The organism is Arthrobacter vasquezii (genome assembly GCF_029455255.1).
Classification (GTDB): domain Bacteria; phylum Actinomycetota; class Actinomycetes; order Actinomycetales; family Micrococcaceae; genus Arthrobacter_D; species Arthrobacter_D parietis.
In genome coordinates this window covers 1-56,437 of record NZ_JAROKN010000001.1, presented here as the reverse complement: position 1 = coordinate 56,437, position 56,437 = coordinate 1, and the positions used below count along the sequence as shown (strand labels likewise).

The 56,437-nt window shown below is 63.8% G+C and carries 55 protein-coding genes and 1 pseudogene (1 of these 56 cut by a window edge); 26 read left to right on the top strand and 30 right to left on the bottom strand.

The window, feature by feature from the left end; all coding sequences use genetic code 11:
* From P4U43_RS00285 to P4U43_RS00275, 3 genes are all read right to left on the bottom strand, one after another.
* Positions 1 to 1,021 carry the 5' portion of a phosphomannomutase/phosphoglucomutase gene (locus tag P4U43_RS00285; RefSeq protein ID WP_277356932.1) on the bottom strand. The gene continues 401 nt to the left of window position 1, outside the view, so the window shows 1,021 of its 1,422 coding nt (coding positions 1-1,021); its start codon is at positions 1,019 to 1,021; its stop codon lies beyond the left edge, outside the window.
* On the bottom strand, positions 1,021 to 2,259 hold the full coding sequence (locus P4U43_RS00280; RefSeq protein ID WP_277356931.1) for an AGE family epimerase/isomerase: 1,239 nt from the start codon (positions 2,257 to 2,259) through the stop codon (positions 1,021 to 1,023). The genes P4U43_RS00285 and P4U43_RS00280 overlap by 1 nt, the downstream gene beginning before the upstream one ends.
* A 227-nt stretch (positions 2,260 to 2,486) precedes the next feature.
* The gene (locus P4U43_RS00275; protein WP_277356930.1) at positions 2,487 to 2,807 is read right to left on the bottom strand and encodes a hypothetical protein; all 321 of its coding nucleotides are present in this window, start codon (positions 2,805 to 2,807) and stop codon (positions 2,487 to 2,489) included.
* A 185-nt stretch (positions 2,808 to 2,992) separates the two neighbouring features.
* On the opposite strand from P4U43_RS00275, the gene P4U43_RS00270 reads away from it, so the two are divergent.
* Entirely contained in the window at positions 2,993 to 4,078 is a 1,086-nt protein-coding gene (locus tag P4U43_RS00270; protein WP_277356929.1) for an IS110 family RNA-guided transposase, read from the top strand.
* Positions 4,079 to 4,109: 31 nt separating this feature from the next.
* Here P4U43_RS00270 and P4U43_RS00265 read toward each other — a convergent pair whose 3' ends face one another.
* The 4 genes from P4U43_RS00265 to P4U43_RS00250 are packed head-to-tail and all read right to left on the bottom strand — an operon-like array spanning position 4,110 to position 8,953.
* A complete protein-coding gene (locus P4U43_RS00265) occupies positions 4,110 to 5,750 on the bottom strand; it encodes a glycoside hydrolase family 13 protein (protein ID WP_277356928.1) in 1,641 nt (546 codons plus the stop codon).
* A 57-nt stretch (positions 5,751 to 5,807) separates the two neighbouring features.
* Complete coding sequence (locus P4U43_RS00260) at positions 5,808 to 6,632, bottom strand: carbohydrate ABC transporter permease (protein ID WP_277356927.1); 825 nt, start codon at positions 6,630 to 6,632, stop codon at positions 5,808 to 5,810.
* A gap of 3 nt (positions 6,633 to 6,635) precedes the next feature.
* Positions 6,636 to 7,583, bottom strand: a complete 948-nt coding sequence (locus P4U43_RS00255) for a carbohydrate ABC transporter permease (RefSeq protein WP_277356926.1) — start codon at positions 7,581 to 7,583, stop codon at positions 6,636 to 6,638.
* Positions 7,580 to 8,953 carry an ABC transporter substrate-binding protein gene (locus P4U43_RS00250; protein WP_277356925.1) on the bottom strand — a complete coding sequence of 458 codons (1,374 nt, stop codon included), beginning with the start codon at positions 8,951 to 8,953 and terminating at the stop codon, positions 7,580 to 7,582. Before P4U43_RS00250 ends, P4U43_RS00255 begins: the two co-directional genes overlap by 4 nt.
* 219 nt (positions 8,954 to 9,172) lie before the next feature.
* Here P4U43_RS00250 and P4U43_RS00245 point away from each other — a divergent pair, with 219 nt between their 5' ends.
* Positions 9,173 to 10,204 (top strand): LacI family DNA-binding transcriptional regulator, encoded by a 1,032-nt coding sequence (locus P4U43_RS00245; protein ID WP_277356924.1) that lies wholly within the window; start codon positions 9,173 to 9,175, stop codon positions 10,202 to 10,204.
* Between the two features lie 63 nt (positions 10,205 to 10,267).
* Here the strand turns inward: P4U43_RS00245 and P4U43_RS00240 are convergent, their stop codons facing one another.
* Entirely contained in the window at positions 10,268 to 10,426 is a 159-nt protein-coding gene (locus P4U43_RS00240) for a TetR family transcriptional regulator (protein WP_277356923.1), read from the bottom strand.
* A 126-nt stretch (positions 10,427 to 10,552) separates the two neighbouring features.
* Between P4U43_RS00240 and P4U43_RS00235 the strand changes: the two are divergent.
* Positions 10,553 to 10,669: pseudogene (locus tag P4U43_RS00235) on the top strand (1-aminocyclopropane-1-carboxylate deaminase); the annotation flags it as partial.
* 247 nt (positions 10,670 to 10,916) lie between these two features.
* Here the strand turns inward: P4U43_RS00235 and P4U43_RS00225 are convergent.
* The gene (locus P4U43_RS00225; RefSeq protein ID WP_277356922.1) at positions 10,917 to 11,180 is read right to left on the bottom strand and encodes a ribbon-helix-helix domain-containing protein; all 264 of its coding nucleotides are present in this window, start codon (positions 11,178 to 11,180) and stop codon (positions 10,917 to 10,919) included.
* Between the two features lie 182 nt (positions 11,181 to 11,362).
* Complete coding sequence (locus P4U43_RS00220) at positions 11,363 to 12,919, bottom strand: alanine/glycine:cation symporter family protein (RefSeq protein WP_277356921.1); 1,557 nt, start codon at positions 12,917 to 12,919, stop codon at positions 11,363 to 11,365.
* Between the two features lie 280 nt (positions 12,920 to 13,199).
* Here P4U43_RS00220 and P4U43_RS00215 point away from each other — a divergent pair, with 280 nt between their 5' ends.
* From P4U43_RS00215 to P4U43_RS00190, 6 genes are all read left to right on the top strand, one after another.
* Entirely contained in the window at positions 13,200 to 13,568 is a 369-nt protein-coding gene (locus P4U43_RS00215; RefSeq protein ID WP_277356920.1) for a DoxX family protein, read from the top strand.
* Positions 13,569 to 13,717: 149 nt separating this feature from the next.
* A complete protein-coding gene (locus P4U43_RS00210) occupies positions 13,718 to 14,407 on the top strand; it encodes a DUF4386 family protein (protein WP_277356919.1) in 690 nt (229 codons plus the stop codon).
* A 25-nt stretch (positions 14,408 to 14,432) separates the two neighbouring features.
* On the top strand, positions 14,433 to 15,362 hold the full coding sequence (locus tag P4U43_RS00205; RefSeq protein WP_277356918.1) for an ABC transporter ATP-binding protein: 930 nt from the start codon (positions 14,433 to 14,435) through the stop codon (positions 15,360 to 15,362).
* Complete coding sequence (locus tag P4U43_RS00200) at positions 15,359 to 16,189, top strand: ABC transporter permease (RefSeq protein WP_277356917.1); 831 nt, start codon at positions 15,359 to 15,361, stop codon at positions 16,187 to 16,189. The genes P4U43_RS00205 and P4U43_RS00200 overlap by 4 nt, the downstream gene beginning before the upstream one ends.
* Entirely contained in the window at positions 16,186 to 17,460 is a 1,275-nt protein-coding gene (locus tag P4U43_RS00195; RefSeq protein WP_277356916.1) for a sensor histidine kinase, read from the top strand. The genes P4U43_RS00200 and P4U43_RS00195 overlap by 4 nt, the downstream gene beginning before the upstream one ends.
* Positions 17,460 to 18,182, top strand: coding sequence for a response regulator (locus P4U43_RS00190; protein WP_277356915.1), 723 nt, complete (start codon positions 17,460 to 17,462; stop codon positions 18,180 to 18,182). The genes P4U43_RS00195 and P4U43_RS00190 overlap by 1 nt, the downstream gene beginning before the upstream one ends.
* A 6-nt stretch (positions 18,183 to 18,188) precedes the next feature.
* Here the strand turns inward: P4U43_RS00190 and P4U43_RS00185 are convergent, their stop codons facing one another.
* The 4 genes from P4U43_RS00185 to P4U43_RS00170 form a co-directional block, all read right to left on the bottom strand.
* Positions 18,189 to 19,700, bottom strand: a complete 1,512-nt coding sequence (locus P4U43_RS00185; protein WP_277356914.1) for a tripartite tricarboxylate transporter permease — start codon at positions 19,698 to 19,700, stop codon at positions 18,189 to 18,191.
* 3 nt (positions 19,701 to 19,703) lie between these two features.
* On the bottom strand, positions 19,704 to 20,255 hold the full coding sequence (locus P4U43_RS00180; RefSeq protein WP_277356913.1) for a tripartite tricarboxylate transporter TctB family protein: 552 nt from the start codon (positions 20,253 to 20,255) through the stop codon (positions 19,704 to 19,706).
* Positions 20,255 to 21,298: a Bug family tripartite tricarboxylate transporter substrate binding protein gene (locus P4U43_RS00175; protein WP_277356912.1), complete on the bottom strand. Its 1,044-nt coding sequence runs from the start codon at positions 21,296 to 21,298 to the stop codon at positions 20,255 to 20,257. Before P4U43_RS00175 ends, P4U43_RS00180 begins: the two co-directional genes overlap by 1 nt.
* Before the next feature lie 142 nt (positions 21,299 to 21,440).
* On the bottom strand, positions 21,441 to 22,616 hold the full coding sequence (locus P4U43_RS00170) for an MFS transporter (RefSeq protein WP_277356911.1): 1,176 nt from the start codon (positions 22,614 to 22,616) through the stop codon (positions 21,441 to 21,443).
* A 256-nt stretch (positions 22,617 to 22,872) separates the two neighbouring features.
* On the opposite strand from P4U43_RS00170, the gene P4U43_RS00165 reads away from it, so the two are divergent.
* The 3 genes from P4U43_RS00165 to P4U43_RS00155 all read left to right on the top strand — a co-directional run bounded on the left by P4U43_RS00165 (position 22,873) and on the right by P4U43_RS00155 (position 26,634).
* On the top strand, positions 22,873 to 24,567 hold the full coding sequence (locus P4U43_RS00165; RefSeq protein ID WP_404800669.1) for a ribonuclease J: 1,695 nt from the start codon (positions 22,873 to 22,875) through the stop codon (positions 24,565 to 24,567).
* A 187-nt stretch (positions 24,568 to 24,754) separates the two neighbouring features.
* The gene (locus P4U43_RS00160; RefSeq protein WP_277356910.1) at positions 24,755 to 24,895 is read left to right on the top strand and encodes a hypothetical protein; all 141 of its coding nucleotides are present in this window, start codon (positions 24,755 to 24,757) and stop codon (positions 24,893 to 24,895) included.
* Positions 24,892 to 26,634: a hypothetical protein gene (locus P4U43_RS00155; RefSeq protein ID WP_277356909.1), complete on the top strand. Its 1,743-nt coding sequence runs from the start codon at positions 24,892 to 24,894 to the stop codon at positions 26,632 to 26,634. The genes P4U43_RS00160 and P4U43_RS00155 overlap by 4 nt, the downstream gene beginning before the upstream one ends.
* Before the next feature lie 13 nt (positions 26,635 to 26,647).
* Here the strand turns inward: P4U43_RS00155 and P4U43_RS00150 are convergent, their stop codons facing one another.
* A complete protein-coding gene (locus P4U43_RS00150; protein ID WP_277356908.1) occupies positions 26,648 to 26,983 on the bottom strand; it encodes a hypothetical protein in 336 nt (111 codons plus the stop codon).
* A 108-nt stretch (positions 26,984 to 27,091) separates the two neighbouring features.
* Between P4U43_RS00150 and P4U43_RS00145 the strand changes: the two genes are divergently transcribed.
* Complete coding sequence (locus P4U43_RS00145) at positions 27,092 to 28,900, top strand: bifunctional metallophosphatase/5'-nucleotidase (protein ID WP_277356907.1); 1,809 nt, start codon at positions 27,092 to 27,094, stop codon at positions 28,898 to 28,900.
* Between the two features lie 210 nt (positions 28,901 to 29,110).
* A complete protein-coding gene (locus P4U43_RS00140) occupies positions 29,111 to 29,887 on the top strand; it encodes a formate/nitrite transporter family protein (protein ID WP_277356906.1) in 777 nt (258 codons plus the stop codon).
* A gap of 91 nt (positions 29,888 to 29,978) precedes the next feature.
* Here the strand turns inward: P4U43_RS00140 and P4U43_RS00135 are convergent, their stop codons facing one another.
* From P4U43_RS00135 to P4U43_RS00095, 9 genes are all read right to left on the bottom strand, one after another.
* Positions 29,979 to 30,380, bottom strand: coding sequence for a type II toxin-antitoxin system VapC family toxin (locus P4U43_RS00135; RefSeq protein ID WP_277356905.1), 402 nt, complete (start codon positions 30,378 to 30,380; stop codon positions 29,979 to 29,981).
* Positions 30,377 to 30,622 carry a type II toxin-antitoxin system Phd/YefM family antitoxin gene (locus P4U43_RS00130; RefSeq protein WP_277356904.1) on the bottom strand — a complete coding sequence of 82 codons (246 nt, stop codon included), beginning with the start codon at positions 30,620 to 30,622 and terminating at the stop codon, positions 30,377 to 30,379. The genes P4U43_RS00135 and P4U43_RS00130 overlap by 4 nt, the downstream gene beginning before the upstream one ends.
* Positions 30,623 to 30,704: 82 nt before the next feature.
* Positions 30,705 to 30,914, bottom strand: coding sequence for a PIN domain-containing protein (locus tag P4U43_RS00125; protein ID WP_277356903.1), 210 nt, complete (start codon positions 30,912 to 30,914; stop codon positions 30,705 to 30,707).
* Positions 30,911 to 31,660, bottom strand: coding sequence for a DUF3375 family protein (locus tag P4U43_RS00120; protein WP_277356902.1), 750 nt, complete (start codon positions 31,658 to 31,660; stop codon positions 30,911 to 30,913). The genes P4U43_RS00125 and P4U43_RS00120 overlap by 4 nt, the downstream gene beginning before the upstream one ends.
* 45 nt (positions 31,661 to 31,705) lie before the next feature.
* Positions 31,706 to 32,083, bottom strand: coding sequence for a type II toxin-antitoxin system death-on-curing family toxin (locus P4U43_RS00115; RefSeq protein WP_277356901.1), 378 nt, complete (start codon positions 32,081 to 32,083; stop codon positions 31,706 to 31,708).
* Positions 32,080 to 32,286: a hypothetical protein gene (locus P4U43_RS00110; protein ID WP_277356900.1), complete on the bottom strand. Its 207-nt coding sequence runs from the start codon at positions 32,284 to 32,286 to the stop codon at positions 32,080 to 32,082. The genes P4U43_RS00115 and P4U43_RS00110 overlap by 4 nt, the downstream gene beginning before the upstream one ends.
* 94 nt (positions 32,287 to 32,380) lie before the next feature.
* A complete protein-coding gene (locus P4U43_RS00105; protein ID WP_277357076.1) occupies positions 32,381 to 33,754 on the bottom strand; it encodes a GAF domain-containing serine/threonine-protein kinase in 1,374 nt (457 codons plus the stop codon).
* Positions 33,755 to 33,865: 111 nt separating this feature from the next.
* Positions 33,866 to 35,110: a metal-dependent hydrolase family protein gene (locus tag P4U43_RS00100; protein ID WP_277356899.1), complete on the bottom strand. Its 1,245-nt coding sequence runs from the start codon at positions 35,108 to 35,110 to the stop codon at positions 33,866 to 33,868.
* A gap of 23 nt (positions 35,111 to 35,133) precedes the next feature.
* Complete coding sequence (locus P4U43_RS00095) at positions 35,134 to 36,411, bottom strand: SAM-dependent methyltransferase (protein WP_277356898.1); 1,278 nt, start codon at positions 36,409 to 36,411, stop codon at positions 35,134 to 35,136.
* A 130-nt stretch (positions 36,412 to 36,541) separates the two neighbouring features.
* On the opposite strand from P4U43_RS00095, the gene P4U43_RS00090 reads away from it, so the two are divergent.
* Positions 36,542 to 37,747, top strand: a complete 1,206-nt coding sequence (locus P4U43_RS00090) for a hypothetical protein (protein ID WP_277356897.1) — start codon at positions 36,542 to 36,544, stop codon at positions 37,745 to 37,747.
* 5 nt (positions 37,748 to 37,752) lie between these two features.
* Here P4U43_RS00090 and P4U43_RS00085 read toward each other — a convergent pair whose 3' ends face one another.
* Positions 37,753 to 39,390, bottom strand: a complete 1,638-nt coding sequence (locus P4U43_RS00085; RefSeq protein ID WP_277356896.1) for an ABC-F family ATP-binding cassette domain-containing protein — start codon at positions 39,388 to 39,390, stop codon at positions 37,753 to 37,755.
* Between the two features lie 99 nt (positions 39,391 to 39,489).
* On the opposite strand from P4U43_RS00085, the gene P4U43_RS00080 reads away from it, so the two are divergent.
* The gene (locus P4U43_RS00080) at positions 39,490 to 40,860 is read left to right on the top strand and encodes a glucose-6-phosphate dehydrogenase (RefSeq protein ID WP_277356895.1); all 1,371 of its coding nucleotides are present in this window, start codon (positions 39,490 to 39,492) and stop codon (positions 40,858 to 40,860) included.
* A 69-nt stretch (positions 40,861 to 40,929) separates the two neighbouring features.
* The gene (locus P4U43_RS00075) at positions 40,930 to 42,735 is read left to right on the top strand and encodes a glycoside hydrolase family 15 protein (protein ID WP_277356894.1); all 1,806 of its coding nucleotides are present in this window, start codon (positions 40,930 to 40,932) and stop codon (positions 42,733 to 42,735) included.
* A gap of 7 nt (positions 42,736 to 42,742) precedes the next feature.
* Here P4U43_RS00075 and P4U43_RS00070 read toward each other — a convergent pair whose 3' ends face one another.
* Positions 42,743 to 43,162 (bottom strand): GlcG/HbpS family heme-binding protein, encoded by a 420-nt coding sequence (locus tag P4U43_RS00070; RefSeq protein WP_056549125.1) that lies wholly within the window; start codon positions 43,160 to 43,162, stop codon positions 42,743 to 42,745.
* 169 nt (positions 43,163 to 43,331) lie between these two features.
* Between P4U43_RS00070 and P4U43_RS00065 the strand changes: the two genes are divergently transcribed.
* Genes P4U43_RS00065 through dhaK form a run of 4 tightly spaced genes read left to right on the top strand, consistent with a single transcriptional unit; the run spans position 43,332 to position 46,701 of the window.
* Entirely contained in the window at positions 43,332 to 44,195 is an 864-nt protein-coding gene (locus tag P4U43_RS00065) for a class II fructose-bisphosphate aldolase (protein WP_056549123.1), read from the top strand.
* A 1-nt stretch (position 44,196) separates the two neighbouring features.
* Positions 44,197 to 45,018 carry an HAD-IA family hydrolase gene (locus P4U43_RS00060; protein WP_277356893.1) on the top strand — a complete coding sequence of 274 codons (822 nt, stop codon included), beginning with the start codon at positions 44,197 to 44,199 and terminating at the stop codon, positions 45,016 to 45,018.
* On the top strand, positions 45,015 to 45,653 hold the full coding sequence (gene dhaL / locus P4U43_RS00055; protein WP_277356892.1) for a dihydroxyacetone kinase subunit DhaL: 639 nt from the start codon (positions 45,015 to 45,017) through the stop codon (positions 45,651 to 45,653). Before P4U43_RS00060 ends, dhaL begins: the two co-directional genes overlap by 4 nt.
* A gap of 52 nt (positions 45,654 to 45,705) precedes the next feature.
* On the top strand, positions 45,706 to 46,701 hold the full coding sequence (dhaK, locus tag P4U43_RS00050) for a dihydroxyacetone kinase subunit DhaK (protein ID WP_277356891.1): 996 nt from the start codon (positions 45,706 to 45,708) through the stop codon (positions 46,699 to 46,701).
* A 108-nt stretch (positions 46,702 to 46,809) separates the two neighbouring features.
* Here dhaK and P4U43_RS00045 read toward each other — a convergent pair whose 3' ends face one another.
* Positions 46,810 to 47,847 carry an ATP-dependent 6-phosphofructokinase gene (locus P4U43_RS00045; RefSeq protein WP_277356890.1) on the bottom strand — a complete coding sequence of 346 codons (1,038 nt, stop codon included), beginning with the start codon at positions 47,845 to 47,847 and terminating at the stop codon, positions 46,810 to 46,812.
* 189 nt (positions 47,848 to 48,036) lie between these two features.
* Between P4U43_RS00045 and P4U43_RS00040 the strand changes: the two genes are divergently transcribed.
* The 3 genes from P4U43_RS00040 to P4U43_RS00030 all read left to right on the top strand — a co-directional run bounded on the left by P4U43_RS00040 (position 48,037) and on the right by P4U43_RS00030 (position 52,080).
* Positions 48,037 to 49,923, top strand: coding sequence for a LuxR C-terminal-related transcriptional regulator (locus P4U43_RS00040; RefSeq protein ID WP_277356889.1), 1,887 nt, complete (start codon positions 48,037 to 48,039; stop codon positions 49,921 to 49,923).
* 139 nt (positions 49,924 to 50,062) lie between these two features.
* Entirely contained in the window at positions 50,063 to 51,283 is a 1,221-nt protein-coding gene (locus P4U43_RS00035; RefSeq protein ID WP_277356888.1) for an NRAMP family divalent metal transporter, read from the top strand.
* Positions 51,280 to 52,080, top strand: a complete 801-nt coding sequence (locus tag P4U43_RS00030) for a putative hydro-lyase (protein ID WP_277356887.1) — start codon at positions 51,280 to 51,282, stop codon at positions 52,078 to 52,080. Before P4U43_RS00035 ends, P4U43_RS00030 begins: the two co-directional genes overlap by 4 nt.
* 94 nt (positions 52,081 to 52,174) lie before the next feature.
* Here the strand turns inward: P4U43_RS00030 and P4U43_RS00025 are convergent, their stop codons facing one another.
* A complete protein-coding gene (locus P4U43_RS00025) occupies positions 52,175 to 52,399 on the bottom strand; it encodes a hypothetical protein (protein ID WP_277356886.1) in 225 nt (74 codons plus the stop codon).
* Between the two features lie 200 nt (positions 52,400 to 52,599).
* Here P4U43_RS00025 and P4U43_RS00020 point away from each other — a divergent pair, with 200 nt between their 5' ends.
* Positions 52,600 to 53,655, top strand: a complete 1,056-nt coding sequence (locus tag P4U43_RS00020) for an NAD(P)-dependent alcohol dehydrogenase (protein WP_277356885.1) — start codon at positions 52,600 to 52,602, stop codon at positions 53,653 to 53,655.
* Complete coding sequence (locus P4U43_RS00015; RefSeq protein ID WP_277356884.1) at positions 53,652 to 54,524, top strand: universal stress protein; 873 nt, start codon at positions 53,652 to 53,654, stop codon at positions 54,522 to 54,524. The genes P4U43_RS00020 and P4U43_RS00015 overlap by 4 nt, the downstream gene beginning before the upstream one ends.
* On the opposite strand, the gene P4U43_RS00010 is transcribed toward P4U43_RS00015, so the two are convergent.
* Positions 54,514 to 55,194 carry a GntR family transcriptional regulator gene (locus P4U43_RS00010; protein WP_277356883.1) on the bottom strand — a complete coding sequence of 227 codons (681 nt, stop codon included), beginning with the start codon at positions 55,192 to 55,194 and terminating at the stop codon, positions 54,514 to 54,516. The genes P4U43_RS00015 and P4U43_RS00010 overlap by 11 nt on opposite strands.
* 2 nt (positions 55,195 to 55,196) lie before the next feature.
* A partial coding sequence (locus tag P4U43_RS00005) for an ATP-binding protein (protein ID WP_277356882.1) occupies positions 55,197 to 56,437 on the bottom strand: 1,241 nt, incomplete at its 5' end.

The window sequence follows — 56,437 nt, the reverse complement described above, 5'->3', positions numbered from 1 at the left end:
CCGCACCTTCCTCTGCCATGACCGTCTTGATGAAGGAATGCCCCACGCGCGTGCGGACGGCACGCCCGCCGTCGTGCTCCACCAGCTCAAGGACGGCGCGCGAGCAGAGAAGATTGTGGACGACAGTTGGAACTTTCTCGTCCTGCTCCTGTGCACGCGCTATCTCGCGCCGCGCCACCATGCCGGTGATGGCCGACGGTGAAACAGGCTGTCCCTTCTCGTCTACCACGAAGCAGCGGTCCGCGTCGCCGTCGAACGCCAGACCGATGTCGGCGCCGTGGTTGACCACCGCAGCCTGCAGATCTCGTAGGTTCTCCGGCTCCAACGGGTTGGCTGGATGGTTGGGGAAGGAGCCGTCCAACTCGAAGTACAAAGGAATGACGGTGAACGGAAGCTTGGGCAGCAGGGCGTCGCCCAGGACTGCCGGGGTGGTAAGGCCGGCCATGCCGTTTCCGGCGTCGACCACTACTTTCAGGGGCCGTGAGCCGGACAGGTCTACCAACCCCCGAAGGTACTCAGCGTAATCCTTGAGCACGTCCCGCGTACCGATCTCACCGCGGCGGCCGGCGGCGGGGATGACACCGCTCATCAGGTACTGCTCTGCGAGCTGCTGAATGTCCCGAAGGCCAGTCTCGGAAGAGATCGGCACCGCGCCGGCCCTGGTCATCTTGATGCCGTTGTACTCCGCAGGATTGTGGCTGGCGGTGAAGACAGCACCCGCAAGGTTCAGGAAGCCGCTCGCGAAATAGAGCTCATCAGTGGAGATCAAACCGAGCAGTTCAACGTTGGCGCCACGAACCGCGGCTCCCTGAGCGAATGCCTTGCTGAATTCGGGAGAGGAGGGACGCATGTCCCCGCCCACCAGGATGGTCTGGCCCTCAAGCTGTAGAACGTCGACGTATGCGGCCCCCACCGCTTCGACTATCTCGGCAGTGATGGATTCGCCCACGATGCCGCGGACGTCGTACGCCTTGAAGGACGTCGAAAGGTCAACGATGGTTGGGTTGCTAGTCACTCGCATCAGAGGTGCGCGTCCAGAAGGCCTGCTGCGAGGGCCGGAGCAAGCCCAGGCGCCAACGGAAGGCGCGGAATCACGAGGCAGTGCCAGAGGTGATAGACATCAGCCTTGCCCGACCACACAGTCGAGGTGACATCGCCGTTCTCATCGAGCTCCTGCTTCCAGGACCCGTGCTCGTAGTCGATGAACCAGTCCCGGGCGTGATCCCAGATGCGCTCATACCAGTCGGCATACTTCTTATCTCCGGTGACACTGTATAGAGCTGCTGCACCACCGATGGCCTCTGCGGGAACCCATCGTATGCGGGTGGTCACCACGGGATTACCGTCCCAGTCGACCGAGTAAACAAAGCCAGGATGGCCGTCCGGCTCCCAGGCATCGCGGATGGTGGCGTCGAACAAACCTTGTGAGTCTTCAAGAAGCCATGTTGGTGCATCCATTCCGCGAGCCTCGAGTCCGGCGCGGAGGTGAAGGAGCAGCCGTGACCATTCAATCCAGTGACCCGGAGTCCCGCCATAGGCTCGGAACTGGCTGGCCCGGTCATCGGTGTTGTATTCAGGCAGCGGGTTCCACCCGGCGTCGAAGTGCTCGAACACCCGGTAGTTGTTGTTGCGGGCGAAGTTGTGGATGAGAACCTCGGCGATGCGAAGGGCGCGCTCGATCCAACGGTTCTCCCCGGTTACATCAGCCACGATGAGGTAGGCCTCCACGGAGTGCATGCTCGCGTTTCCACCGCGATAGTCCTCCGTTTCCGTGAAGTCGCGGTTCCACGAGTCGAAACACATGTCAGATTCGTGGTCCCAGAACTTGGTATCAGCAATACGCAGAGCCTCGTCGAGCAGTTCCTGGGCTCCGGGTCGCCCTGCAGCAACAGCGCTGGCAGCAGCAAGGAGCACGAAAGAGTGTTGGTAACCGGACTTTGTGTCATTCACCGGTCCGTTGTCGTCGACTTCAGCAAACCAACCACCGAATTCATCGTCATGGAAGACCCCGTTGAGGGCGGCGATGCCGTGGTCGACGAGTAATCCAGCACCCGGACGCCCCATCAGGGCGGCGACCGAGAAGCTGTGAATCATCCGGGCAGTAATCCAGAGGTGAGTCGGTTTGTCAGGGGATACGGCACCGTGATTGTCGAGCCAACCAAAACCTGTCGGCACCTTGGACCCCGCAGCGAATGTGAAAAGCCGGTCGGTTTCCGCCTCGAGCCATCGAGCGTGGGCGGCACTGTTCAGCCACGTCATTGTGTGTCCTCTCTGATGCTTTTGCAGCCACTGAACAGCGACCCGTTTCTATCTTAACGTCAGATGACAGAAATCCACCAGATAAAGTTGGAATTCGGACACAGGGTGGTGGCGCCGCGACGGAGCATCACCGCGGATTCACATCGCTATCCGACCACCCGCCGCAGCTCCGCACGCGTCTCCCGATACACCTGCGCCGGGCCATACGCCTTCCCGCCCGCCGCGAGCTAACCGCAGCGCGCCCACGACGCCCGCCACACCGCAACCGCCACCTCGGTCAGCGAATCGACCTTGCCCTCAACCTGAGAAGCGATCCGAGCTCGCAACTCGCCGGCCAACTCCTGATCCTGAGCGGCCGCCCACACAAGGAGCTCCGGCTCCTTTGCCAGAAGACGCATAACGCGCGCATGGTCACCGTAATCGCCTCTCGTCTCCAACGCCATCACAGACTCGGCCATGGCTTCGATGTCCCGCAACAGCACTGAGGAAAGATGGGACTGGTGGCAGGGGAGGGGTTCCTGACTTACCCGCTGCGTGACGGCTGGCATTTTCCGGTGCTTGCTGGTCTATGAGGAGACGTGTCGGCTCGCCTTCCCTGCCACTGACCTATGGCGACCGGGCCGGACGGGATGTGACTTGATAGGAACGTGGCGAACTCAGGCTCTTCAGTGCTTTGTCCGCCCGGCCCGGTCACCCGTGCTCGCCACCGTCCCCATCGACAGGAACGAGACGCATGACGCTTACAACGACTGAAACAACCACCCGGCCGGTCACCACCGTCACGATAGGCGTGGATACCCACTCACAGCTGCACCACGCTGCAGTCCTCGACCAGTATGGCCTACTGCTCGGTGACAGGCAGTTCACGACTAATATCGCCGGCTACCAGGAGCTTCTGGATTGGGCTGCTAGCTATGGCATCATCAACGCTGCCGGGGTGGAATGCACCGGCTCCTATGGAGCCGGCCTCACTCGGCACCTCTTGGCTGCCGGCGTCGACGTTGTCGAAGTTAATCGGGGGCACCGCCTGACCCGCAGCCGCTCCGGCAAAAACGATGTTATTGATGCCGAAGCAGCAGCTCGGAAAGTCATGTCAGGGGAATGCTCTTCCCCGGCTAAAGACACCACCGGTGCCGTCGAAGCCATCCGCAACCTGCACCTACTCCGGGACTCAGCCGTGAAGTCGCGTGCCGCTGCACTCGTGCAACTCCGCGACGTCCTCGTCACAGCACCCACTGGGATGCGCGAACGGTTCGACGCTAAGACGCTCGAAGGCAAGGCAACGCAGGCACGCGCATTGCGCCCGGACAGTTCGCGGCTGGACGAGCCCGAGCACGCGGTGAAATACGTACTCCGGGAACTAGGTCGGCGAATCTTCAACCTCACCGCCGAGATCAACGCCACCGAAAAACACATCACCAAACTCGTGGAAGCGGTCGCACCGACCACTGTCGCACTACCTCAGGTCGGCCCCATCACCGTCGCCCAACTGTTGATCACCGCAGGGCAAAACATCGATCGTTTTCCGAGCGAAGCAGCCTTCGCTAGGCTCTGCGGCGTCGCACCCATCCCAGTCTCTTCCGGCAAAACCCACCGCATGCGCCTCCACCGCGGTGGAAACCGACGGGCCAATCGAGCCATCTACCTCGTCACCATCTGCCGGCTTCGCTACGACCCCCGGTCCCAGGCATACCGCGACCGCAAACGCGCCCAAGGGCACTCCTCGGCGGACGCAATCCGCAGCCTCAAACGCTTCGTCACCCGCGAGCTCTACTACGCACTTAAGAGAGACCTTCTTCACCGCTCTGGGACGACGTGAGTACGGCAGACTGGCTGACAGCAGAGACGGACTAAACGGAAAGCCAGACGGTAGAGTCGGTCGGCATGCCCTTCGAAGTGAGCGGGCTGCTCGCGGAGAGTACCTGCGCTCCTGGGGGCAGGGGATGGAATTCCACTCCGGTATTCATGAGACATTGAAACCCGTTACCGCGTTTAAACCCGACGATCCCAGCCGGCAGATCATCGATCCAAGCGAAATCCGCGGAAGCAAGAGATGGAGTCTCGCGGCGGCGCCGCAAAGCTTCCCGGTACATTTCCAATGTTGACCCGTCGACGCCCTGCTGGGCTTCAACGGAGTACTTTCCGAACTCCGTTGGCTGCGGCAACCATGCTGTTGTGGCTCCGAATCCGCAGGATGGTCCGGCGATGGTCCATGGCAGCGGGACCCGACATCCGTCACGGCCCTTGAGCTTGTGCCCCGTTCGAAACCATACCGGGTCCTGCAAAGCGCGTTCGGGAAGATCGGGAACCTCTGGAAGCCCGAGCTCTTCCCCTTGATATAGGTAGGCCGACCCTGGCAGCGCAAACATCATGAGCGTGGCTGCGCGTGCCCGCCTCAGCCCAAGGTTCTGATCAACGATGGGATTGGTTCCGTTGCTGATCAGCCATTGATCCGGATGGATGTCGGCGGGAAGAGCGTACCTTGAGGCGTGGCGGGGAACATCATGATTCGAAAGCACCCAAGTCAGTCCGCCGCCGACGCCGTGGTGGTCGTCAATGGATCGTTGTATAACGGCTCGGAAGTCCGCGGCTCCCCATGACGCTTTGAGCAGAGAGAAGTCGAAGACCTGGCCCAGTTCAGTTGGGCGGGCGTAGAGATATGTCCTCTTACTTGTGGGATGCCAGGTTTCAGCGACGGCCATTCGGGGCGGGTCATACTCGTTGAAGACCTGCCTCCAGGTCTCGTATATGGCGTGAACCTCGTCGCGGTCGTAGAGGGGGTCGGTTCCGTCTACGGGGATGCGGGTGTCGAGGTAGGGCTGGCTCCGAAGGGGTTCGGATAGATCTTTTGCCAGAGAGTGCGCCACATCGACTCTGAATCCGTCGACTCCGCGGTCCGACCAGAAACGCAGCGTGTCCAGAAAGTACTGTCTTACTTCTTGATTGCCCCAGTTCAGGTCCGGCTGCTCCTTCGCGAAAAGGTGGCAATACCACTGGCCGTCCTCGGTGCGTTCCCATGCGCTGCCTCCGAAGTGTGATTGCCAGTCCGCGGGTGGTTCCTCACCATCGGCGCCCTTGCCGTCACGGAAGATGTACCGGTCACGCTCGGGTGATCCGGGACCGGCTCTGAGGGCTTGCTGGAACCAGGGGTGCTGTTCCGAGGTGTGGTTTGGCACGATATCGACGATGATCCTGATTCCCAGTGCATGAGCTGCCTGGGTCAGTTGATCGAAGTCTTCCAGTGTGCCGAGGCGCGGGTCGACGTCGCGGTAGTCCGAGATGTCATAGCCGCCATCAGCAAGGGGAGACGGGTAGAAGGGACTGAGCCAGATCGCGTCGATGCCGAGGTCGGCAAGATATTCCAGACGACTGGTGACACCGGCAAGATCGCCGATGCCGTCCGCGTTCGAATCGGCGAAACTACGGGGGTACACCTGGTAAATGACTGCGTTCTTCCACCAGTTAGCGGCGTCAGTATGCGGCTGTTTCATGGATCCTTCGAAGAGTTTGCGGGTGAGTGTCTATGAAGTAGCGCGGGGCAGCGTGACTCAACCTTTGGTTGCGCCCTGAAGCAGGGCCTTGACGAAGTGTCGCTGGAGCAGGAGGAAGACGACGATGACCGGTGCCATAATCAACAGTGCCCCGGCGTTCAACAACACGACGTCGGTGCTGTATTGGCCGACGAAAGCTTGCAGGGCCCCGGCCATCGTCCGCTTCTCGGCGTCCTGAATCAGCACGATGGTGAGAAGGAACTGGTTCCACGTCGATAGGAACGTCAGGAGCGCCAGCGATGCCAACGCGGGCCCGGCCAGAGGAATATGGATGTGCCTGAACGCATTCCAGCTGCCTGCTCCATCCACACCAGCGGCCTCACTGAGTTCCTGCGGAACCGTCAGGAAGTGCGCCCGCATCCAGAACACTGCGAACGGAAGGTTCAGAGCGATCAGCGGGAGGATCAAGCCCAACCGGTTGTTCAATAGGCCCATGTCCTGTATCTGCTGGTAGAGCGGGATGATCGTGAGCTCGAACGGAAGGGTAAGGCCGGCCAGCAGCAGGAGGAAAAGAATCCGGCCGAGTGGGATGTTCAGTATCGTGATGGCATACGCGGCCATCGTGGAGATGATCACGAGTGCGGGCACGACCCCCAGTACGATCAAACTGCTTGATCCGAGCAGGGTCGTGATGTTCGCGGCATTCCAAGCGTCGACGAAGTTGTGCCATTGCGGGTCGGCGGGCCAGGATATGCCCCCCGGCACGGTCCCTTGCGGCTGCAGCGCGGCGGAAAACATGCTGAGCAGAGGAATGACTGAGAACAACATCGCGGCGATCATCAGGACAATGCCGGGCAGTTGCTGACGGGTTGTGGTTTGCATTTCTCAACGCTCCTTGAAGACGCGCTGGAGTGGCCCAACGACGAGTAGAACCAGAATCGCCAGGACGACAGCGAGTGCACTGGCGAGCCCGAGTTGGTTTTCGACGAAACCAAGTCGATAAATCTCTACCCCAGGAACCATCGTTGACCGGCCGGGACCGCCCTGAGTGGAAAGGAACACGACGTCGAACGCTGCGAGGGCGGCGATAATCGTGATCGTCACGCAGACCCCAAGTTCCTGTTTCAGCCCTGGGAGTGTGACCGAACGCGTTTGCTGCAGGAAGTTCGCACCATCCAGCCGGGCCGCTTCGTACAGGCTTGCATCGATTTTCCCGATTCCTGCCATAAGCAGGAGGGTGCAGAGCCCGGTTGAGAGCCACGTGCCAATGAATCCCACGGCGGGCAGAGCCCAGTCGAAGTCACCCAGCCATGCGCGGGTGAAGCTTTCGAGCCCTATTGAGGACAGGAACTGGTTCACGACACCGTCGCGGGAATACATCCATGTCCAAGCGATGGCCGCGGCGGCACCGGGAATGATCTGGGGCAGGAAGAGCAGCGTCCGGGCGGTTGCACCGAAGACCCTCCCTTTGATCTCCCGCATGAGGGCCGCGATGATCAGGCCCATAACGACCGGCACGGCCGTGAAGAAGATGATCAGGAAGAAGGCGTTACCAATGGTTGCGAGCAGTTCAGGGTCAGTGAAGACGCGGCGGTAGTTATCCAGTCCGACCCACGTGGACGGCCCGAAACCATCCCAGTCGTAGAAGGAAATCTGGACGGAACTGGCAACGGGGCGGATGACGAAAACCGCGTACATGACCAGGGCTGGAACCGCGAACCACCATCCCACCCAGCGGGCACCCTGCGACCGGCGAGAGCCTGCCCGTCGCTTCTTAGACCGGGGAAGGCGTGCTCCGGCCCCGGACGTCACGGCTGTGTTGGTGGAGGTCATCGTCCGATTTCTTCCTCATATACGGCCTGGATGTTGCTGACGAACTCCTCTGCCGTGATTTCACCGGCGAACAGTCGCTGCCCCTCCGGTGTCCATGCGTTGCTCTGCAATCCGGGGGTGGCATTTTGCACGAAATCGACCACACCGTCATCTTCTGCAAGTTGCGTGAAGGCGGCCTGCACATCGGCGAAAACACCTTCAGTTGTTGGCTGGGCGGAAGCTTCGCTGGCTTCACCGAGGGGCAGATAGCCGTTGTCGAGGGCTGCTTGCCGGGCTTCGTCGCTGCGGAGGAAGTTCAGGTAGGCGGCTGCTTCGTTCTTGTTTTCGCAGTTGGCCGGAATTCCGAACGGTGATGCAGCATTCGACTGGGCGACGTGCACTGCGCCTGCCTCCACAGGAGGAGCAAGGAAGAACCCGGCGTTATCTTCCATATTCTGCTGGATCGGGCCGGCGTTCCAGTTCCCGGAGGGAAGGAACACCGATTCCCCCGCCATGAACCGTCCAAGGGCCTGCTGCCCGTCGACAGCGTTTGCATCCTCGTTGAAGTATCCCGCATCAATCCATTCGGTGAGAGTCTGGGCCGCCTGAATTCCCTCCGGCGAGTCAATGGTGGCTCCGGGCGTACGGAAGATCCACTCATTGGTGGCTTCGGCACCCATGTAGTAGTTCAGCAGGAACTGGTAGACGTGTCCCAGACCACCGTCGGCGTTGTTGACCATGATGGGGGTCTGGCCGGCTTCTTTTGCTGCGGCGAGCACCGTCTCGAGTTCTTCGAGCGTGGCGGGGGGTTCGTTCATGCCGAGGTCGGCCGCCATGGACCTGTTGACGTACCAGCTCTCAAGCACGAATCCCGACGGCATGGCATACAAGTCACCGTCACCTCGTACACCGTCTTCGTTTACCCGGTACTGCACGAGCTGAGAGGCAGGAATCTCACTCCATCCATAGGCCTCCGCGTATGGCTCGAGGCTGGTCAGCAAGGAGTCCTCAACGTGACTTTCCAGCGTTCCCACCCGGTGAATGCACGCGGGGTCTTCTGAAGCGAGAACCCGGGGGAGCGTGGTGCTCATAACCTCGTCAGGCTCCGTGGTCAGTTCGATGGTGATGTTGGGATTCTGTTCCTCGAAGGCGGCGATCTGAGCCTCATCGAGCGCGGTCAGACCTGCCCCGTCGAACATTCTCAAAGTGACTTCGCTGCCCGCAACATCGGTGCTGACATCAGTGGGTGCCGTGCCCGCAGAATCAATCTCCGACCCTGGACCGGAACAGCCGGTGAGCACGAGCGTGCCGGTCAGCACAGATAGGGACAGGACCTTCGGACGGGCAAGGCGGACGGTGGGGACGAGCGAAGATGGGCGGCGACGCGACATTGGGTTCCTCCGGAGCAATATTGGGTAAGAGAGTACGGTGCTGAATCCTTTTCGGAAACGCTTCCGATAACTACTATCGGTGAGTGACCTGCGTTACGTCAAGCCCTCACCTCCCCCTGCGTCAAGCTTGACTTGTCAGCCTCGTGATCGAGGGATGCGCTTTCGATAACGCTTCCGAATATTGGGAAGATATATGGAATAAACGGGTAGAATCGGATCGTGTACAACGTTTCGGAGAAGGTAAACCTCGTCGATATAGCCGGCCGCGCTGGCGTGTCGCTGTCCACAGCCTCGCGGGCGCTGAACAACGCATACGGCGTTTCTGCGGCTACGCGCACGCGTGTGCTTGCCGTCGCTGAAGAACTTTCTTATGTCGTCTCCCCGGAAGCTTCCCGCCTAGCGGGGGGGAGTACTGGGCGGGTTGCGGTGGTCGTTCCGCACATCTCACGCTGGTTCTTCGGGGAGATGCTCGCAGGTTTGGAAGAGGTGCTGCGCAGTGCGGACCTCGACCTGCTTCTCTACAACATCGACACCCTCGATCACCGCCGGCACTTTTTTGAGCGACTACCGGCAAGACGCAAAGTTGACGCCGTGGTAGTACTGGCTTTTCCCGTGGATGAACAGGAACGCAAGCGCCTGGAACTGATGGGCGTGGCAATCGTCGCCGCCGGCGGTCAGAGCGCCTCCTACCCATTCGTGTGCATCGACGACCACATTGCCGGGAGGCAGGCAATGGATCACCTTTTGTTCCTTGGTCATAGACGAATCGCCATGATTGCAGCCGAGACCCCTCTGGCGCCGGGATGGCCAAAAACCAACCAACGTTCCGCAGGCTACTACTCGGCCCTTGAGGAAGCAGGAATAGCTCCAGACGAGAGCCTGGTAAGGACGGTCGACTGGGGAGGGGAAGAAGGCGCAAAAGCCATGGGCGGCCTGCTCAGCTTGAAAGATCCCCCCACCGCTGTATACGCGCATTCGGATGAGGTCGCGCTCGGTGCAATTCGAACGATCCGAAGGGCAGGCTTACGAATACCGGAGGACATCTCAGTCATAGGAATTGATGATCACCCGGCGGGCGCACTGGCTGACCTCACCACAGTGCATCAAAGCGTGCGAGAACAAGGCGCAATCGCGGGTCGGACCGTACTCGCCGCGCTGAAGCATGAAGAATTTGATCCAGCCATCATCGTCCCGACAGAACTCATCATCCGAAGCACAACGGCACCTCCGCGCCGGCGAGGGGTCCTTTGACCCCAGGCACTTACGTCCCCGGCTTGAGGATCTCCGCTGACCCCCAATAGCTGTTTGATTTGTCTATAGGAACATCTCCGCAGGGTTGGACGCCAAAGTTTCGAACGCCCTCACACCCGCCAGCATCCGGTGCTGCCCAGGCAACGCCGCATGTTCCTTACGGGTGAAGTACCGGAAGAACGTCCTAGACGAGATACCGGCACGGTCCGCTATCTGCTGCACCGTCGTCGCCTGGATGCCCTGCTTCTCGAACAGCTCGAGGGCTGCGCGGTGGATTTCCCGCTCCGTATCGAGGCGCCGTCGAGCACGCAGGGAGGGGGCGCCGTCGTCGTTCACGTGGTTGTCCCGGCCAAGCGGGAGGACGTGAACTCCGGTCTCGTATTCGGTGGCAACAAGACCCGCAAGCTCGAGTACATCGTCCCGGATATCCTCGCCGAGGGCGCTGACACCATCGTCTCGATCGGGGCTCCTGGGCTCTACGGGAGGAGATCGACCAGCTTGGGGCGCGCCTTCATCGCATGGATGACAAGCTCGTTCCCGCTGTTGAACATGAGCACGACTGTCTCCAGTAAACGTCCCTGGGTATCGAACCCCAGCCGAAGCTGCCGTCCGGGACTCTGGTCATCAAGCTCCTCGATTCAGAGTGCCCACGTGGCGGCCTGAATTGCATCTTCGGGAAGGACGCCGTGCTTGAGCGCGGAATCGTGGACCTTCATGCAGCGAAAGTGGCCAGCGCTTCGCGGATGACCTCGGAACGGGTCTTCCCTTCCCTGGCCGCCCGCACGTCGATGGCGGCGAGCTCCTCCGAGGTCAGACGAAGGGCGACGACCTGCGAGGGCTCGGCGCCCCGGCCCGGGCGTCCGCGTCCCCGTTTCTTCAATGCTTCGACGTCGTACCCGGCTTCGGCTTCGGCCGCCCATTCCTCGATTTGTTCCTCGGAGACCGGCACACCGTTGATCGTCTCATCTGCACTCATGGCAATATCGTAATACGTAATTGTGTGGGCTGCTATGGCTCGCGTTGGCTCGGAGCCGTAGGTCCCTTTGGGTAGTGGGCAGCGTGAGATAGCGTCACGGATTCCATTACAGAGAACGACGACGACGCCCACCGGAGCGGGCGCCGTCGTCGTTCTTGTGTGTGGCTTGCGCGGAAGGAGTGCTAGCTCCGCGCGGATTCCTTCTCCCGGTTGTCCTTGTCCCGGCCGGCGGGCTTGTAGGACTCCCAAAAGGTGGCCCCGACAATACCCAGCGGCTTCGGGTCGAAGACCGGATCAAGCCCGAGCTTCTGCTGCCGCTCGAAGTCCTTGAGCGCCGTGAAAGCAGGCTTCTGCAGGACCAGGATGCCGAGGATGTTCAGCCAGGCCATGAGGCCGACGCCGATGTCGCCCATCGCCCATGCATCGGCGGCTGTGTTCACGCAGCCGTAGGCGACGGCGATGAGGATCGCCACCTGCAGCGCCACGGTGGTCACGCGGCCGACACTGGCCCCGAGGACCGGAATCACCCTGTGCGAGGAGTTACCCACGAGGAAGCGCAGGTTGGTCTCGGCCATGTAGTAGTAGGCAATGACCGTGGTGAGGCAGAAGAAAATCAGCGTGATCGCGATGAACGCGGCGCCGAACCCGGGAAAGACGGAGTCGAACCCGGTCTGCACAAACTGCGGTCCGACTGTCGCCGTGGCTGAGAGCAGGCCGCCCTCGACGAGCACCTCGCCGTCCTCGGTACCTCCGGAAAAGACGCGGTACGCGCCGGTCGAGAGGATCAGGAAGCCGGTGGCCGTGCACACGAACAGCGTGTCGATATACACCGCGAACGCTTGGACCAGACCCTGCTTCGCGGGGTGCGACACCTCAGCGGCAGCCGCGGCATGCGGGCCGGTTCCCTGGCCGGCCTCGTTCGAGTAGACGCCGCGCTTGACGCCCCACATCACGGCCAGACCGACGACGGCGCCGAGAGCCGAATCCATGCCGAACGCACTGCGGAACACCAGGGCCAGGATCTCCGGCAGCTGGGCGGCGTTGACGAACACAACGATAAGGGCCAGCAGGATGTAGGCGACGGCCATGAACGGCACTACAAATGCGGCAACGCTGGCGATGCGCTTCACGCCGCCGACAATGACAAGCGCCAGAAGGATGACCGAGCCGACGGCGACAACCAGCGACGGGATGGTCCAGGCGCCGCCGATCGCGGTAGCCATCGAGTTGGCCTGCACACCCGGCATCAGAACACCGGCGGCCACAACGGTCACGGCGGCGAAAATGTAGCCGTAGACCTTGAAGAACCCGGCCCCCTTGGTGTGGGCGAAGGCACGGGAGAAGTAGTAGGCCGGACCGCCGCGGTATTCGCCGGTCAGCGGGTCACGCGTCTTGTAGATCTGACCCAGGGTGCACTCGATGAAGGACGTGGATGCGCCCAGGAAGGCCACCACCCACATCCAGAACAGGGCGCCCGGTCCGCCGAAGGCGATGGCGGTGGCGACGCCGGCGACATTGCCGGTGCCGACACGGCCGGACAGGGACATGGCCAGGGCCTGAAACGAGGAGACGCCGGAGTCGGACTTCTCGCCGCGGACAATCGCGTGAACCATGCCCTTGACATGCCGCACCTGCAGGAAGCGCGAACGGATCGAGAAATAAACGCCGGTAGCGAGGCACAGATAGACAAGCCAGTCGCTCCAGATAACGCCATTGATGGCTGACAAGACACCGCTCACGTGTGTGGGTTCCCTCCAAGGAAGAGCGTGGGTATGCGGTTGGTGCTGCGCGGGGGCCGGTAGGCCCAGCGGCGCGCACCACACCAAAACGTGTGAAGCTTCTCACAAACGGTCGTTATGGTCCATTTGGGCCATTCGCTGGACCAGTTCCGCGCCCACTTATCCTCATCCCGGACCCACGCAGGAAGAGGAGGAACTTCGGTCGCTCGCCTTCATACCCATAGCCAAAGCCGCCGGATGAGCGCATGCTTACCCTGTTGGGGCTTCACGAGGAGAAGTCATGAATCTTGTGCTGTGGATTGTGGCTGGTGCCCTGGCACTTTTCTTCCTCGCTGCGGGTGTCACGAAAGCCTTCCAGCCGATCGACAAGATTGTGGCTCAGGGACTCACCTGGGCAGAGGAAAAACCAGGCTATGCACGCACCGCAGGAACGTTCGAAATCCTCGGCGCCCTGGGGCTGATCCTTCCCGGCATCTTCCAGGTAGCCACCTTCCTCATCCCGGCAGCAGCCATCGGACTGGCGCTGATCATGGCCCTCTCTATCGCGTTCCACATCTCGCGCGGTGAAAAGGGGTTCACCATCAACATCGTGGCCCTGTTGCTCGCGCTCTTCGTCGCCTGGGGCCGCTCAACTAAGTGGGCCCTGTAAGCCCCGATAAGAACCACAATCGGTCCTAGTACCCAGGTACCGCCCGCCTGCGAAGCGAGGTCCTCCAGCCCGACGACGCCAACTCGCCGGATTCCTACTCTCGAAGTGTGAACTCCATCAGGAGTTCCGCTTCCTGAAAGGAATCACTGATGAGTACCACCTCCTGGATCCGCGCGGGACTGTTCACCCTGCCCGTCTACGGACTTCTGACGGCCTGGTCGTCACTTGAACCGCAGCCGGATCAGGAAACCAACCCTGAAGCCTGGGCACAGTTCGTCAGCGAACCGTCCTACCTGGTCAGCCACCTACTCGGCAGTACCGGCGGAACCATCCTGGCGATCTTCGGCGTCTTCGCGCTCGGCGCGTACCTGGTCGCAGGCAAAACCGCCAGATTGGCGCTGCCCGCCATGGTGACCACCGTGTTGGGCCACGCCCTGCTGCTTGTACCCGCCGTGATCTCCACGTTCGCAACGCCGGCCCTCGGCCGTGCCTACATCGACGGAGTACCGGGCGTGATGGACGTCGAATTCTCCGACGCCATGACCTTCACCTTCCTGCTCGGCCTGCTGCTTGCCTTCGTCGGCAACGTACTGCTGGGCATCGCCGTCTGGCGCTCAGGCACCCTTCCCTCCTGGGCAGGAGCGCTCTGGATCGCCGCCACCATCGTGTTCTACGTCTTCGGCGTAGTGACCGGCATGGCCACCGTTGGCGCCACTTTGCCCACGCAGTCCATCGGCGCACTGCTGATCGCAGCCGCCGGAGCCTGGATCGCGTACAGCGCCACTCGTCCGCGACCCATCGCGATCAGTACCCACCAGGCGCAGCCCAGCGCCCTGTAAGACCAGAAAGAAAAAGGCGATCCCCATGATCGAGGTCAGCAACCTCACCAAACGCTTCGGCGCGACCACCGCCGTCGACGACATCTCCTTCACCGTCCAACCCGGCAAGGTCACCGGCTTCCTCGGTCCCAACGGAGCAGGAAAGACGACGACGATGCGCGCCATCGCAGGGCTGGACCTGCCAACGGCAGGAACCAGCAGCGTCAACGGCAACCGGATGAACCAGCACGCATTCCCCATGCACGAACTCGGCGTGCTGCTCGATGCCAACCACATCCATCACGGGCGCACAGCCCAGGCGCACCTGGAGGCGCTCGCCGCGACCCACGGCATCGGCACCAAGCGAGTGCATGAGGTCCTTGACCTCACGGGACTGGCGGACGTGGCCAGGCGCCGGGCAGGCACCTTCTCCCTCGGCATGCGGCAGCGGTTGGGGATCGCTGCCGCGCTGCTGGGGGACCCGGCGTCGTTCATTCTGGACGAGCCCATCAATGGGCTGGATCCGGACGGGGTGGTCTGGGTACGGACGCTGCTGCGCCGGCTTGCCGGCGAAGGCCGGACTGTCTTCCTCTCCTCCCACCTGATGAGTGAGATGGCGCAGACGGCAGACCACCTGATTGTGATCGGGCGCGGCAGGCTCATCACCGACTCCTCCATTCAGGACGTCCTCGGCTCCGGCACCGACCAGAGCCGCGTCCTGGTCAGGGCCACCGACCCGGACCGGCTGGCGGAGGCGCTTGCCGCACCCGGAATAACCGTCACCCGCACAGCAACCGGCGGGCTCGAGGTCACCGGGCTGGAGGCAGCAGCCGTCTCCGGAGCCGCCGCTGCCCTCGGCATCCTCCTGCACGAGCTCACCACCTCCACCGCCTCGCTCGAAGAGGCTTACCTGTCCCTCACCCGCTCCGCCGTCGAATACCAGACGGCGCCGGAAAACCAGGAAAGCACACCATGACCACCACAACCGTCCCCCTCCGGCGCGGCCCGACCCTGGGCCAGCTCCTGCCCGCCGAGTGGATCAAGTTCCGCTCACTGCGTTCCACCTACTGGGCCGCTGGACTGGCAATTCTCTTTACCTTCCTGCTGTCCACCGGGCTCATCCTCGCAACCACCCTGGTCCCCGAAGAGGTGAACGCGGACCCGCGGGCCGTCATCATCGACCAGGCGGGGGAGAACCCCAGCGTCACCACACTGGCCTTCGGGTACATGTTCGCCCAGTATGTGGTGGCCGTCCTCGGCGTACTCATTGTCAGCGCCGAGCGCGGCTCCGGCCTGCTCAACATGACCCTCGCCGCCGTCCCGCAACGCACACCGGTCTACCTGGCGAAACTGATCCTCAGCGGAGCCACCGGGTTCCTCCTGGGCCTGGTGTCATCGCTGCTCTCGTTCTTCAGCGTCCAGCCGGCGCTCGCGGGCCTGGGCCTCGGAGCCGACATTGCTGACATCCGGGTCATCCAGGTGATCCTCGGCGGTTCCCTCTACCTGGGGTTGATCGCCATCCTGTCCACGGCGCTGGGATCACTGTTCCGCAGCACTGCCTCGGGCGCGGGCGTGGTGCTGTCCCTGCTGATCTTCGCACCCGGGCTGGTGGTCCTGATTCCGGGCGGAATTGGTGGCTTCCTCACCCAGATTTTGCCCACCACCGCCGGTATGATGTTGTACCAGCCCGCCGACGCGATCGGCTGGCCCGCTGTTCTCACCGGTCTGCTCATCCTGTTGGGCTGGGCAGTCATCTCGGCCGTCGTTGCCGGAGTTCTGTTCAAAAGAAGAGATGTCACATGACACAGGCGGGCGTTTCCCCGGCGGGGTGGGTACAACCCTTCCCGGACGGGGACGCCCTGCGCTCCGGCACAGTTCCACGCGCCCGCCGCCTCCTCGAATCACGCCCCTGGCTGGTGGACAGCACTGTTGCGTTGGTCTACACCATCCCCCTGGTGATCATCCGGGCGGTTGCGCTGGCAACCGGTGTGCCGGGCATCAGCGCCTGGCACCTTCCGGTGGCCGTACTGACGGGAGCCGCCCTGCTCTTCAGGCGGCATTACCCGCTCACGGTGCTTGCCGCCGTCGTCCTCCTGACCACTGTTCTTACCTGGTCACTGGATGCCAACCTCGACATCCTCGCCGTGCCGATCGCGCTGTACGCGGTGGCTCTCTACCGGTCACCGCGGCAGGCCTGGCTGGCTGCCGGAGTTGCCTTCGCCGTCGGGGTCGCAGGGCTGCAACTGTGGGCTCCGGTTCTGAGCGCGGTGGTCAACCAGATCGGAGAGAACTATGACCAGTGGAACCTACTGCTGATCCTTGCACTGTCCATGGCCGTGGCGGTGATGGTCGGGTCGTACTCGTACACGCGTGCCGAGCGGGTTCGCTCCCTTGTGGAGCGTGCCGAGCAGCTGGCCCGCGAGCGGGACCGGCAGGCGCAGCTCGCCACCCTTGCAGAGCGCTCGCGCATCGCCCGCGAGATGCACGACATTGTTGCCCACAGCCTGTCCGTCATGGTGTCACTGGCCGACGGCGCCACCGCCACCGCTGAACGCGACCCGGCTCGCACCAAGGCAGCTCTGGACCAACTGTCCGAAACCGGCCGGTCAGCCATCGGTGACATGCGGCGGCTGCTGTGCGTCCTGGGCGACTCCTCGGATTCCTCCGGCCAGCTGCAGCCTGCGCCCGGTTCCCGAGACCTGTCGGTGCTGGTCGAAAGGTTCCGGACCGCCGGCCTGCCCATCCGCTACTCGGTGACCGGTGTTCCCCATGCCGACGCCGCCCGCGAACTGACCATCTACCGCATCGTCCAGGAAGCGCTCACCAACGTGCTGCGCTACTCGCTGGAAGCGCGGACCGTGGCGGTTTCGATCGCCTACTCAGCCACCGAAACGGACATTTCAGTGCACGACGACGGCCGTCGCCGTTCATCGCCGGCCGCCTCCGTGGGGACCGGGCGAGGAATCATCGGCATGGGCGAGCGGGCCGCCGTGCATGGCGGCAGTGTGACGGCCGGACCACTGCCCGAATGTGGGTGGCGGGTCCACGCGGTGCTGCCGGTGACGGCCGAGTGATGAGTGCGGACGCGGACATCCGGGTGTTGCTGGTCGATGACCAGCCACTCATCCGCATGGGTTTCCGCATGGTGCTGGACGGCGAGCCGGGGATCACTGTTGTCGGAGAGGCCGACGACGGCGCTGCTGGCGCCGCGCTCGCCGCGGAGCTGCGACCCGACGTCGTCATGATGGACGTCCGGATGTCCGGGGTGGACGGGATGGACGGGATCGAGGCGACCTCGCTGATTGTCCGGCGGTGTCCCGAGAGCCGCGTGATCATCCTGACCACATTTGATCTGGACGAGTATGCGTTCGCCGGCCTGCGTGCGGGCGCGAGCGGGTTCCTGTTGAAGAACGCCAGGCCTGCTGAGCTGATTCAGGCGATCCGAACGGTGGCAGCCGGGGATGCCGTCGTTGCTCCGAGGATCACCCGGCGCATGCTGGAAATCTTCGGGAACCGGCTGCCGGATGGTGCCCCCGACGTGGTGCCTCAGCGCGATGAACGGTTGTCGGTACTCACCGAGCGGGAACTGGAGATCTTCGCCGCGATGGGCAAAGGATTGAACAACGGAGAGATTGCGCGCTCCTTCTTCCTGTCCGAGTCCACAGTGAAAACCCATGTGGGGCACATCCTGTTGAAACTGGGCCTGCGTGACAGGGTGCATGCGGTGGTGCTCGGGTATGAGACCGGTGTGGTGGCTGCGGGGGAATCGCTGGCCAAAGCTGCAGACCGGGGTTAGCTGCCTTTATTGCCCCGCCGACTCCGCCCGCTTCGCCCGGCCCAGAATCTTCGGCAGCACCGTCGGAAGCACCAGGACCGCGAGGGCGGCAATCAGCAGCCCCACCGTCAGCGGGCGGGTGAAGAAGACCGAGAAATCGTTCTGGCTGATCGACACGGCACGGCGCAGCTGGGTTTCCATCATCGGGCCAAGGATGGCACCGAGGACGGCGGGCGCAACCGGGAAGTCATACACCCGCATGAAGAACCCGGCAACGCCGATCGCGCACACGATCATCAGGTCCGTCAGGCTGCCGGAAAGGCTGTAGACGCCTAGGATGCCGAACACCAGAATGCCGGTGTAGAGCAGATCCTTGGGGATGGAGAGAATCTTGATCCAGACCTTCACCAGCGGAAGGTTGATCACCAGCAGCATGATATTGCCGATGAACAGGCTCGCGATGAGTGTCCACACCAGGTCCGGCGAATTCTCGAACAGTTGCGGACCGGGCTGGATGTTGTAGATCTGGAAGGCGCTCAGAATGATCGCGGCAGTGGCCGACGTCGGGATACCGAGGGTGAGCAGCGGCACCAACACTCCGGAGAAGGAGGCGTTGTTGGCCGCTTCCGGCCCGGCCACGCCTTCGATGGCGCCCTTGCCGAACTCCTCCTTGTGTTTGGAGAGCCGTTTCTCCAGGTTGTAGCTGAGGAATGTGGGAACTTCGGAACCACCCGTGGGCATGGAGCCAAAGATGAAGCCGAGGAAGCCACCGCGGATCCACGGTTTCCAGACACGTTTGCGCTCGCCCTTGTTCAGCCAGATCCGGCCGGAGAACTCCACCGGTTCTTCCCTGGCGTACTGCAGCCGGGCCAGGCCGTACAGCGCCTCACCGATGGCAAACAGGCCGATCACCACAATGATGATGTCAATCCCACCCAGCAGCGCCGTCGAACCGAAGGTGAAGCGCTGCTGCCCGGTCAGGAAGTCGAGCCCCACCAGGCCCACGAACAGGCCGGCGAAGAGGCTCACCATGCCGCGGATAATCGAGGTGCCCACGAGCGCGGTGACGCTCACGAACGCCAGCACCATCAGCGCGAAGTAGTCGGTGGCCTGGAAACTCTTGGCCAGGTTGGCTACCAGCGGCGCCAGGAAAGTAAGGCCCAGCGTGGAAATGATGCCCGCGGCAAATGACCCCATGACGGCGGTGGCAAGAGCAGGCCCGGCCCGGCCGGCCTTCGCCATCGGATACCCGTCGATAGCTGTTGCCACGGACCCGGCCTCACCCGGCGTATTCAGCAGAATCGACGTAATTGCTCCGCCGTAGAGGGAACCGTAGTAGATTCCGGCGAAGATGATCAGGGCACCGGTGGGATCGAAGCCGTAGGTCAACGGCAGCAGAAGAGCCAGTGCCAGCGCCGGGCCGATGCCGGGAAGCACTCCCACCAGCGTGCCGATCGTGACGCCGATCGCCGCATACAACAAATACGTTGGTTCGAGGGCGTTGGCGAAACCGCCCAGAAGGTCAGCAAAAACGTCCATGGCTCAGAGCACCGATTCCAGTAGTCCGCCGGGCAACCGCACGCCCAGCAGTTCAGTGAAGCCGAAGTAGATGGCCGCTGAGAACAAGACCGCAATAATGACGTCGCGGACCACCTTGCGGCTTCCCGCTACCCAGGCGATCCCTACGAAGAAGATGGTCGTGGCAATCAGGTAACCCAACGTGTTCAGCAGGGCTGCGTAGGCCACCAGCGCCACAATCACAATCCACAGCGTGCGCCAGTGCGTATCCGTATGCTCCGCGGCAGCCTGTTCCTCCAGAGCGCGGTCAGGCTTCAGCGTGGCACGGACCAGGAAGGCCAGCCCGAAACACACCAACCCGATTCCGACGATTATGGGGAAAAAGCCGGGCTGCTGCGGGCCGAAGCCGCCATCGATGGAGACCCGGATGGCGTCGAAGAGCACCACCGCGGCACCCAAAAGAATGACGACGGCGGTGATCCGGATTCCGAGCTTCCCCGCCCCTGGCCTGATGACCGCATGCGATCCACCATGGGGCCCGGCTGGCGGGGAAGACCCGGAGTCGGGAACAGACATCAGCCGAGGATTCCGAGGTCCGTCAGCGTCTTGGTGATGTTCTCCTTCTCGGATCCGATGTATTCACCGAATTCCTCGCCGGTCAACAGGAAGTCCTCCCAGTTGTTTGTCTCCAGGGCCTCCTGCCACTCCGGCGTGTCATGCATCTCCTCGATCATCGCCACAACGGCCTCGCGTTGCTCATCCGAGATCTCCGGGGGAGCGACAACCCCGCGCCAGTTCGCGATCGACACGTCATACCCGGCATCGATGATGGTAGGAGCGTCGATGCCTTCAATCGGTTCCTCACTGGAGACCGCAAGAAGCCGCATTTCACCGGCGTCGATCTGGTCCTGGAATTCGGCGAGCCCGGACGCCGCCGCAGTCACGTCTCCGGACAGGATGGCCGGTGTCAATTCGCCGCCGCCGGAGTACGGAATGTAGTTGATCTCCGCCGGATCGATACCTACGGCGTCCGCGAGCTGCGCAACGAGGATCTGGTCCACGCCGCCAACTGAACCGCCGCCCCAGGCGACCGCGCCCGGATCCGCTTCGAAGGCGTCCATGAGTTGTTCGAGAGTTTCGTACTCGGAATCGGTGGGTACCACGATCGCGTCGTACTCGGCAGTCAGCCGCGCGATGGGGGTAACGTCTTCCAGGCTGACCTGTGAATCGGTCTGCTCGATCGCGCCGACGAGGATCTTTCCGATCACCATGAGCTGGTGCGGATCACCGGCGTTCTCCCCCACGAACTGGGTAAGCCCCGCTGTTCCTGAGGCGCCCGGCACGTTGTAGACCTCAGCGCCGGTGTCGATGACCCCGCCCTCGTCGAGAGCACGGCCGATGGAACGGGCCGTCTGGTCATAACCGCCGCCGGGATCAGCGGGAGCCATGATTTCAATGGCCGCGGTGGGGTATTCCTCCGCGGCGTCGCCGCCTCCCGAGTCGCCCCCGCCTCCGGAGTCACCGCCACAACCGGTCAGTACCAGTAATGAGACGGCCAGCGGGACGCCCCACCGGACGGACTGGGCGTGCCTGGACCAACTGAATTTTGAAATCGTCATTGAAATCATCCCTGTTCTTTGCGTTATGCCTGACTCCACGGGTGATTCAGTTCTATCAGTCAGCCAAAAGCGTGTACACAGCCGCAAGCATCGATTCGGGAGCAATTCCGGGACCGTCACGAACGGTATGGGACACCGCGTCTCAACCATTCCGCCGTCGTAATTGCCACCAGGACATTCCTGCAACCAGCGCAAGCCCGCCCGCGGCCGCTCCAAAGACACCGCCGACGCCGGTAGCGGCGGCTACCAGCCCTACCGCAGCAGGGATGGCCGACTGACCGAACCGGTTGGCGCTGAGCCGCAGGGCCAGCCAGGTACCGCGCGTACCGGGAGGCGACGCCAGCGAAATCACCGTCATCGTGAGGGGCTGCCCAATGCCGAGGGCGACGCCGGCCAGCACCAGCACAGCACCCATCGCCGGCACGGGCAGCGGCACGGCAAGCACTCCCACGGTCAGCGCGGACAACGCTGTTGACACGGCGATCAGCTCGGCACGCCCGATGCTCCTGACCATGACGCCGAGGAAGAGCCGGGATGCCATCGTGGCGACGGCCCGGAGCGCGAGCAGGAGCCCAACCGCGGCGGCTGGAATCCCGCGCTCCACACCCAGCGCGGGTAGGTACACGGCGATGAGGTCCACGGCCCCAAGGACCATCATGCTCACCAACATCGCTCCCAGCAATTGGCGGCGTGCGTCCGGGCCCGCCCTAGAAATGGCCTGCCTGAAGTTGGCAGGGGCTGAGGAATCGGCAGGGGGGAACGCCGGTCTGCTGCGCACCAGGCCGGCGGTGAGGATCAGCATCAGGATGCTGGAGGCTGCACATGCGCCGAAGAGAGCTTGGGTATCCGGAACAAGCCGGCCGCCGCCGAACGCAACGATGAACATCGGGCCCGCTACCTGTCCGGCTGATCCAGCGAAAGTATAGAGGCCGAACGCGGAATCGAGTTTGGCTGGGTCGCCCCGCGCCACCCTGCTCTGCTGACCGATGACGCTCAGAAGGTGGCCGAGACCAAGGACCACATTCCAGAAGAGGAGAAGTGCGAGGGACGAAGACCAAAGGAAGAGGCCCAGCGCAGCAGCCACCATCATAAGTGCGCCGCTCACCAGGACCGGAGCTTCCCTGCCGCGGTCGGTTGCCCTGCCCACCAGTGCTGCTACCAGCAGCGGCACAACGGCGAAGCTCGCTGCGATGAGTCCCAGGAATGCCGGCTCCAGCCCCAGTTCCAGCGCGCGGTAGGCGGCGGCAGGGCGCACTATGTACGCGGCGAGCTGCAGGAAAAGGGCGTGAAACAGGAGCGTCCACGGCCAACTGCGCATGGTCGTAATCTACAGGGGCGCAGGGATGGGAAGCATTTCACTGCTTCCACTGCGGCTTCTACTACGGCGGCGTGCCGACGCCGGGGGCGTCCGGGCCCGAAGTTTCCCGGTCCTGCTGATAAAGTCGGTACAAAGTAATGCCGTCCCCACCGCTGATCCAGCATGGGTTACGGCCCAGCAGGGCGTTGCCGCCACGAAGCACCTTACCGCCGGTATTTGAGCTCCGGGTTGCCGCCCGTCACAGAGATCGGATCCCATGACCAGGACTTCACGCCACTCCTCACCACGAGCAGGCCAGACACCACCCAAGCTTGACCGGGGCGCCATGCGCATCGTCGCGCTGGGCGGTCTGGAGGAGATCGGCCGCAACATGACCGTGTTCGAGTTCGGCGGGAAACTGCTGATCGTCGACTGCGGCGTCCTCTTCCCCGAGGAACACCACCCGGGCGTGGACCTCATCCTGCCCGACTTCTCCTACCTGCGGGACCGCCTCGATGACATCGTAGGCCTGGTTCTCACGCACGGACACGAAGACCACATCGGCGCCGTTCCGTACCTGCTGCGCGAACGCGCCGACATCCCCATCATCTCGGCGAAGCTGACGCTGGCGTTCATCAAGACCAAGCTGCAGGAACACCGCATCACCGCCAAGACCGTGCAGGTCAAGGAGGGGGACCGCAAGAAGTTCGGGCCCTTCGATCTCGAGTTCCTCGCCGTCAACCACTCCATTCCGGACGGACTGGCCGTTGCCATCCGCACCAGCGCCGGCCTGGTCCTCGCCACGGGCGACTTCAAGATGGACCAGTTCCCTCTGGACGGCCGGATCACCGACCTCGCCGGCTTTGCACGCCTCGGCGAGGAAGGCGTGGACCTGTTCCTGCCCGACTCCACCAACGCCGACGTCCCCGGCTTCCAGATCTCCGAACAGGACCTGGCGCCCGCCATCGACGAGGTGATGCGCACCGCTCCGCGCCGCATCATCGTCTCCAGCTTCGCCAGCCACATCCACCGCATCCAGCAGGTTATCGACGCCGCGCACCTGTACCACCGGAAGGTGGCCTTCGTGGGCCGCTCCATGGTGCGCAACATGAAGACCGCACGCGAACTCGGCTACCTGAACATCCCGCGCGGCACGCTGGTGGACTTCAAGGAACTCGACAAGATGGACCCCAAAAAGGCCGTCATCATCTGCACCGGCTCGCAGGGTGAGCCGATGGCCGCCCTGGCGCGCATGGCGAGCCAGGACCACATGATCGACCTCACGCAGGGCGACACCGTGCTCCTGGCCAGCTCGCTCATCCCGGGCAACGAGACCTCCATCTACCGGCTCATCAACGACCTCACCAAGCTCGGCGCCAACGTGGTGCACAAGGGCAACGCGAAGGTCCACGTCTCCGGCCACGCCAGCGCCGGTGAACTGGTCTACTGCTACAACCTCGTACGCCCGCGCAACGTCATGCCGGTGCACGGTGAGCACCGCCACCTGAAAGCCAACGCTGAGCTGGCCATCCGGACCGGCGTGGACCCGAAGAAGGCCCTCGTGGTCGAGGACGGCACCACCATTGACCTCAAGGACGGTGTGGCCCGCGTGACCGGCAAGGTCACCGCCGACTACGTATACGTGGAGAACATGGTGGCCGGTGCCGCAACCGAGGAGTCGCTGCAGGACCGCATCCGCCTGGCCGAAGACGGCGCGCTCACCGTGCTGGCCATCGTCAACCCGGACACCGGAAAGCTGGAGGAGGACCCCGAGTTCTTCCCCGTCGGCTGGGCTCCGAAGGACGGCGAGCTGGACAAGGCGACCGACATTGTCGAGAAGACGCTCGCTCAGCTTAAGGGCGAAAAGACCGGCCCCGATGCGGAGCGTGCCATAGCCGAAGGTCTGGTCCGCTGGTCCGACCGGTCGCTGCGGCGGAAGCCCGTGGTGACGGTCATCATCGTCGACGCCTGAGTTCCGGTTGATCGCTCGGTCTTACTGCCGGTTCCCTGACGATGGGATCGGCAGTAAGTTCGAGTCATGACAACCGCACGAGTCTCCAGCAGCGGGCGGGTGACAATACCGCTTGAGGTGCGTCAGCGGCTCGCCATCGGGCAAGGGTTCCAGGATCGATTTCCGGTTCATGCCGGACGGTCGATGCGTGATGGAACCGGTCGGCGCGTCGCTCAAGTCGCTTGAAGGCGTGTTTCATCGACCCGATCAAGAGCCGCATTCCTTGGACGAGATGCAGAGCGCCATCGAATCAGCGGCCGTGAGCAAAGATGGCATCATCGAAAGATGAGCCCGAAAAGCCGTACACGCAAGCCCAAGTCGGCGGCCAGAAACAAGAACCGCAGGACCGGCCCACCCAGCAACCCCATCGCGGACGTCTACCGCACCGTCGTGCCGGTATTTGCAGCGGAAGCGGATCATACGTCTTCCCTGCACAGTGAGCTGATTGCATCGGAGCTGTACTCCGTCATGCATCAGACCACGAATCTGGGTCCTGGAATCGATGCCGAGATGTTCGGCGACTGGGTGCGCTACGTCGAACGCCAGCGGGATGCTGCAGCTGCCTCGATGCTATGGGCGCTTGCGCAAGTCGCTGATCCACCAGCTGACGCGGAAGCCGCCGCGGCCGCCCAGCGCCTGATGGATGCAGGCGTAGCGCCGCCGGCGTGGCTTGCGCCCCTGCGAAAGCTTGAGGCCACGGAAGCGTGGATGCTGACGGATGTTTTCGGTGATTCCATCGAACTGGTGATCGAGTTCCGCACCGGACGCCGCAAGCACGGCATGGCCATGACGATCGACACCAACCACATGGGCGGTTACGCCACCAGCCTGACGTTCGACGAAAGCGCACGCAAACTTGTCAAGGACAGGGAACGGTTCGCAGGGCATATGGACGGCCTGATGCAGATTGAAACTGCATCGCTGACCGAGGTGCGGGCTATGGGCATCGCTGCGATTGACGCCACCGACATCACAAGCGATTCCGACCTGGCGCCGGAGTATGCAGCGAACCGTTCGCTGGCACTGAGCCGGCTGCGTGCGCTGCCGGGTAGCGACGTCGTCGACCTCGCCGACCGCCGCATTCCGACTGAAGCCGAGGAACTGTCCCAGTTCGAAAGGGACGAAGCGGAGAACGAACGGCTGGTCGCTGAGTTCCTGGCGGATCTGCAGAAGGACCCGACCGACCACGCGGTCCGTGACTATGAAGAGGAGTTCGCGCGGCTCGCCGAGCTTGCGATCATGTACGGACGCAATTACGACGACGGCCGCCTCCTCCGCGTCAGCCCTCCGAAAATCAGCAGCTTCACCGGCTGGTTCCTGCCGCGCAAGGTGATGCTCGATGACGAGGAGCGAGAGGCGCTTCCGCTGTTCCTTGAGTCGTGGATTGCCTGGTGTGGGAAGCGTCAGCAGCTTCCGGCGCTGGCGATCGAACTGGTGCAGCATGCAGCAGCGACAACCCTTGATTCGGTGGCCGATCTGGTTGAGGACGGCGAGGAGCTCACGTCACCGAGCATGGTGTTCCTCGAAGGTTTGGATATGGACACGATGGAGGAAGCGCAGGACGCCATTGGGCGCCGGCAGTTTGCCATGCCCTACTTCGGTACCCGGATTGGTGGGGAAGATTACCCGCAGCTGAACGCCAACAGGGCCGACGAGCTACGGCTGCTGGTGCTCGGCGAACTGGAGGAACTCCATGGTGTGGGGAAGAAGGAGTATCCCCGGAGCGGTGAACCGGATGGCTCACCCGTATGGGACGCCGCACTGCGCGAGCTGGTGATTTCGCAGTTGTGGCACAACGACCCGCCGCAGGTCTGGGAAGCCGCCGTGCGGTTGCAGTCAAAGGGCCTGAACCGGTTGGAGATCCTCGCTCAGTTGCAGGGAGCACTGTCCGGGCATGTCGACGCTGCCAGGCTCCGGCCCCTGACCGACGGAGCCGGTTCCGACGCCGTGCATGCCCTGGGCTACGTCGCGTCGCTGGCAACCCTCGGTGCGAGCGAGGGGCGGGGCGGACACCTCCGTCCGGTGTGACTCAATCTCGGCCTTACTCGCCGCCGCCGTCCGCGAAACCCGCGTCAAAGGACCCGGCGAAGTCGATCTCCGGGCCGGGTTGCGCGACACCCGTATAGGTCTGGCCGGAGTCTCCCGTGCGCAAGGCGGTTGGATCGCTGTAGGGGGAGGCGTCGTCGTCGGCTGTCATGAACGCAAGCACCGCATTGGGGGCAATAGCGGCAGCAGCAACCGCGCCCGGAATGCGCAGGGCCGGGTCTTCGGAATCGGGCACCAACTCAACCTGGAACGGTACATGCCCACTGTCATTGATGTCCATGGTGTCCTCCGTCGCTGAGCCGGTGTGTACCTCTGATCGTCCTCGTTTCACTGGCCATGTCAACGGCTTGTTCACCCGAATCAGGGCACGATGTTCCCAAAGTGTCACCGGTCACGGGTAGCCTGCTGTCACCGCATTACGACAGGGAGTTGGTTTCACGTGTTCCACACTTTCAACAGAGGGCCTCGCCGTGCCATCACGGCCGTCGCGCTCAGCTGTGCCGCAGCATTGACGCTCGCACCGGCAGCAACCGCCGCACCCGGCAATACCACCATCAAGGGTTCCAACGGCAAGACGGCCACCATCACGGTGATGGGTACCAGCGATCTCCACGGTTACATTGAGAACTGGGACTACTTCACCAACGCGGAGTACGACGACGCCGCCTCCAACGATGTCGGCCTCGCCAAGATTTCCAGCCTGGTCAAGCAGGTCCGTGCGGACCGCGGTGAGGAGTCCACCCTCCTCATCGACAACGGCGACACCATCCAGGGCACCGCACTGACGGACTACTACGCCAACGTTGAGCCCATCGATGAGACCGGTGAGCTGCACCCTATGGCTGCCGCCATGAACGCTTTGGGTTATGACGCCACCACGCTCGGCAACCACGAGTTCAACTACGGGCTGCCGCTGCTGCGCGCGTACGAGGAGCAGCTCGACTTCCCGCTTCTCGGCGCCAACGTGAAGGACTGGGAGACCGGCGAAGATGCCTTCACTCCCTACGTCATCGAGACGGTCAAGCTGAAGGGGCAGAAGCCCATCCGGGTCGGCATCCTCGGCCTCACCACCCCGGGCAGCGCCATCTGGGACAAGAACAATGTCGAGGGGGAACTGCGTTTCCTCGACATGGTTGAGCAGGCCGAGAAGTACGTTCCCGAGATGAAGGCGGCGGGCGCCGACGTCGTTGTTGTCAGTTCGCACTCGGGGCCGTCGGGCACTTCGTCCTACGGGGAAGACCTGCCGGTCGAGAACGCTTCGACGCTTCTCGCGGAGGAAGTGCCCGGGATCGACGCCATCCTGGCCGGCCACGAGCACCGCGAGATTGCGGAGCGCTTCATCACCAACAAGGAGACCGGCGAGCAGGTGCTCCTCACCGAACCCAAGCAGTGGGGCCAGCGGCTCTCCGTCATGGACTTCGAGCTGATCAAGGTGCGCGGGCAGTGGGACGTCGTTTCTGCGAACTCGGAGCTGCTGAACGCGAACACCGTTCCTGCCGACCCGGAGATTTCAGCGCTGGTCGCCGACCAGCACCGGCAGGTCGTCGACTATGTGAACACTGCGATCGGTACCGCCACGGAGACCATGTCCGCTGCAGAGTCCCGCTACAGGGACACCGCCGTCATGGACTTCGTGAACAAGGTGCAGGCGGACGCCGTGGACCGGGCACTGGAGGGAACCGCCAACGCGGACCTTCCGGTCCTGTCGATTGTTGCGCCGTTCAACCGGGCCGCCGTGATTCCTGAGGGGCCCGTGACCATCCGCGACATGGCCGGGCTGTATGTCTTCCCGAACACGCTCTTCGGTGTTGAAATGACCGGTGCGCAGATCAAGGACTACCTCGAGTACTCGGCGAAGTACTTCAACCAGACCGCACCCGGTGCTCCGGTTGATCCCGCCACGCTGACCAACGCGGGCGGCACTCCGGACTACAACTACGACATGATGTCCGGCGTCTCCTACAGCATCGACATCAGCAAGCCCGTGGGGGAGCGCATCGTGAACCTCAGCTATGACGGCGCACCGATCGATCCCGCGCAGCGATTCGCTGTGGCTACGAACAACTACCGGCAGTCCGGCGGAGGCAACTTCCCGCATATCGCCACGGCGCCGGTGCTCGTGAACCAACAGACCGAGATCCGGCAGCTACTCATCGACTACCTGATTGCCCAGGGCGCGATCGACCCGACGAACTTCTTCGCGGAGAACTGGCAGCTCACCCGCGAGGGCGAGCCTGTCTTCAACTAGCAGTTCCCGCAGGAAACAGCAGGGCACGGGCCTCTTGGTCCCGTGCCCTGCTGCGTCGTGACCGGGTCCGTTTTCCGATGACGAACGCGCGGAGCTGCCCTTGGCCTGCGTTCTGGCAAGTGGGTAGCGTGGAATACATCCGACCTGGCAACAGGAAAGGAACGCAAAAATGAGTTGCCGCCTTCTAACCGCGGGGAAGAGGAATGGCCTGTGAGCGATCTTGCACCGAAGGAAATCTACAACCGGGCCAAAAACGAGGGTGAGCGACGGCTCTTCATGCCGCCGCTCGAGCAGGTATCGACCGGCTTCATTGCCGGTGTCACGATCGTTTTCGGGATCGTCGCGCTTGCCATAGCGGAACACCTCATCGAGCCGGCCTTCGGTGAGGGCCCGGCCAAACTCGCCGGCGCGTTGGCTTTCGGCATGGGAGTGGTTTTCCTCGTCATCGGTCGCTCCGAATTGTTCTCTGAGAATTTCTTCGATCCGGTGGCTACGGCGATTGACCGGCGCGAGAAATCAACCTGGTTGCGGCTGCTCCGGCTGTGGGGGCTCATCCTGCTCCTCAACCTGCTCGGCGGAGCGGTGATGGCGGCCGTCTTCGTCGTGCCGGGAGCGCTGCCCTCTGGTGCACACGATGTCCTGGTGACCGTGGCGGAGGAAATCGCAGGGAAAGGCGGGCTGGCCACCTTCATGCGTGCCATTGCCGCCGGTACCCTGCTGACGCTGCTTTCCTACCTGTTACACGCTGTTGATTCCGCAGGCAGCCGCATTGTGCTCGCGTATCTGGTCGGGGTGTTCCTCGCGCTCGGCGCTTTCGATCACGTGGTTGTCTCCGGGCTCCACCTGCTCGCCGGATTGTGGCTCGGCGCAGACGTGACCTATCTGGAGGTGGGGAGGAATGTCCTCCTGGCAACAGCCGGGAACCTGCTCGGTGGCCTCCTGCTCATGACCCTGACACATACCGCCCAGGCCAAGGAGGCCAAGTAACAGCTGTTGGTCCCTGGAGGCCGCCGGTGCGGAGTATTGCGGCGGTATCCTCAATCACTCCGGTGCGATTACCGGTGTGCCAACACACGACTCAGATTGAAATGACCCGGACCAGATGGTCAAGCCCAGCGAAATCAGCACCATTTCGGGTGTAGAGGTCCAGACCGTGCGCATGGGCAGTGGCTGCTATAACGAGATCAGCGAATCGGCTTCGCGGCTTTCGTCCTTCACTGACGACTGCGGCAACAACCAGTCCGTAACTGCGGGCGGCGGTGCCGTCGAAGGGGATCGGTTCGAACCTCGCTTCAACCTCCTGCAGCCGTGCCTGTCGATTAGCCGCTTCGCCCGGTGTCGCAGCAAGATGGGGACCAGCAGTGAGCTCAGCCGTTGTGATCGCGGAAATTGCTACCTCATCAGGTAGTGCGCGGGCCACTGCAGGATCATGCCAATCGATGACAACCGACGTATCGAGCAACCCGCGAGTCGCGGTCACAGGCCCTGATCAATCTGCTGGTCAAGATCGGCTCGAAACTGATGCCGATCGATGCGCACACCGGACACCGCCAATGCCGTCAGTTCCTCACGGGAGACGAACGTACTTCGACTGACCCGGGCGGGCCGCAACTCAGCAACCGGCTCACCATTGCGCGTGATGATGAACGTTTCCCCCGCCTGCACTGCATCGATCACTTTCGCGTTGTCGTTGCGGAGTTCTCGCTGTGCGATGGTCTTCATGAGCTTATTGTAGCTCTCGATGCTACGGAGTGCTACGGAGCGAGCGGCTCTGCTCGAATTTCAGGACGATGTCTTCCCGCGGTCAGTCAGGAGCGAGCGTAGAGAGTCCCGCGCCCGCCGCGGCGGCGAGAAGTTCGGCGTCGTAGGCGACCATCGAATCCGCCTCGAGCCGGACGGCAGTGGCAAGATGAATGGCGTCTGCGCTCCTCAATCCACCGGCGAGGGCGGCCGCATACATGAGGTCGGCACGCGCTATGTCGACCAGGTTGATCGAGTCGGCTACCGAGTTCACCAACTCCGGTTGAAGCTGCGGCCGGCGTCGGACTCCGAGAGGTGGTCCACACCGCGGAAGATGTCCTCGAGAACCGTGCCCCGCGAACCTTCCTGGCTGATGAGGCGCTCCCGTAGCTGCCGGTTGATGGTTTCCAGCTCACCGCGGACCCGGGCGAAGTCGCTGGGCAGCTCATCCGCGAGTAGCAGCAGTTCGGTGGCCCGTTCCAACGCGCGGTCTGCGCTCAGGACCTCGAAGTCGCCGGCCTGGACTCGTTCGATTTCCGCGGTGAGGCGGTCCTGCTCCGCACGCAAAGCCTCCAGGCGCGAGGCGGAACTGGGATCCGTGTCCCGGGCGAGCTGCCGCAAGGAGGCGAAGATGCTGGATAGCCGCGACTCCGTCACTGCCTGGCGGGGCTCAGCAAGCTGGGACACAAACTGAATGGCCATGAGCGCGCCGGGCGAGAGCTCGAAGGTCTCACCACGGGCTTCTTCTGCGACTCGGCGAATCAGGACGCCCTCGTTGCGCCACTCCGAGCAATACGCCTGTGCGGTCTGCGGGAGCTCGAAGCCGTGGTCACGCAGCTCCTGCAAATCGGCGTCGATCAACTCGAAAAGCTCCGGCGCAGGACGCCGTCTTTCCTCTCCACTGAGATGCGTTCCCAAAAGCGCGACGGCGGCGCCCGCGTTGCGTCCGCGCAGCAGGGACCAGGCGGGACTTTCCTTGGCCAGGCGATCGGTTGCGTATGCAGTGCTGAGGGTGCTCACGTCGTCAAAGGTACAACCCGGCGCCGACGAAACGCAGTTCGCGTGTCAGGTCCGTGGCGTTGCGATGAGGTGAGCGGAGATGAGGTCGGTGGACTGTTCATTGGTGATGCTTCCGCTTGTTACCCCGACCACCAGATCGAAGGCCACATCTGTCGGGAAGTTATGCCGGTAGCCGTTGAGTCCCAGAAAAACCACCATCAACGTCCACGCAGTTCTCTTGTTGCCGTCGATGAGGGCGTGATTACGTGCAGTTGATTCAAGTAGAACGGCCGCCTTTTTGGCTAACGCAGGGTAGGCTTCTTGTCCCGCCGCGATTGTCGCGGGCCGGGCAAGAGCCGACTGAAGAATCCCAACGTCGCGGACATGGAAGCCGTACTGCGCGATGATGTAAAGAGCGTCATCGATGTCAAGATATGCCGTCACGCGTCAGCGAGTCGTTCCAGCAACTCCGCATCATGCGCCTTCACGAATGCGAGAGACGCGTCGATGACGTTGCGGCGTGCATGCCGCTCAATCACGAGCTGGGCGCCTTGCAGAATGAGCGCGCTTTTCGAGATGTGAGATTCCGAGGCGATTATGTCGAGCTGGCGATCAAGATCCTTGGGGAGCCGTATGTTGAGTGCCATCCGTCCACGGTACCGGAATGGTACCTCCCACCTCAAAGGCTTTCCGGACAGGGACCAGGACAGCGTTACTGGCGACGACCACGTTCCAGAAGGCCTAGGCCCGTGCGCTACGACTCTCGAGCCGGAGCTCCAGGTCAGTCATGACGATGCCGGCCAGGTCCTCGAGCATGCCGACCTCGTCGGAAGTGAACTGACGGGACTCTGTATCCAGGATGCACAGCGTTCCGAGGTTGAAGCCGTCCCGGGTGCGCAGCGGAACCCCTGCGTAGAACTTCAGACCGAACTCGCCGGCCACTAGCGGGTTGCTGAGCGCCCGGGGGTCCGCTGGCGCATTTTCGACAATCCAGGGGCCGTCCTGCAGGATGGCCGACGCGCACAGTCCCGGGTCCCGGTCGAGCTGTTCCACATCGGTTCCGTAGTGGGACTTGAACCAGATGCGGTCGTGGTCCACAACGCTGACAATCGCCGTTGGCACCGAAAAGATCCGCGAGGCGAGGGACGTGATGCGGTCAAACGCGCCGTCCGGCGGAGTGTCAAGAATGTTGTAACGGCGAACTGCAGCCAGCCGATCCTCTTCATTGTCCGGCACAAGTGAACCCGCCTGCTTACGCCGGGAACGGCCCGCGACCGCCTGTTCGTACAACGCCATCGAGACCTCGCGGGCGGTGGGCCTCGCCGCAGGATCCCTCGATGTCATCGCGGTCAGCAGCGCCACCCATTGAGGATCCAGGTCCGCAGGAATTTCCGGCGCGCGGAATAGTCTCACCACGGCGCTCTCCACCACCGGGCCCGGGAACTCCATTTTGCCGGTGATGCACTGCAGGAGGACGAGGCCGAGCGAATAGATATCGCTCGCGGCATCGACACTCTCGCCCTTGACCTGCTCTGGACTCATATAGGCGACGGTCCCTGTCAGTGAGCTCGCGTCGTCGCCCTTTGTGCCGGTCAGGGCTGCGATGCCGAAGTCGGTCAGCTTGGCGCGAACCCGAGCGTTCCTGGTGCCGTAATCAAAGAGCATGACGTTGGCCGGCTTGACGTCCCGGTGAACCACCGACTGGCTATGGATGTAATCCAGACCATCAGCGAGATCGCACCCAATTTGCGCGGTTTGGCGCAGCTGCAGGGTTCCCTCCGCAATCCGGTGCCGCAGGTCAGGGCCCCGCACCAGTTCCATGACCAGATAGACAAAAGGTGACGCCGGATCGCTGAAGTCGGTTCCGGCGTCGAGCAGGGCTATCAGGCTGTGATGGTTCAGCCGTGCGAGTAGTTTGACTTCAGCGTCATTGCTCCGCTGCTGATGCTCGTCCAGCACATCGGTGGGGATGAGTTTGATCGCCACGTCCCGGGCGAGGAATTCATCCCGTGCCCGGTGGACCGCGGCTTTGGCCCCGACCCCTATCCGTTCGAGCAAGCGGTACCGTCCGCCGAACAAGAGTCCGGGTGTGCTGTCCACGGCCGCCTCAACCATCACTTACCTTCCTTGACCGACATGATCAGTGGGCGACGGAAAAGGAGGAAATCGTCGCTGTGTGTTGGCCACGAAAATTCTACCGGGACGAGGTCAAGCTGTGGGCCCTCCTCAGACTGGAAACTGCAGCTCGCCGTCCTTGTAGACCTGCCCAATCATCTCGCGCAGTCGCGGAAGCTGCCCTTCCGATTCCAACCGACCATTCAGAACGACGACGTCGGCCAGGTAGTCCGGAGCGAGCCGGCCCACTGAGCGCTCCGGAGTGATCAGTTCACCCGCAACCGACGTAGTTGCAGCCAGCACCTGCTCGAGGCTCATGCCAGCGTCTGCCATCAGGGCGAGCTCCTCAAGGTTTTCCCCGTGGACCCCCACACCGGAGTCCGTGCCCATGGCGATCCGGACACCTGCCTCAACAGCACGGGCAACGGAGGCACGGTGATCCTCGGCTACCCGCTTGGCCTTGTCGATGACCTGCGGTGGAAGGCCGCTGGTCCCGGATTCTCCCTTGCGGATGACCGCCCGGGGCGCAGCGAGGGTCGGCACCAGGTAGGCGTTGGTGTCCAGGAACAGCTGGATCGCCTCATCGTTGAGGTAGATTCCGTGCTCGATGGACCGCACGCCGGCCCGCAGTGCGTTGATGATACCGGCGGTGCCCTGCGCATGCGCCATGACGTACTTGCCCTGCAGGTCTGCTTCTTCAACAATGACGGCGATCTCCGCCGGAGTGAACTGCGAATGCCGCGGATCGGTGGTGGGGGAGAGCACTCCGCCGGTCGAGCAGATCTTGATCTGGTCCGCCCCGGCCCGCAGCAGTTGGCGGGTGACCTTCCGGACCTCCTCGACGCCGTCGGCAATTCCGCTCGGCCGCCCGGGGTGGGGCCCCAGTGCAGGGGAGTCCACACCTGACGGCAGCCAGAAATCGCCGTGACCACCGGTCTGGGACATGATGCTGATTGCCAGTCGGAGCCTCGGCCCTTTCACGAGGCCCTGCTCGATGGCCAGCTTGGCGCCGAGGTCAGCGCCGCCGGCATCGCGCGCCGTGGTGATGCCCGCCCGCAGCGTGGCCTCCAGGTTCCGCACCGATTCGTAGAACTGCAATGAGAACGGCTCGGCCACTGCCTGGATGGAACCCGGGTTGGAGGTGGTCGCGTGGATGTGCAGGTCGATCATCCCGGGGAGCACCGTGCGCCCGGTGCAGTCGACCACCGTCGCGCCGTCGTACTGTTCCGCTTTCGAAGCACGCGGGCCCACCGCTTCGATCGTGGTGCCCCGGACAATAACGTCAGCGGGCTCGGGAAGGAAGCGTTCGCCGTCGAACACATGGCCATTGCGGAAAACTGTCGCAGTAGAAGTCATGCAGCCACTCTAGTAACGAAGCGTTAGTAATCGCGCCGCAGCGGCGGATCCTCGCCGCCGGGCCGCTGCACCAGGATCTGGTTCACGCCGTTCAGCCCGCGCTCAAACCCGAGCGCGCTCGAGGCCATATACAGCCTCCACACCCGCGCCCTGCCCTCGCTGGTGAGCCGGACCGCCTCGTCCCAGTTCTCCTCGAGGTTGCGCACCCAGGCACGCAGGGTGAGTCCGTAGTGCAGGCGCAGCGCTTCGACGTCGAGCACTTCCAGCCCCGCCGATTCCAGCGCACCCAGCATCACGGTGAGGCTCAGCATCTCGCCGTCCGGGAAGACGTAGCGGGGGATGAACGAGTCAGGATCCGGCGGCATCTCACCGGCATTCCACGAGATTGCATGGTTGAGTAGCCGGCCGCCGGGCCGCAGCAGGCCGTACAGCTTCGATGCATAGTGCCCGATCTGCTCCCGCCCCACATGCTCCGCCATGCCGATGGAACTGATCGCGTCGAACGGGCCGTCGTTGATGTCGCGGTAGTCCTGAACGCGGATCTCAATCCGGTCAGAAAGCCCGACGGCGGTAGCCCGCTCCCGTGCCAGCGCTGCCTGCTCTTTCGAGAGGGTGATGCCGACGACGTCGACTCCATAGTTTTGCGCTGCGTGCAGCGCGAAGCTGCCCCACCCACAGCCCACATCCAACACCCGCATGCCCTGCCGCAGTCCGAGCTTGCGGCACACGAGATCAAGTTTTGCTTCCTGGGCCGCGTCCAGGCCGGTGGTTTCGTCCGCCCAGACCGCACAGGAGTACACCATCGACGGACCGAGGACGAGCGCATAGAAGTCGTTGCCGACGTCGTAATGGTGTGAAACAGCAGCCGCGTCCCGCTTCTTCGAATGCAGCCGGCCTTTTCTGCTGACGTTCATCTCCTCCGGCGGCGGCGCGGGCGGAAGTCCCAGCGCGCCGACCCGGACGGCGGTGCGGATCAGCTTCCAGCGCTCGCGGAGCGTCGGCGGGCGGAAGGCTTTCAGCTCGGCGAATTTCCCCACCGAGCTGATCGCCGAGAAGCTCTCGAAGAGGTCGCCGGGGCCGTCGATATCCCCGGCGACGTAGGCACGGCTCAGGCCCAGCTGGTTGGGACACCAGAGCATTCGGCGCAACCCGCGGCGGGAGCGGAATTCGATGACCGGAGCACCCGCTGGACCCGCCTCCGAACCGTCCCACGCGTGAAGCCTCAGCGGGATCTCCTCGGTGCCCAGAATGATCCCCAGCGCTTCCGCCAACCGTGGCGCTACTCCCTTTTTCTTCGCCATGCTCCCTTGTCTACTCCCGTTTTCCCGTCGGTGCCAGAGGTCTCGGAGCCCGACTCTGCTTTCGTTCCCGAAGGCAACTAGGATGCTGAAGGGCGAATCGCCCCGTTGATTGCTCAGGGGGATGGGATACATGACACGGCCAGGCCTGGTTCACGCGCACAGACTTGCTCCACCGGACCTTTTCTGGCGCACTTTCGGCGTGATTGTCCTGTTCGTGGGTGTGCTGCTCGGGGTGGCGTTCGCCGTCGGGCCGCTGGTGTTGCTCGCCGTCTATAGGAACCTGTGGCTCCTGCTTCTCCTGCCGGTGGTCGCGGGGGGAGCGTGGATGGCGGTCAAGGCTTTCGGGCACTCCCGCAAGCTGCGTTGGCACTACTCACACCTTCCGCGCGCCACCCTCTTCACCGACCGCATTGAATCGGAGGAATGGCGCACGCCGTTCATGAAGGGCGGCGCGAAGAGTGCAGTCGGTGAGGCGCCCCGCCGCCGCACCATCCCGCTCGATGCCGTGACCTCCGTGGTGGTTTCCTTCGCGATTGTTCGCCGGACAACGACACCCCGCACAGCGACCCCTATCATCGAGACCGCTCCGGTCCTGTATATCCGGTACGACGACGACGGCCGCCAGGAATTGCTGAGCGTGCCCTTCTCGTCGCACAAGGATGAGGGTGTTGACCGGTGGCTGAGCTACTTCGCCGGCGCAGGCATTCCGCTTCACTACACTCCCCGGTTCCTCTTCCGGCACGACACACAGGTCCTCACTGACGCTGACCGGCTGAAGCATCTCAACGCTGCGGCCGACCTCATTCCCTACACCTTCTCGGAGGGCTGGCTGGCGGATGAACAAGAACTGGGTGCCCAGTGGATAGCACTCGACAAAGCGATCCGCCGTGAGGAAGAGGCTAAGGACCCCGAGTTGAAGGACAGGCGCGCCCGGCACTCGGGGCGGACCTGGATCTCGATGGGACTGATTTTCGTCTGGCTGATGGCTACTCTGTTCGTCCAGCAGCTCGCCGCGGAGTGGGGATACCTCGATCCCGGCAACCCACTGGTCAGCTTCATCTGCGTTATCGCTTTCGGGTTCGCCTTCTTCTACTTCCTCCGCAGCTACCTTCGCTGGCCCTACATGTTCATCTATTCGGGCGGCGTGCTCGTCAGCGCTATAGTGGTGCTGATCCCGAGCCGCCCAGGGGTGGAGCTGGAGCTGAGCACGAGCTTTCTCCTGGCCGCCCTCGCCTACCAGCCGCTCTGCTGGCTTCCCTACCTGGTGGTGAAGAAGGTCGCGGCGAAGTTCAAGGCACGCGATGAGGCTCTGGAGGATCCCAAGGTTCCGGCGTAGTTCGGCTACAGCACCCGGACCTGTCCTGCACTGACCTCCCACCGGGCATCCAGCCGCACGTTCTCAAGCATCCGGCGGTCATGGGTGACCAGCAGCAGCGCACCCGTGTAGTCCTCGAGTGCTTCCTCGAGCTGCTCGATGGCCGGTAGGTCGAGATGGTTAGTGGGTTCGTCGAGCACCAGCAGGTTCACCCCGCGTGCCTGCAGCAGCGCAAGTCCGGCCCGGGTGCGCTCGCCGGGGGAGAGGTTGCCGACGAGTGCCCCGGTCTGGTCGGCCTTGAGGCCGAACTTGGCGAGCAGGGTGCGCACCTCGGCCTGCGCCAACTCCGGTACGGCCGCTTCGAAGGCTGCAGCAAGCGTTTCGTCCTCGGCAAGCTGTCCGCGCGCCTGGTCGATTTCGCCGACGGCGACGTTGGCACCCAGTGAGGCTGCGCCGTCGTCGGGGTCTTGATGACCCAGCAGGAGACGCAGCAGGGTGGACTTTCCCGCTCCGTTGGGGCCGGTGATGCCGATGCGTTCGCCGGCGTGGAGCTGCACCGACACCGGACCAAGGGTGAAGTCTCCCTGACGCGCCACGGCGCTGTTCAGCGTTGCCACCACTGAGCTGGAGCGCGGCGCCGAACCGATGCTGAACTGCAGCTGCCATTCCTTGCGCGGCTCCTGCACCTCGTCCAGCCGAGCGATCCGCGATTCCATCTGCCGGACCTTTTGTGCCTGCTTCTCTGAGGACTCGGTGCTGGCGCGGCGGCGGATCTTGTCATTGTCCGGGCTCTTCTTCATCGCATTCCGGACGCCCTGCGAGCTCCACTCGCGCTGGGTGCGGGCGCGTGAGACGAGGTCCTGCTTCTTGTCGGCGTATTCCTCGTACGCCTCGCGCGCGTGCCGTTTCGCGACGGCGCGTTCTTCAAGGTAGGCGTCGTAACCGCCGTCGTACACCGCCACCTGGTTCTGCGCGAGGTCAAGCTCCACCACGGTGGTGACGCAGCGGGCAAGGAACTCACGGTCATGGGAAACGAGCACCGCCCCGCCGCGCAGGTTGCGCATGAACGCTTCCAGCCGGGCCAGTCCGTCGAGGTCCAGGTCATTGGTGGGCTCATCAAGAAGGACGACGTCGAACCGGCTCAGCAGCAGCGCGGCGAGGGCAACCCGGGCGAGCTGGCCGCCGGAGAGCCCGGTGACCAGCGCGTGCTGTCCAACACCCGGCGCGACGTCGGCCAGAACCGCTGGGAGCCGGTCTTCCAGATCTGCTGCTCCCGAGGCGAGCCAGTGTTCAAGGGCCGCCGAGTAGCGGTCATCGGCGCCCTTGACGTCGGTGCCGAGCTCCTCTGCTGCGGCTTCCATCGCCTGGGTGGCGGCAGTGGCGCCGGTCCGGCGGGCAATGTACTGCTCGACCGTCTCACCGGCGGTGCGCTCGTGTTCCTGCGGGAGCCAGCCGACGAAGGCGTCCTTCGGCGCGCACATCACGGAGCCTGCGATCGGCTCATCTACGCCGGCGAGCAGCCGGAGCAGCGTCGACTTCCCGGCGCCGTTGGCTCCCACCACTCCGACGACGTCGCCCTCGGTGACGGTGAGGTCCAGGTTGGAGAAGAGGGTGCGGTGGGCGTGGCCGCCGGAAAGCGCCTTGGCCACGAGGGTTGCAGTCATTGATTCAGTGTAGAAGTTGGAGGGCAGTAAGCCGTGTTTCAGGCAGAGGGTGCAGACTGGACAGGTCAGTATCCAACGCCCCCCTCTGGAGGAACAGGCATGACCGATTCGGGATCCACGCTCATCATCCTTGGGGGAACTGGAGACCTGGCAGCCCGCCTGCTCCTACCAGGGCTGGGAAAGCTGCTCACGGAGGAACCGGAACGGCGGGTCATGCTGCTGGGTTCAGGACGTAAGCAGTGGAGCGATGACCAATGGCGCAGCACAGTGCGTGAAGCCTTCTCCACCGTGGACGCCCATGGCGCTGCCGTTGACCATGTCCTGTCCACGTCGCGCTACCTTGCCGTGGATTACTCCTCTCCCGAGGAACTCGCCGGGCTCGTCCGGGAAGCACACGGCAAGCCGATCATCTACTTCGCACTGCCGCCGGGCGTAACGGCCACTGCAGTGAAGGCCCTACAGGATGCACAGCTGCCGGAGGGCACCGTGCTGGCGCTCGAAAAACCCTTCGGCAACGACCGCAGGAGTGCAACCGAGCTGAATGAACTGGTCGCCGGTGTGGTTCCGGAGTCGCAGGTCTTCCGGGTGGACCACTTTATGGGCGAGTCAACAGTCCTCAACATCCTCGGGTTGCGCCTTGCCAACCGGGTATTTGAGCCACTCTGGAACCGGGACCATATTGCGCGGGTGGAGATCGTGTATGACGAGCAACTCGGGCTCGAAGGCCGCGGCGGCTACTACGACAAGGCCGGAGCCATGGTGGACATGCTCCAGAGCCATCTGCTGCAGATCATGGCGCTGATTGTCATGGAGCCGCCGGCCGAGCTTGACGCTGCGGATTTTCACGCCGCCAAAGTCCAGGCGCTCCGCTCGATTCACCTGTGGCGGAATGACCCGCGGACGGCGAGCAGGCGTGCCCGCTACACGGCCGGCACCGTTGGCGAACGGGAACTGCCGGCCTACGCCGAGGAAGACGGTGTGGATCCCGAGCGCAACACCGAAACCCTCGCCGAGCTCGATGTCGAGGCGACGAACCGGCGTTGGGCGGGAGTGCCCTTCACCCTGCGTTCCGGCAAGGCGATCGGACAGCCGCGCCAGGAAGTGATCGTGACCTTCCGCGAGGTACCGCACCTGCCCGAGCGGCTGAACGGAAAGAACCGGCCCAACGTGCTGCGCCTGAACCTTGGCGACGGCAGCGTGGATCTGGGAATCAACGTGAACGGATCCGGGCACCCCCTGGAACTTCAGCGGACGCACCTGTCGGCAGACGTGGGACCCGGGGACCTGAATCCCTATGGGGAAGTCCTGCGCGGAATGCTCGATGAGGATGCGATACTCGCCCTGGACGGTGCCGCTGCTGAAGAAGGCTGGCGGATTGTCGATTCGGTGCGCGAGGCGTGGGCGGGCGGTGAGGTGCCGCTGGATGAATACGAGGCAGGTTCAAACGGTCCACAGTGGCCTCGCCCCTAGTGACCGGACCGATTCTGACCCGCGGGCAGGGTTTCGGTAAATAACAAGCGAAGGAGTTCCTCTGTGCACATGCCGAATGGCGAAGCGGCCGCGATAGCAGACTATGGACTGCTGGCAGATTGCCAGGGATCCGCACTTTCCTCACGGGACGGTTCCGTCGACTGGTGGTGCCCTCCGCGCTTCGACGCCCCCAGCGTGTTTGGGCGCCTGCTGGATCCCGACGCCGGACATTGGACTATCCGCCCGACGGGCACCTTCACGGCAACGCGCCGGTACCTTCCCGGGACCATGGTCCTCGAGACCGAGTTCGAGTGCGGGGATGGAACCGTTCTGCTGACGGACGCGCTGGCCCTGGGGCCAGGGGAGCGCGGCCACGAAATCGGGCACAACTCCCCGCATATGCTGCTTCGCCGGGTCGAGGTAACACGGGGAACCGTTGAACTGGCGGTCGATCTTGCTGCGCGGCCGGAGTACGGACTGATCACTCCTCATTGCACGCAAACCGCAACCGGGTGGGTCATCAGCGGCGGCGCCGACCGCCTCACGTTGACCGCCGGGTTGAACCTCACTGCCGCCGACGGATCTCTCGGCGGTACCTACCGGCTGTCGAAAGGGGAAGCCGCTGTTTTCGCGCTCCGTCACCACGGCGCAGTGGCCGCTGCGCAACCGGCGGTCGACGGCGCCGCTGAGCTGGACAACACCATTGCAGCGTGGCGGTCCTGGAGCGACATGCACCAGAGCTACCGGGGTGCCTACCGCGAGCAGGTGCACCGCAGCGCGCTGGTGCTCCAGGCACTCACCTATAGTCCGACCGGCGCGGTCGTCGCGGCACCCACCACCTCCCTGCCGGAAGAGCCGGGCAGTACCGCCAACTGGGACTACCGCTACGGTTGGCTGCGTGACGGCAGCCTCACGCTCAAGGCGCTGTGGGTGGCAGCGTGTCCGGACGAGGCGCAGGATTTCTTCGACTGGATCACCACTTCTGCCGGAGTGCTACGCGACGGGCACCTGAGCATCATGTTCGGCGTGGGCGGCGAGCATGACCTCACCGAGCGCGAACTGGACCACCTGGCCGGTTATGCCGGATCCCGGCCGGTCCGTGTCGGCAATGACGCCTGGGACCAGAAGCAGCTTGACGTCCTCGGTGAGGTCTTCGAGTGTGCCTGGATCCTGCGGGACCAGCTCGGCGAATTCCCTTCCGAGACCCGGGAGTTCCTGATCGCCGTTGCGGACAGGGCTGCCCAGACCTGGCGGGAGAACGATTCGGGAATCTGGGAAGGCCGTGAAGGAACACGGGACTACGTCACCTCGAAACTGATGTGCTGGGTGGCGTTGGACCGCGCGCTGAAACTGGCTGACCGTCTCGGTGCCGCTCAGAAGGTGCCGGAGTGGGAGCGTGAACGGGAAAGCATCCACGCCGCCATCCTCGACCAGGGGTGGGACAGCACGGTCAACGCATTCACAGGCGCCTTTGGCTCGGACCATCTCGACGCCGGTGTGCTCCTGATGCCGATCATGGCCTTCCTCCCGCCTGACGACAGCAGAATCCTGGCAACCCTGGACGCGATGGAGCGCGAACTTGCCACCGGGAACCTGATCCAACGATGGACAGGCTCAGGTGATGAAGGTGCCTTCATCATGTGTTCCTATTGGTTGGCCAGCGGATGGGCGATGGCAGGCCAACCGGAACGCGCCAGAAAAATCTTCGACGAAGTGACCGGATACGCAAACGACCTCGGCCTTCTTTCGGAGGAGATCGACATCAGGAGCGGCGCCCTGATCGGGAACTTCCCGCAGGGTCTGTCCCATATCGGCCTCATCAACGCGGCCTGGGCTATCACCCAGTCAGAAGACGCACAGGCAGCACAGGCCTGAGCCCCGCTCAGAACGCAGCGACCCCGGCCTCCGCAACCTCCTGGTCCTGCTCGATGGTTCCGGTTGAGACACCGACGGCGCCCACAATGTCACCGTTGCGTACCAGGGGAATGCCGCCGGGGAACACCACCAGCCGGCCGCCGTGGGCGTCATTCAATCCGTAGATCGGGCCGTCCGGCCGGGTGAGCCCCTGCAGGTCACCGGTCTCGCACTGGAAGGCGATTGCCGTGTAGGCCTTGTTGATGGCAATGGTGATGCTGCCGATGTTGGCGCCGTCCATGCGGACATGGGCTTTCAGGTTGCCGCCGGCGTCGACGACGGCAATGTCCATCGGCTGCCCGATTTCCGTTGCCTTGGCGGCCGCGGCATCAATGACGCGGCGCGCTTCCTCGGCGGTGACTGTCTCAAGCACGCTTCCAGTTGCCATGGTGTTTCCTGTCGGTAGGGGGGGGGGTGATTGAGCAACCTAAGCACGCCCTGGGCGGTCCTGACGAGGTGGTGATTACCCGCAAGGCGAGGGGTGGGTAACCCCCCATTCCGGTGTGCGGTACGCACCCCTACTGTGGAGTTTGAACCCTACTCAGGAGGTATGTGTTGTGGGCGTTGTTCCCCTGAAAGACATCGTTGATCCGGCGTTTGAGTCCCGCTACGGCGTTCCTGCAATCAACATTTTCAATGACCTGACCATGGAGGCTGTACTGGCAGGCGCGGTTGAAGCCCGCTCGCCGGTCATCCTGCAGACCTCGGTCAAAACCGTGCGCAGTATCGGGTCGCGGGTGCTGTTCGACATGTGGCAGTCATTGACCCGCGGCATCGAGGTACCGGTGACCCTTCACCTGGACCACTGCCCGGACCGGGAGGTCGTGACGGAGTGCCTGAAAGCCGGCTGGAACTCCGTGCTCTTCGACGCCTCCGAGCTGCCGGTCGAGGAGAACCAGCGCCAGACCATCGACGTGGTCGCCGAAGCCCGCAGCTACGGCGCGCAGGTCGAGGGGGAGATCGAGTCCATCACCGGCGTCGAGGACGATCACGGCTCCGATGAAGTGTCGCAGCAGCAGAGCCTGGAGACCGCGCTCGCGTTCATCGACGCCACCGGCATTGACGTGTTTGCTCCCTCGATCGGCAACGCACACGGCTCCTACAAGGCAGCTCCGGTGCTCGACGTCGAGCGGGTCACCCAGATCGTCGAGGCCCGGAACATTCCCATTGCGCTCCACGGCGGAAGCGGACTGAGCCCGGAACAGTTCGCCGACCTCATTGCCCGCGGCTGCGCCAAGGTGAACATCTCGACGGCGCTCAAGGAAACGTACATGCAGTCCTCGTTGTCCTTCCTGAAGCAGGCTGAGCAGAACAACAAGTGGGATCCGCCGTCACTGTTCAAGCACACACGCGGTGACGTCGTGGCCATGGTGACACAGCTCGCGGACCAGTTCGGCAGCGCAGGAAAGGCCGGACATTAGGATGCCGGCGCTCATCTTTGATTGCGACGGCGTCCTGGCCGACACTGAGCAGCACGGTCACCTGCCTGCCTTCAACCAGACCTTCACCGACTTCAACGTTCCGGTGCAGTGGACCTCGGAGGAGTACGCGCAAAAGGTGAAGATCGGCGGCGGCAAGGAGCGGATGCGGAGCATCCTGACCGAGGAGCTGGCCGCTTCGCTCGGACTGACTAACGACGCCGCTGTGGACCAGGCGATCCGCGACTGGCACAAGCGCAAGACCGACATCTACAAGGGACTGGTTGAAAGCGGCGCGATGCCGGGACGGCCCGGAATTGGGCGCATCGTCGCTGAAGCGCACGACGCCGGCTGGACCCTTGCGGTGGCATCCACCTCTGCCGAACCTGCCGTGCGCGCCGTACTCGGCCATGCGGTCGGTCCGGAACTCGCCGCCCACTTCTCCGTGTTTGCAGGTGACATCGTGCCGCACAAGAAGCCGGCGCCGGACATTTATCTGGTAGCGCTCGGTGACCTGGGCCTGCAACCGGATGACGCCGTCGTCATCGAGGACAGCCGCAACGGAATGCTGGCCGCGCTGGCGGCAGGGCTGCGGACCGTCGTCACGGTCAGCGGCTATACAAAAGAGGAGGATTTCAGCGGCGCTTCGCTGGTTGTCTCCTCCCTCGGCGATCCGGATAACGGCGAACCCACCGCGGTGTTGCAGAACCCGCTCGGCCTTGACGTACCGGATGCCGTCTCGCTGGCCGTCCTGCAGGACATCCTCGACCGCCCGGCACCGTCAGCACCCTCCACCACCGCTTCGACCCCTACGGAGAAATCATGACCGCCACAGATCTCGCGGACGTCGAATACGTTGTCCGTACTCTTGCCCAGACGGCAGTGGACCAGGAAAAGGAGTTCGGTGACCTTGACGCTGTCGTCGGCGACGGCGACCTCGGCTACTCGCTGGCGCGCGGCTTCGAGAAGGTCCTTGCTGACTGGGACAACCTCAAGCGCGACGACGTCGCCACCTTCCTGCAACAGGTGGCTGTCGCCATCTCCAGCCGGATCGGCGGAACCTCCGGGCCGCTCTGGGGCACGGCGTTCCTGCGCGCATCAATGACAGCCAAGAGCCTCGACACCATTGACGGCACTGCAGCCGTGGCAATGCTCCGGGCAGCGACCGATGGGATCAAGGCACGTGGTAATGCCGACCTGGGCGACAAGACGCTGCTCGACGCACTGGTGCCGGCCACCGATGAACTCGAGCGGCAGATCCAGTCCGGTGCAGGGGCCGCGGAGGCGCGCGCTGCCTTTGCGAAGACCGCCCGCGAATGCGCCGACGCCACGAGCAAGCTCGAGGCCAGGCGCGGCCGTGCCAGCTACAGCGGCGAGCGCAGCATCGGTTCACCGGATGCCGGTGCAGTGGCGGTTGCCATCATCATCGAGCGCATTGTCTCCGAGTGGTCGAACCGCTGATTTCTTTCGTCACACCCCTTTTCCCCAACCAGCACAACGATGTGGAGCCCCCATGAAGAAGTTCGTCAATGATCCGCAGCAGTTTGTTCCAGAGATGCTCGAAGGCCTTGCACTGGCCAACCCGGACACCCTGAAGTATGTGCCCGAGTACAACCTCATCATGCGCGCCGACGGCCCGGACGAGAACAAGGTCTCGATTGTCCAGGGCTCCGGCTCCGGCCACGAACCGGCGCACGTGATGATCGTCGGAAAGGGAATGCTCGACGCCGCGTGCCCGGGCGACGTCTTCGCCGCACCCCCGTTCGATTACGTGTATGAGACCACCAAGATGCTCGCCTCACCCAAGGGCGTCCTGCTGCTCGTCAACAACTACACCGGTGACAAGATGGTCTTCGAAATGGCCCAGGAAATGTCCTCCGCCGAAGGCATCAACGTCAAGACCCTGTTCATCAACGACGACGTATCGGTGGAGGACTCCACCTATACGATCGGCCGTCGCGGCGTGGCCGGCAACTTCTTCGTCATCAAGGCCGTCGCCGCTGCTGCCGAGCGCGGAGCGGATCTCGACGAGGTCATCCGCATCGGTGAAAAGGTCAACTCCGTCACCCGGACCATGGGTGTGGCGCTCACTGCCTGCACACCTCCCGCCAAGGGCAGTCCGCTCTTTGAGCTCGGCGAGGATGAGATCGAGATGGGCGTGGGCATCCACGGCGAGCCGGGACGCCGTCGGGCCAAGATGATGCCTGCCAACGAGATCGTCGATGAACTACTCACCCCCGTGGTCAAGGATCTTCCGTTCGGAGACGGCGACCGCGTTGCCCTCATGGTCAACGGCCTCGGCGGCACGCCCATCAGCGAGCTCTACCTGCTCTACGGCCAGGCCCACAAACGGCTCGCTGAGCAGGGCATCACGGTGGGCCGCAGCTACGTCGGTGAATACTGCACCTCCCTGGACATGGCCGGTGCCTCCATCACCCTGGTCAAGCTCGACGACGAAATCGAAGGGCTCCTGAACGACCCCGCGGAGATCCCCATCCGCGTGTTCTGACCAGCTGAAAGCCACAGCAGGGCCCGTCCAACCCCCACCGGACGGGCTCTGCTGTGTTTCTGTTTTGGTGCCGGTTCCCGCCCCGCTGCTTCCCCTCCGTGCTGCTGATCAGCCGAAAAGGAATGACGCTTCGTCGTAGCGCTCCTGCGGAACCGTCTTGAGGCGCCCGACTGACTCTTCCAGGCTCACCCGCACAATCTCTGTTCCCCGGCTGGCGACCATGGTGCCCCATTCCCCGTTCTGGGCGGCGTCCACAGCGGCCCGGCCAAGGCGGGTGGCAAGGACCCGGTCAGCTCCGCTCGGAGCCCCGCCGCGCTGGATGTGCCCGAGGGTGGTGGACCGCGTTTCGATACCGGTCCGTTCCTCGATAATCGGAGCAAGCCGTTCGCCGATGCCGCCCAACCGCGGCCGGTTGAAAGCATCCAGCCCACGCTCCGAATGCGGCTGGGTCATCTCCGCGGAGACGAATCCCTCGGCGACCACCACCAGGGGAGTGCGGCCGCGCTCGAACGGCGTACGCACCCAGGCACAGATCTGGTCGAGCGTGGCTTCCTGTTCAGGGATCAGGATTGCGTGGGCGCTGGTGGCGATACCCGCATGCAACGCAATCCACCCGGCATGCCGGCCCATGACCTCGGCGATCATGCAGCGGTGGTGCGATTCCCCCGTCGTCTTCAGCCGGTCGATGGCCTCGGTGGCAATCTCGACCGCCGTGTGAAAGCCGAACGAGTAGTCGGTAGCGGACAGGTCATTGTCGATGGTCTTCGGCACCCCGACAATCCGGACCCCGTGCCGGCTAAGGATCTGGGCGGCGGCCAGCGTGCCCTCGCCGCCGATCACAATGAGCGCGTCGACGCCCGCCGAGCGCAGGTTCGCCTTGATATGGGCAGCTCCGCCGTCCTCACCGCGCTCGCCGAACGGGCTCGTCCGTGAGGTCCCGAGGATGGTGCCGCCCAGCTTGGCCAGCCCACGCACGCTCATCCAGTCGAGATCGATGAAATCGGCATCCACCAATCCCCGCCACCCGTCCAGGATGCCCACGAACTCCTGTCCGTGATCCCGGCTGCCACGCAGCACGCAGGCGCGGATCACCGCGTTGAGTCCGGGGCAGTCTCCGCCACTGGTCAGGATGCCGATGCGGCTCATTGAGCGTTCCACATCATCGTGTGTGTCTCCTCGATGGCGTTTGATGAGGTGCAGAACGAGTCCGCTCCACCCTTCAACCCAACCACTTGCGCCGTTCCGGCAAAATGAGGATTAACCCGAACGTTGCCATGAGGGAATACCCGCAGGGTGCCACCCGTTACGTGAGAACCGAGCGTCAGAGAGGACGTCATGGACCTAGTCGCGCAGAACCCCGTTACGCTGTACGGCGGATCGCACCGAATGACCGGTTTTCCCGAGGAACTTGATCCCATGATCGGAATCGCCAGGGACCTCGCCGGACGGTTCGAGATCCAGACGCTCCTCCAGCGGATCCTCGTCCATGCCACCTCCCTTCTCCACTGCGAGTCCGGCTCCATCGCGCTCGTCGACGAGGCCAAAGGTACGTACACCAAGAAGGTGGACATCGGCGTCGGCTGTCAGGAAGGGCAGACCTTCTCGCTTTCGGAGGGGCTTACCGGCAGGGTGGTCGGCAGCCGCTCAACTGTGGTGCTGGGAGCGTATTCTGAAATTGAGCGCGGCCACATCGCTGCCAATGATCCACGGTGGAACTGTGCGGTGATCGGTGTCCCGCTGCAGTGGGATGAGCAGATCGTCGGCGCGTTCATCCTTTTCAGTCCCGACAGCAGCCGCACCTTCACACGGGATGAGGCCCGCCTGGCGGAACTGTTCGCGGGTCACGCCGCCATTGCCCTAGGGAACTACGATCTCCATGCCCAGGCGGCCACCCGGGAACGCGAGGCCGCTGTAGCAGCAGAACGTGAACGCGCGGTGCGGGACGTGCATGAAACCCTCGGCCGATCACTCGCAGCACTGTTGCTCAGCCTTGATGATGCGGACAAGGCCCTGGCCGGGGTGAGCGAAGGCTCGGGCACTGACATCCGGAAAGCCTCCGCCCATATCAGCACGGCGAAAACCGTCGCCCACGATGCGCTGGCTGAAACGCGCCGGACGGCACTGGGGCTGGGACCGGCGTCGTTGGCTGGTAAATCGTTGGAGGAGGCCATCCGCGGGGAACTGGTGTGGGCGGAAGCGATGTCCGGTGCAGCCACCCGGTTGACCATCATCGGGGACCAGCTGCCGCTTGCCCCAGAGGTTGAGCATCAGGCGTTCAAGATCGTGCAGGAAGCCCTGAATAATGTCGTCCTCCACTCGCGTGCTGCGAGTGTGCGCGTCGGGCTGATATACGACGGCGGTTCCCTGGCCGTGGTGATTGAAGACAACGGGCGGGGATTTGACCCGGCCGCTGCGCACGGTGACCACTCGGCGCTGCCCACCAGTTGCCTTGGCCTGCACGGCATGACATCGCGGGCCATCCATCTCGGCGGAACCCTGCAGATCGACAGCGTTCCGGGATGGGGAACAACGGTCAAGGCGGTCCTGCCGCATGCCGCTCCTGGCCGTCGGGCAGTGCAGGAGCCGCGGTGGCGGATCCTCATTGCCCACGACGCCCCCGTAGTGAGCGCCGGGCTGGTGAGGCTGCTCGGCATCGCTGAGCCTGCCATCCAGGTCGGAGCCGAGGTCCACTCGGCGGACCAGCTGCTGGAAGCGTATGAACTGCTCCATCCCGATGTCGTGCTGATGGACCTGGACATGGTGCACGCGAACACCGCGCTGGTCGGCAGGATGAGGGAACTGGGTCCTGACGCCGTCGTCGTGGTGCTGACCGATAACCCGACCGTCGATCAGGTGCGCTCGGCGAAGCAGGTGGGCGTGCGCGGATTCATCAACCGCCGTGCCGGCGGCGAATCGATTGCCCGGACCATTGTGGCGGCTGGGCAGGGGCAGGCGTTGCTGGAAGGGGACGTGTTTGATCGTCTGCTGGACTCGTCCGGGGAGAAGGAGACGGACAATCTGACCACCCGCGAACGGGAGGTCTGCGCGATGGTGATCCGTGGAATGGCGGACAAGCAGATCGCGCGTGAACTTCAGATCTCGGTGAAGACAGTGGAGAAGCACGTCGGCTCTATTCTCCGCAAGACCGGTGCCCGCAACCGGACCATGCTCGTGGGGATGAGCGGGCGGACCGCCGACTCTTTGCTCCAGTTCGACGGGTGAGTTGCGAGCCGGCCGGGCTGGACCGGAAGCAATGATGAGAAGTTGTTGAACAATCTCTTGCCAATATTGTTCAACAACCTGTATCGTTCCTCGGGACGATAATTGTGACGCTAGTCACCCCGACGTACGGACGGACCCCATGGCAGAAGGCAGCACCAAACTCAATCTGAGCTCCTCAGCTCGGCGCTCAGCCCTGCTGGGCGCGATGTTCCTGATGGCGACCAGCGCCATCGGCCCCGGCTTCATCACCCAGACAACGGTCTTCACCGCACAGCTCGGCGCGGCGTTCGCCTTCGCCATCCTGGCGTCCATCCTCATCGACATTGCAGTGCAAATGAACGTCTGGCGGGTCATCGGAGTTTCCGGGCTGCGGGCGCAGGAGCTCGGCAACCGGGTGGTTCCCGGCGTCGGCTGGTTCCTTGCGGGCCTGGTCTTCCTCGGCGGTGTGGTCTTCAACATCGGCAACATCGCGGGAACGGGCCTTGGCGCCAACGCGATGCTCGGCGTTGACCCGAAGATCGGCGGCGCCATTTCCGCCGTCATCGCCATTCTGATCTTCGTCAGCAAGCGGGCGGGCCTGGCGCTGGACCGCATTGTGGTTCTTCTCGGCGCCATCATGATCCTGCTGATGATCTACGTAGCCATCGTTGCGGCTCCGCCGCTGGGTGACGCGCTGAAAAATACGTTCCTGCCCGAGGAGATCGACTTCCTCATCATCACCACGCTGGTCGGCGGCACCGTTGGCGGCTACATCACCTACGCCGGCGCCCACCGCATGCTCGACTCCGGGGCCACCGGAATTGAACACGTTCAGCAGATCACGCGAAGCTCGGTGATCGGCATTATTGTCACCGGCGTCATGCGGGTACTGCTGTTCCTTGCGATCCTTGGTGTGGTTGCCGGCGGCACCGTCCTGAGCAGCAACAACATGGCAGCCGAAGCCTTCGGCGCCGCGGCCGGTGAGATCGGAATGCGGGTGTTCGGCATCGTCCTCTGGGCCGCTGCCATCACCTCCGTGATCGGCGCCTCGTTCACCTCGGTTTCCTTCATCACCTCCTCGAAGACCCCTGAGCGCAAGCGAAACCTCATCACCGTCGCCTTCATCGTGGTCTGCGCCACGGTCTATCTCTTCCTCGGGCAGGCACCGCAGCAGCTGCTGATCTTCGCCGGAGCGTTCAACGGTCTGATCCTGCCGGTCGGGTTCGGTGTGCTCCTGTGGGTAGCCTGGCGCCGTCGCGACCTCATGAACGGCTACAACTATCCGAAGTGGCTGCTGATCGTCGGTGTGGTGACCTGGCTGCTCACGCTCTTCCTCGGCTGGACCTCGATCATGGGGCTCGCGCAGCTGTGGTCCGCATGATCAGCTGGAGCCCGGAAGACCGCGCCGCCGCCACGCCGGCCGAAGCGCGGGAGGCCTTCCGCAACGGACTGGTGGTACCGACGTCGGGCTGGTCCCGCGGTTACGCGCAGGCCAACGTGCTGGCCATCCCGCGTGAGCAGGCCTTCGACCTGCTCCTCTTTGCCCAGCGCAACCCGAAGTCCTGCCCCATTCTGGGCGTGCTCGAGCCGGGACAGACCGCGGGACCGCTGCTGGCAGGCGGAGACATCCGAACCGACGTCCCGAAGTACACGGTGTACCGGAACGGCGAAAAGGTCGACGAGCCAACCGACATCGGGCGTTACTGGCGCGAGGACCTCGTTACGTTCCTGATCGGCTGTTCCTTCACTTTCGAAGCTGCGCTGCAGGACGGCGGCGTCCGGATTGCGCACATCGACCAGGGCGTCAACGTGCCGATGTACCGGACAAACCGGCAGTGCGCTCCCGCCGGCGCCATGTCCGGCCCGCTGGTGGTCTCGATGCGCCCTGTCCCGGCGGCACAAGTGGCCGACGCCGTCCGGATCACGTCCCGCTACCCGGCTGTTCACGGTGCGCCGGTGCACGTGGGCAATCCGGAGGAGCTTGGCATTGCTGACCTTGGCGCCCCCGACTTCGGTGAGGCTGTCCAGATCCCCGACGGACACCTGCCGGTGTTCTGGGCGTGCGGCGTGACCCCGCAGGCGGCAGTGATGCAGTCCCGTCCGCCGCTGGCCATCGGCCACGCACCCGGGCATATGCTGATCACCGACGCGAGGGACAGCGACTACCTGGTGCCGTAAGCCCCGAGTTCAGGGAACTTTTGTGCAGGTCTAGTGGCTTCCGACCCCATCGAAGCCACTGGACCTGCGCAAAAGTTCCAGGGGGTGGCGCGCTTCAGCGGCGGATTCCCCGGCTGAAGTACAGGATTGGTGCCAGAAAGTTGAGGCCAATCCCTACCGCCCACAGGCTCTTACGTCCGTTGACCTGGCTCTCGGGCCGCCTGGCTAGGTCAACCCACGCGGTAGCCGCGAGCGACAACTGCACCGACGCAGCGGTCAGAACCGCTCGTTGCTGCGCGGGCGTCAGGTCGCTCCACTTTCTGGCCTTTATTGTCTTCATCACAGGTCACCGCCCGGTCTTGGTTCATTCGTCGCTGTGCAGCGATCCATCTGGTCACCCTATTTTATGGAACGGGCACAGGGCTCTACCGCGGGGCGCCCGGAGAGGGCACACTGGGGTCAACCGCTGCAATCGACGCGCTGACCCAGGAGGTATGTCATGGGAGACCCCGACCCACCCCGGCTTGTGGAGGAGTACTCGTGAGGGCGCTCCAGTACCGTGCTGTGGGTGCCGCGCCGGAGGTTGTCGAGGTCGAGACGCCGGTGCCCGGGCCTGGGCAGGTGCTTCTGCGCGTCACGGCCGCGGGCGTGTGCCATTCGGACCAGTTCATCATGGACCTGCCCGAGGATCAGTACATCTATGGGCTGCCTCTTACGCTGGGTCACGAGGGAGCCGGCGTCGTTGAATCCTGGGGCGACGGGGTGAAAGGCCTTACCGTCGGCGAGCCGATGCTGGTCTACGGGCCGTGGGGGTGCGGACGCTGCTACACCTGCGCGCAGGGCAAGGAGAATTACTGTGAGGTAGCGGCAGAGCTCGAAATCAGGCCTCCCGGTCTGGGTGCGCCGGGGGCGATGGCGGAGTATCTGCTTATTGACGATCCTCGTCATCTTGTGCCGCTCGGAGACCTGGACCCTGTTGCCAGTGTGTCCCTGACCGACGCAGGATTGACCCCGTACCACGCCATCAAGCAGTCCCTGCCGACCCTGGTCCCCGGGTCGACCGCAGTGGTCATCGGTGTCGGCGGACTGGGCCATGTAGCCATCCAAATTCTGCGCACGCTGACGGCGAGCACCATCATTGCCCTTGACCAGTCAGAGCCGAAGCTGGATCTCGCCCTCGAAGTCGGCGCTGACCAAGCGTTTGTGCCGGGTGAGGAGGCGGAGAGGCAGATCCGGGCTCTGACCGGCGGCCGGGGCGCAACGGCGGTCTTCGACTTTGTGGGAGCACCGGCGACAACGGCCTTTGCATCACAAGTGGTGAGTGTCGGCGGTGAAATTGCAATTGTCGGCGTCGGCGTCGGAACGGTGGATGTCGGATTCTTTTCCACGCCGTGGGATGCCGCTGCACGGGCTCCCTACTGGGGATCGCGGTCCGAACTGATGGAAGTGGTGCAGCTGGCGCGGGCAGGAAAGATCTCCGTGGAGATTGAGACTTTCAGCCTTTCCGATGCGCCCGTCGCATATGAACGGCTGCGGGCCGGCACTATCCGCGGCCGCGCAGTCATCGTGCCCGAACAGCAGGAACCCGGACGGTGAGTGGTGCTGTGGGATCCGCTCACCCTCCGTCGCGCCGCATCGTCGTCGCATTCCGGGACGGGGAAAGGGGGCCGGCTATTCTACGGTGGTCAGCCGAGCGCGCCCGGCGCACCGGTCAATCCGTCACCCTGGTGCATGCGATTCCTGACCCGTCACTCGTCCTGCCGGTGGCTGCGGGAGGGACACCCTACCGCAGCCTGGTGGACGCGGCGCGGCAGTTGATGGATGACGAGGAAGCACGCGCGGAGCTGGAGTACCCGGATGTTCGGTTCGCCTCAACCGTTCACTGCGGTGAAATCGTCGACGCATTGCTGGGTATCGCGGAGAACGCGGCACTCGTGGTCGTAGGGGCTGACCGGGTAGACCGACGGACCGGGGAGTACCTGGGATCGGTCGGCCATCAGGTTGCGCTGGGAAGCGCATGTCCCGTCGTGGTCCTTCCCCGTGATGCGCAGGCTCTTGACGGCGGCAGCGGGGGAGTAGTTGTGGGCGTCGATGGCTCGCCCGAGTCCCATGCAGCGCTTCGCGTGGCCGTCGTTGAAGCAGACCGTTCTGGTCACGCGCTGACGGTCGTCACTTCATCGAAAGGCACGGAAACCGCCGACGACGGTCCAACCGGTGATGCTGCTTCCCAGGAACTCGCGGACATGCTCGATGCCCTGCGCGCCAGCTATCCGGAGGTGCGGATCTCCAGGGTGACCGATCAGGAGCGGGCTCCTGACGAAGCATTGAAGCACCGCGCCTCGGGCGCCTCCCTCCTTGTCATCGGGCGGCATGGCCGTGGGGCGAGGTCGGGAATCCAGTTGGGGTCCGTCACCCACAAGCTTCTGCTGGATCCGCAGTGCCCCGTTATGGTGATCACCGGTTAGGGGCCTCGCCCTCGAGGTGCCCCAGCAGCTCGGCTTCGGCGGCGTCGAGGTAGGCCCGCAGGTCAGCGGCTGCACGCTCGTTCTCGCCGGCGCGCAACTGCTCAACGAGCGCCGCATTGCGGTCCACGTAGTGCGTGTGAAAATCGGGCGCCGCGGACATGGCATGGAACACCAGCCGCATCTCCGCCAGGACCTTGTCCATCAGTTCCCGCAGCAATTCGCTGCCGGTCAGGCTGACGACAGCCTCGTGGAACGCCTGGTTCGCGTTGGCCATGTCGCGAACGGAGCCGGCATCACGTGCAGCTTTGGCCTTCCGGATGATGGCGTCCATCGCATCGAGCTGTGCAGGAGTGGGCCGGCCCCAGAGCACGGCCGAAGGTTCAATAGTCCGCCGGACCCGGTAGATTTCGCGCACTTCCTCCGCACCGGGCGCTGCCACGAAAACGCCCCGGTTCGGGATGCGCGTCACGATCGACTCACCCGCGAGCGTTGCGAACGCCTGCCGCAACGTATTCCGCGAAACCCCCAGCGACTCCGACAGCGCCTGCTCCGACAACTTCGAGCCCGGGGTCAGCTGCCCCGCCGCAATCCGCGCTCGCAGCACCGAAGCAATCCACGCCGTCGTATGGGCGTGCTCAGCTGCGGTTGTCGTATCCGTTGCAGTATTCATGGCTACTCAACCGTACCCAACACCTCACCACGTACGACGGCGGCACCCGGCTCCTGCGCGCCGCGCCGGAAAGTGCCGGCGGACGATGCAGAGACCACGGTCTCCATCTTCATTGCCTCCACCACCACGACGGGCTGGTCCGCGCTCACCTGGGCGCCGTCGTCGGCCAGCCATTTCACGAGGTTGCCGCCCATCGGGGCGGTGATGGCGCCGTCGTCCGCTGTCTTCTCCTCCACACCGGAAGGAGGAACGACGGCGGTGCTTCCGCCGCTCATCAGCGCAGCGAACACCTGCGCCGGCAGGCCTAGTTGAACGGCCTTACCGTCGAGCTCCACCGTGAGCGTCTCCCGGCGGGCAACGGGGCCAGTGAGCCCGCTGTCGAGCGAGGCAGCGAGGCGCCCGGTGAACTCGGACTCGATCCACGTGGTGTAGACGCCGAGGCGGTCGGTCTGGGTGAAGTCCGGATCGCGGACAACCGCACGGTGGAACGGGACCACCGTGGGGAGCCCTTCGATCCGGAGCTCGTCCAGGGCGGTCCGCGCACGGCGCAGGGCTTGCGCGCGGTCCGCGCCGAGGACGATCAGCTTGGCCATGAGGGAGTCGTATTCGGCCGGAACGCTGGAGCCGGAACGGACGCCGGTGTCTACGCGGATCCCGGCGCCGGTGGGGGCCTCGAAGACGTCGACCGGCCCGGGGGAGGGCAGGAACCCGCGGCCGGCGTCTTCGGCGTTGAGCCGGAATTCGATGGCGTGGCCGTGCGGTACAGGGTCCTCGGTGATGGACACGGGCAGGCCGGCGGCGATGCGGAACTGCTCACGCACGAGGTCGATCCCGGATGTCTCCTCGGTCACCGGGTGCTCCACCTGCAGGCGGGTATTGACCTCGAGGAAGGAGATCACGCCGTCTGGCGCCACGAGGTACTCGACTGTTCCTGCACCGGTGTACCCGGCTTCGCGGCAGATGGCGCGGGCGGATTCGTGAATGCGGCTGCGCTGGTCCTCGGTGAGGAACGGCGCGGGTGCTTCCTCCACAAGCTTCTGGTTGCGCCGCTGCAGCGAACAATCGCGGGTGCCGACAACGACGACGTTCCCGTGCGTATCCGCCAGCACCTGGGCTTCGACGTGGCGCGGCTTGTCGAGGAACCGCTCGACGAAGCACTCGCCGCGGCCGAACGCCACGGTGGCCTCGCGGACGGCGGAGTCGAAGGCATCGTCGATGTCCTCGAGCCGGTGGGCGATCTTGA

Coding starts and splice junctions, on each gene's coding strand:
- P4U43_RS00030 (WP_277356887.1), top strand. CDS start 51,280: ATGATCAGCTGGAGCCCGGAAGACCGCGCCGCCGCCACGCCGGCCGAA.
- P4U43_RS00040 (WP_277356889.1), top strand. CDS start 48,037: ATGGACCTAGTCGCGCAGAACCCCGTTACGCTGTACGGCGGATCGCAC.
- P4U43_RS00185 (WP_277356914.1), bottom strand. CDS start 19,700: ATGGACGTTTTTGCTGACCTTCTGGGCGGTTTCGCCAACGCCCTCGAA.
- P4U43_RS00250 (WP_277356925.1), bottom strand. CDS start 8,953: ATGTCGCGTCGCCGCCCATCTTCGCTCGTCCCCACCGTCCGCCTTGCC.
- P4U43_RS00260 (WP_277356927.1), bottom strand. CDS start 6,632: ATGCAAACCACAACCCGTCAGCAACTGCCCGGCATTGTCCTGATGATC.
- P4U43_RS00280 (WP_277356931.1), bottom strand. CDS start 2,259: ATGACGTGGCTGAACAGTGCCGCCCACGCTCGATGGCTCGAGGCGGAA.
- P4U43_RS00215 (WP_277356920.1), top strand. CDS start 13,200: ATGAATCTTGTGCTGTGGATTGTGGCTGGTGCCCTGGCACTTTTCTTC.
- P4U43_RS00070 (WP_056549125.1), bottom strand. CDS start 43,162: ATGGCAACTGGAAGCGTGCTTGAGACAGTCACCGCCGAGGAAGCGCGC.
- P4U43_RS00080 (WP_277356895.1), top strand. CDS start 39,490: ATGACCGATTCGGGATCCACGCTCATCATCCTTGGGGGAACTGGAGAC.
- P4U43_RS00035 (WP_277356888.1), top strand. CDS start 50,063: ATGGCAGAAGGCAGCACCAAACTCAATCTGAGCTCCTCAGCTCGGCGC.
- P4U43_RS00225 (WP_277356922.1), bottom strand. CDS start 11,180: ATGAGTGCAGATGAGACGATCAACGGTGTGCCGGTCTCCGAGGAACAA.
- P4U43_RS00045 (WP_277356890.1), bottom strand. CDS start 47,847: ATGAGCCGCATCGGCATCCTGACCAGTGGCGGAGACTGCCCCGGACTC.
- P4U43_RS00110 (WP_277356900.1), bottom strand. CDS start 32,286: ATGGCACTCAACATACGGCTCCCCAAGGATCTTGATCGCCAGCTCGAC.
- P4U43_RS00105 (WP_277357076.1), bottom strand. CDS start 33,754: ATGGTTGAGGCGGCCGTGGACAGCACACCCGGACTCTTGTTCGGCGGA.
- P4U43_RS00200 (WP_277356917.1), top strand. CDS start 15,359: ATGACCACCACAACCGTCCCCCTCCGGCGCGGCCCGACCCTGGGCCAG.
- P4U43_RS00155 (WP_277356909.1), top strand. CDS start 24,892: ATGAGCCCGAAAAGCCGTACACGCAAGCCCAAGTCGGCGGCCAGAAAC.
- P4U43_RS00075 (WP_277356894.1), top strand. CDS start 40,930: ATGCCGAATGGCGAAGCGGCCGCGATAGCAGACTATGGACTGCTGGCA.
- P4U43_RS00175 (WP_277356912.1), bottom strand. CDS start 21,298: ATGACGATTTCAAAATTCAGTTGGTCCAGGCACGCCCAGTCCGTCCGG.
- P4U43_RS00190 (WP_277356915.1), top strand. CDS start 17,460: ATGAGTGCGGACGCGGACATCCGGGTGTTGCTGGTCGATGACCAGCCA.
- P4U43_RS00195 (WP_277356916.1), top strand. CDS start 16,186: ATGACACAGGCGGGCGTTTCCCCGGCGGGGTGGGTACAACCCTTCCCG.
- dhaL (WP_277356892.1), top strand. CDS start 45,015: ATGACCGCCACAGATCTCGCGGACGTCGAATACGTTGTCCGTACTCTT.
- P4U43_RS00275 (WP_277356930.1), bottom strand. CDS start 2,807: ATGCCAGCCGTCACGCAGCGGGTAAGTCAGGAACCCCTCCCCTGCCAC.
- P4U43_RS00090 (WP_277356897.1), top strand. CDS start 36,542: ATGACACGGCCAGGCCTGGTTCACGCGCACAGACTTGCTCCACCGGAC.
- P4U43_RS00025 (WP_277356886.1), bottom strand. CDS start 52,399: ATGAAGACAATAAAGGCCAGAAAGTGGAGCGACCTGACGCCCGCGCAG.
- P4U43_RS00180 (WP_277356913.1), bottom strand. CDS start 20,255: ATGTCTGTTCCCGACTCCGGGTCTTCCCCGCCAGCCGGGCCCCATGGT.
- P4U43_RS00130 (WP_277356904.1), bottom strand. CDS start 30,622: ATGAAGACCATCGCACAGCGAGAACTCCGCAACGACAACGCGAAAGTG.
- P4U43_RS00095 (WP_277356898.1), bottom strand. CDS start 36,411: ATGGCGAAGAAAAAGGGAGTAGCGCCACGGTTGGCGGAAGCGCTGGGG.
- P4U43_RS00265 (WP_277356928.1), bottom strand. CDS start 5,750: ATGAAACAGCCGCATACTGACGCCGCTAACTGGTGGAAGAACGCAGTC.
- dhaK (WP_277356891.1), top strand. CDS start 45,706: ATGAAGAAGTTCGTCAATGATCCGCAGCAGTTTGTTCCAGAGATGCTC.
- P4U43_RS00205 (WP_277356918.1), top strand. CDS start 14,433: ATGATCGAGGTCAGCAACCTCACCAAACGCTTCGGCGCGACCACCGCC.
- P4U43_RS00085 (WP_277356896.1), bottom strand. CDS start 39,390: ATGACTGCAACCCTCGTGGCCAAGGCGCTTTCCGGCGGCCACGCCCAC.
- P4U43_RS00170 (WP_277356911.1), bottom strand. CDS start 22,616: ATGCGCAGTTGGCCGTGGACGCTCCTGTTTCACGCCCTTTTCCTGCAG.
- P4U43_RS00060 (WP_277356893.1), top strand. CDS start 44,197: ATGCCGGCGCTCATCTTTGATTGCGACGGCGTCCTGGCCGACACTGAG.
- P4U43_RS00210 (WP_277356919.1), top strand. CDS start 13,718: ATGAGTACCACCTCCTGGATCCGCGCGGGACTGTTCACCCTGCCCGTC.
- P4U43_RS00100 (WP_277356899.1), bottom strand. CDS start 35,110: ATGACTTCTACTGCGACAGTTTTCCGCAATGGCCATGTGTTCGACGGC.
- P4U43_RS00010 (WP_277356883.1), bottom strand. CDS start 55,194: ATGAATACTGCAACGGATACGACAACCGCAGCTGAGCACGCCCATACG.
- P4U43_RS00165 (WP_404800669.1), top strand. CDS start 22,873: ATGACCAGGACTTCACGCCACTCCTCACCACGAGCAGGCCAGACACCA.
- P4U43_RS00270 (WP_277356929.1), top strand. CDS start 2,993: ATGACGCTTACAACGACTGAAACAACCACCCGGCCGGTCACCACCGTC.
- P4U43_RS00255 (WP_277356926.1), bottom strand. CDS start 7,583: ATGACCTCCACCAACACAGCCGTGACGTCCGGGGCCGGAGCACGCCTT.